We start from the raw sequence: 50825 nt of genomic DNA on the forward strand, positions 1-50825 counted from the left end.
ATATAATTGATATGTTAATGCAGAAGATGATTCGTTTTAATCAGAATGATCCACAACGCATTCATCATTTGATAAAAGTTCACAGTTTTGCACAGATGATTGGTCGTATGGAACAGTTGGATGGGCATAGTCAGTTTTTGACCGAATGCGCCGCATTGGTTCATGATATTGGTATTCGGCCGGCAGAAGAAAAGTATGGGATGTTCAATGGGAGATTACAGGAGCAAGAAGGTCCTTTTTATGCCCGCAAAATGTTGGGAGAGCTGGGATTTGAGGAAGCAGACATCAATCGAATCTGCTATTTAGTAGGACACCATCATACCTACGTAGATATAGATGGTATTGACTATCAGATTCTTGTGGAAGCAGATTTTTTGGTAAATTTTTATGAAGATAATCTGGGAAAAAATATAATAGAAACCACATTACAGAAGATTTTTCAAACAGAGTCAGGAAAAACACTGTGCAGACTTTGTTATTTCGGTCACTGAGGAAATATGGCTATGGCAGATAAAAAGCAAACTCAAATTTTATTGATCAATGATATGGCAGGTTATGGCAAGGTCGCCTTATCTGTCATGATTCCTGTTTTGTCTCACTTGAGATTTGAAACTTTCAATTTGCCTACTGCACTTGTTTCCAACACTCTGGATTATGGTCAGTTTGATATTCTGGATACAACAGAATATATGGAAAATACGCTTCTGGTATGGAAGAAACTAATGTTTTCTTTCGATGCAATCTGTACTGGATTTATTGTGTCGGAAAGGCAGTCATCTCTTGTATATGAATACTGTAAGGAACAACAAAAATCAGGTACTTCGATTTTTGTTGATCCAATTATGGGAGATGACGGAAAACGATACAATGGTGTAACAAATCAAGTAGTCACTTACATGAAACGGTTGTGTTCTATTGCAGATGTGATTGTCCCCAATATTACGGAGGCGTGCTTTTTATCCGAATACACAGTTAAACACACTTACTCTGAACCGGAAATTGAAGTAATCGCAAATCGACTACATACGCTTGGTGCCAAATCCGTTGTGATTACAAGCGCAAATATCAATGGAAGAATGTTTACTGTTGTAAAAAGTTCTCCGAAAAATTCGTGTATCTTGCTTCCTTATGAAGAAATACCGGTGCGTTTTCCAGGTACAGGGGATATTTTTATGGCGATTGTAGTAGGGCATTATTTAAAATTAGGTCAGATTTTGGAGAGCGTACAAAGTGCAATGAGACAACTCGAAAAAATTATTTATGCTAATCTACATGATACTGACAAATACAAGGGAATTCCCATTGAACAATTTTTGGAGGAAATTAACGATGAAAAAGCCTAAAATTAAAATCAGTTTAATAGATCAAAAGGGGCACATGGGGTGCCATCGTGGTCATCGAATTGGAGATACCTTTGACTTTGATACCGAAAGAGGCGCTCTCTGCCCAATGGCCATGCACGTGGCTTTCCCTTACATTGACATTCTGCGGTATGGGGGAAAACTCCCCAGCCAACCAGATGGCTCCATTGTATTCTGCTGTCCAGATGTGGATGTAATCAATGTATTTAAAATTGAAGTAGAGGAGGAAAAGAACTGAAATGAATCCTTATATCAAACAAGCAAATCAGCAGTTTGTTCCTGTATATAATCGTTATCCCATTGTATGGGATCATGGCGAAGGTATGTACCTTTATGATACAGAGGGAAAACGGTATTTGGATTTCGGGTCTGGAATCGGTGTGTGTGCTTTGGGATATCACGATCCGAATTACACATGTACACTGCAAGAACAGATGGAGAAGCTGCTACACACATCTAATCTTTTTTATAATGTTCCTGCGATTGAAGCTGCAAAGCTGTTCAATCAGGCATCTGGCATGGAGTAGGTGTTTTTCACCAATTCTGGAACGGAAGCAATCGAAGGTGCGGTTAAAATTGCTAAGAAATATCATTTTTTGAAGCATAATAATCATAATGGAGAGATCATTGCCATGAAAAAATCCTTTCACGGCAGATCTATGGGGGCGTTATCCATAACAGGGAAAGCAACCTATCAGGAACCTTTTGCTCCTATGCTTGCTCATGTTAAATTTGCCGATTTCAATAATCTGGACAGCGTTAAACGCCTGATTACAAAAAATACCTGTGCAATTTTTATGGAAACAGTACAAGGTGAGAGCGGAATTTATCCTACCACTGAGTACTTTATCAAAGGAGTCCGAAAGCTTTGCGATGAGAACAAAATTTTGATGGTTTTGGATGAGATTCAATGTGGTATGGGCAGAAGCGGAAATATGTTTGCGTATCAGCTGTACGACGTTGCTCCCGACATTGTGGTTTCGGCAAAGGCTTTGGGATGCGGAATTCCGGTAGGTGCAATTGGAACCAGAGGGGCAGCAACCGGTGTATTGTGTGCAGGAGATCATGGCACAACTTACGGCTCCAATCCTCTGGCCGCTGCAGCCGTTACTGCTGTATTCCAGCTTTATCAACAGTATAACATATTGGCGAATGTCAGGGCTATGACGACCTATTTAGATAAGGCATTGTCCGAATTGGCCGCTCAAAAAGTTGTGATCAAAGAGGTGCGCGGACTGGGGCTTATGAAAGGAATTGAACTGTCTGTACCTGCCGCATACTATATAAATGCTTTACAAGAAGCGGGAATTATCGTAATTCCTTCAGGTTCACATGTGATTCGCCTGTTGCCTCCTTTGATTTTAGAGAAAGAGCATATTGATGCGTTACTGTATGTGCTTAAGAAAATATTATAACTAGAGTACATGCAAGGCAGATAACCTACTATCAGGCGATGATTGAAAAGAGAGAAGGTTGGATATTGGCCGGTGTTTACGCTGATGAAGGCACAAGCGGCACGGTAAAGAAAAAGCGAGACGGTTTTTTGCGATTGTTACAGGACTGCGAAGCCGGTAAAATAGATATGCTCCTTACCAAATCCATCAGTCGTTTCGCGAGAAACACCGTGGATCTTCTTACAACAATACGGAATTTGAAAAGCAAAAATATTGCGGTGTATTTTGAAAAAGAAAATATCAATACGCTGGAAAGCACCGGTGAAATTCTTATCACGATACTGAGCAGTCAGGCGCAGGAGGAAAGTCGGAATATCAGCGAAAATATTCGCTGGAGTTTGAGAAGCAAGTATGAAAAAGGCGGACCCACTATTAACTACAACCACTTTATGGGATATACAAAAGGTCCGGACGGAAAACTGCAGCCTGTTCCGGAGGAAGCGGCGGTTGTTCAAGAAATTTTCCGACTGTACCTAATCGGCTGCAGTGGTGTTCAAATTAAAAAATATCTGGAACAACATCAAAGAAGAACCGTAATGGGTAAAACCGTATGGCAACCAACCGTTATCAATAAAATGATTTCCAATGAGAAATACATTGGTGCCGCATTGATGCAAAAAACCTACACAACAGATTTTTTGACAAAGCAAAGGGTAAGAAATAATGGGACACTTCCCAAATACTTTGTGGAGGACAATCATCCGGCGATTATTTCAAAAGAAGTATTCTACGGGGTCCAAGAACAAAGATTGTGGCGCAGTTATGTTAAGAGACAATTGAAAGGAAAAGTCACTCAATATGCACTCACAGGAAAACTGTTATGCTATGATTGCGGGAGTACCTATATGCGGGTAACAAGAAGAGTTGCCAGGAACAGAGATATTGTATGGAAATGTGGCAGCTATATAAAAAATGCCGGTCGAGTGTGTCGAACAGGATACACGATTTCAGAGAAGGCGCTGCATACGGAAGTATGGAACGCATACGCTGTCATGAAGCAAGCTCTCCCCGTTCCTGACCATCCGGACATAAAAGAGCAAAGAAGCATTGCACAACAGATGCTGAATCATAAAAAGGCAATCGAAAAGGCACTCCATGAAAATGTGCAGGGATTTTGGGCAAAGGAGAATTTGATGGAATATTACGCAAGAGAAATGAATGCGTACTATGAATTGGCGGAAAAGCTATGTCAATTACTTTTGAAAAATAATATAGATAAGTGGATTGCTTCTCGATTCAGGCCAATCAAAGGATATTCAAAATATAAGAAATACGAAGATGAACTGGTAAGCCTGTATGTAGATCGCATTTGGGCAATCACATCAAATGAAATTGTGGTATTATTTAAGAACGGAAGTATGGTAAGACGGATGTGGTATTACTAAGACTAAAATTCTTGCAGATTTATCTTTAAGAGTTTTATTGTTAGCAATACGTCATTGTAGAGCTGGCTGACACAGTGTAGAGTATTACAGAGAACTTTGTTTTGAAAAGGCGAATTAAAGAACTGGCAGGACAAAACAGCTTCCCGCCAAGAGGAAAATCTGCTTTTCGGTTACTGGGTTCAGAAACTCCACACATGTGGAGACGTGCGTTTTATTGTCCAAGCTAAAGTCAACACCGCATATTGAGGTTGAAATCAATCTTGATGAAGTGGATTTATCAAGGGCAGAGAGTAAGGCTACCTATGAAGAGATTAAAGAGTATGTATTGAAAAATTACGGAATGAATGTAACAAACCTATACATAGCACAGGTAAAAAGAAAATATGGAATTATTGAAAGAATCAATTATAATCTGGGGGAAGGAAAAACAAGAGTGCCACAAGTTACCGCAGAAAAGGAAGAAGCTATAGAAGATGCACTAAGGCATTTTCAAATGATTTCATAAATTCTAAATTTTGAGCCTTGCCATAAAAAAATGAGATACTCTGTATTTTTTACAGGGTATCTCATTTTTTAGGGCTATCGTTAAAAATACTGATTTCTACGGAAGATTCGTATTTTAAGATTTAAGTGAAAAATCGATATTAACCGATAGCCCCCTTTTTTCCATTATAAATTATTTAATTTTCCTCATCTATTTCTTTTTTAGTTTCCGGCAGTTCTACAACAGCCTCTGCGATTTTATGCTTGGCAACGGATTTTACATGGATGATCATGCCGTTGCTTTCACAGGTAAACTGGCTGCCGTCCTCCGGAATACTGTCAATAATACTGTAGATAAAACCATTAAAGGTGTCATAGTCGCCCTCTGGAAGAGTAAGGTGAAGGGTATCAGCCACATCATCCATTTCCACATCGCCCCGGACCAGCCATGAATTTGGAGAAATCTGCTGTATTTTTTCCGGATTCTCCTCGTTTTCTTCATAAATATCGCCTACCAGCTCTTCAATCAGGTCGTGGAGAGTAGCGATACCGGACATTTCGCCATATTCATCAAGAAGAACTGCAAAGTAATTCCGGGACTGCTTCATGTGATCAAAAAGCTTTGCTGCTTTCATGCTTTCCGGAATGAAATAAGCAGGCTTTACGGCTTTTGTCAGAATGTTTTCTCTGGTGCGTTCATCCAGACAGAAATAGGCTTTGGTATCCAGGATACCGATGATATTTTCTTTGGTTTCCTGACAGACAGGATAGTAGCTGTGGCGATTCTGATAAATGATATTTTTCCATTCATCAAGAGAATCCTCTGTGTCCAGGACAATTACATCCGTACGGTGTGTGCAGACCTGTTCCGCAGTAATATCATGAAAATCAAAAATATTCTGGATAAATTCGTTTTCCTGTGTATCAATGACACCCTGGGCATTTCCCTCCATAAGCATCATCTGGATTTCTTCCTTTGTTACCTGTTCGTCATCTTCGGCAGGATTGATGCCCATAAGCTTCAGGATCAGGTTGGTAGATCCTGTCAGCAGAGACACCAGAGGCGAAAAGACCTTGGAGACTCCATAAAGGGTAGGGGCAAGTCCAAGGGAAAGAGCCTCGGAGTTTTTCATGGCAATCCGTTTCGGTACCAGTTCGCCGAATACAATGCTGATATAGGAAAGAACAATGGTAATGATAATAACCGCAATAGAGTTCAGGGTTGCTCTGGGAACCGGAACACCCACAGAGATCAGGGCATCTACGATCACACCTGCAAAGTTGTCAGATGCAAACGCACTGTTGAGAAATCCGGACAGAGTTATGGCAACCTGAATGGTGGCAAGAAACCGGGCCGGCTGTTCTGTAAGGAGAGAAAGCTTTTTTGCCCGTTTGTTGCCGTCATCTACCAGATGCCTGAGTTTGGCTTCATTCATGGAGATAACGGCGATTTCCGCGCTGGCGAAAACTGCATTCAAAAATGTAAAAACAATAATGAGTATAACAGATCCTATCATGATTAAATTTTAATTCCCTTCTGTAAGTTAATAAGTAAATCTGCCTGCAGGCAGTATAAAATGACAAAAAGGCATAGCCTGTAAGCATGCTCACAAGCTATACCTCTATATATACATAATGACAATGTGGGAATCCGTAATATTTGTAGTATGATTTTCATCGGAATTGTCTTCCACGCAAAATTCACATCCTTTCTGTTTATTAATGAGAAAGATAGCATATTTCAGGTAAACTGTCAAGAAATAAGTTGCTGTCTGCGCTGCCTTTTGCCTGCGGAAACAACAGTCTGAGGAATATAAAAAACTATTTAATTTGGAAGGGAAATATGCTATAGTTATTTCTGTAATACTGTACCGGGGTGAAGCCGGAGTTATTCGGGAAACGAAGATAACAGGGAGAATGCCGGAAGTAGGTGCGTGGCACAAGCCGGGCGGCTTTCCTGTTTTTATTTTGCAGCAAAATCAGGCACTGTTTATTCAGAAACAGGCTTTTTAAAAGACGGGATTTACAGAAACTGACAGGGATAAAGCGGGAGTTAAGGTGAGATAAAAATGGAAGCAAGAGAGGTACTGACAAAATTTAAACAAAATGAGATTACGCTGGAGGAGGCAGAGCATTATTTTCGAAAGCAGCCTTTTGAGGAAATGGATTATGCGAAGCTGGATTCTCACAGAGAGATTCGAAGCGGATTTCCGGAGGTGATTTTCTGCAGCGGAAAGGCAGACGTTCATTTTACGCAAATATTTAAAAAGCTGTATGAGGAAAACGGTGAGGTTTTTGGAACAAGAGCGTCCAGGCATCAGTATGAACTGGTAAAGGAACTGTTTCCTCAGACGGAATATGATGAAATCTCACATATCATCAAGATAGAAAAAGAAAAAAAGGAACGCGTGGGAAAGATTGCAGTATGTACTGCCGGAACCGCTGATATTCCGGTGGCGGAAGAAGCTGCCCAGACTGCAGAATATTTTGGCTCAGAAGTAGAAAGGATCTATGATGTAGGAGTCAGCGGGATTCACAGACTTTTTTCCAGACTTGATGTGATCCAGGAGGCAAACTGTGTGATTGCTGTTGCCGGTATGGAAGGCGCCCTTGCCAGCGTGCTGGGAGGACTGGTAGATAAACCGGTGATCGCAGTTCCTACTTCTGTAGGCTACGGAGCAAGTATGCATGGACTTTCAGCCCTTCTGACAATGATCAATTCCTGCGCCAATGGAATTGCAGTGGTCAATATTGATAATGGCTATGGGGCTGGCTATATAGCAACGCAGATCAACAGACTTGGTATCAGAGAAAAATAAAGGAGAGATTTATGGGAAGGACATTATATCTGGAATGTTATTCCGGAATCAGCGGGGATATGACGGTTGCAGCGCTTCTTGACCTGGGAGCAGATCAGAAGGTGCTGGAAAAAGCGCTTTCCAGTATCCGGGCTGACGGATTTCGTACAGAGATCACCCGGGTGAAAAAGTCCGGGCTGGATGCCTGTGATTTTTCTGTGATATTGGATAAAAACCATGAGAATCATGACCATGATATGGAATATCTTCATGGTCACAGCATAGAGCAGGCTCATCATGTCCATACAGAAGAGCATACACATGTACATGACTGTACAGAGACAGCCAACGGACATTTTTGCACAGAAGAATCTGATTATGGGAAGGAACATGCTCACACAGAAGAACCGGGTCATGAGGAGGAACCTTTTTATACAGAAGAACCGGATCGTGGAATGGAAGATTTGCATACGGAAAAAACAGCCCACGGGCACAGAAGTTTCCATACCGGGGAATCAGGACATGACCATGGGCATATTCATGAACACAGAGGAATGAAAGAAATCCGCGAGATTCTTCTGAATTCAGAGATGACAGACCGGGCAAAGGAGACTGCGCTTCATATTTTTCAGATTCTGGCAAAGGCTGAGGCAAAAGCTCACGGAGTATCAGAGGAACAGGTGCATTTTCATGAGGTAGGAGCAGTGGATTCCATAGTGGATATTGCAGCGGCAGCAGTGTGCCTGGATGATCTGGACATTACGGAAGTGATCGTGCCAAAGCTCTGTGAGGGAACAGGCTTTGTACGCTGTCAGCACGGAACACTTCCGGTGCCGGTGCCTGCAGTTGTGAATATTGTGCAGCAGAACCGGCTTACTTTAAAGATCACGGACATTGAGGGGGAACTGGTAACGCCTACCGGGGCAGCTATTGTGGCAGCCATAAAAACATCAGACTGTCTTCCGGAAAAATTCACAGTGGATAAAACCGGAATCGGGGCAGGGAAACGGAAATATGCATGTCCGGGAATTTTAAGGGCAATGCTGATCACTCCGGAAAAGAAAAAAGAGGATCAGGTGCAGAAGGATGTGATCTGGAAACTGGAAACAAATGTGGACGACTGTACCGGAGAGGAACTTGGAAACGTAATGAATCTTCTTTTTGTAGCGGGAGCCAGAGACGTGTATTATATGCCGGCTTATATGAAAAAAAACCGCCCGGCATGGATTCTGTCAGTGATCTGTGCAGAACAGGACATTTCTGCTCTGGAAGAAATTCTTTTCCGACAGACCACTACCATTGGTATTCGGAGAAGCCGGATGGAACGTTCAGTTCTAAAAAGAGAGATTCAAAAGCTTTCTATGCCTGAGGCAGTGGCGACAGTAAAAATCTGCACACTTCCGGACGGAAGCAGAAGATGTTATCCGGAATATGAAAGTGCGGCAGCTTTTGCAGCAGAAAATCATATAAGCTACAGAGAAGCATGGGAACGGATCAGGGATTACTGGATAAGAGAAAGGCGAGGCGTCAGATGAAAACAGGACTTGTTTTGGAAGGCGGAGCAATGAGGGGGATTTATACGGCAGGGGTTCTGGATGTGTTTCTGGAAAATCAGATTCATTTCGACGGAGTGATCGGAGTTTCTGCAGGGGCGCTCCATGGCTGTTCCTTTGTGTCAGGCCAGAAGGGAAGAAGTATCCGGTATTATAAAAAATACAGGAATGACAAACATTTTATGAGTCTGTGGAGTCTGGTACACACAGGGGAAGTCGTGGGAAAACAGTTCTGTTATCATGAGATTCCGGAGCGTCTGGATCCTTATGATTATGAAGCTTTTTTTAAATCAGATACAGCGTTTTATGCAGTGTGCACCAATCTGGAAACCGGAAAGGCAGAATATATCAGAATTACAGATATGCTGAATCAGGTAGATGTGATGAGGGCTTCGGCATCCATGCCCTATGTATCACGGATTGTTGACTGGGAAGGCAGAAAGCTTCTGGACGGGGGCTGTACAGACAGTATTCCGGTCAGCCAGTTCCAGAGAATGGGGTATAAAAGGAATGTGGTGGTTCTTACCAGAGAAGAAGGTTTTGTAAAAGAGCCGGAAATGGTAAAGCTGGCAGAAATTTATTATCACCGATATCCCAGATTTGTGGATGCCCTGAAAAACAGGCATAAGGTATATAATCAGACCCTGGCAGATATCCGCGCTATGGAAAAAACCGGAGAAGCTTTTGTGATCCGGCCTAGCCGAAGACTGACCGTGGGAAGGATGGAAAGTGATCTGGAAAAAATTCAGGAGGTATATGAACTGGGAAAAAAAGATGCCAAAAGGAATCTCAGTGCACTGAAAGCATGGATGCAGCAGGAAGGGCAGATATAAAAGAAAGGCGTTAAAAAAGAAAAAGGAGATTTTTATGTTTGATACGATAGTAAATGTGATCAATCAGATCGACAAGATGGTTTGGGGATGGTGGATGATCCTTCTGCTTCTTGGAACTCATATTTTTATGACAGTACGGACAGGATTTATACAGAGGAAGATTGGAAAGGCAATCAGACTGTCTGTGACAAAAGATCCGGATGCAGAAGGAGAGGTCAGTCAGTTCGGCGCTCTGACAACCGCGCTGGCGTCTACCATTGGCACAGGAAATATTATCGGTGTGGGAACCGCTGTGGCGCTGGGGGGACCCGGTGCTGTTTTCTGGTGCTGGATCACCGGTGTTTTTGGAATAGCAACCAAGTACAGTGAATCTCTGATCGCAGTGAAATATCGTGTGAAGACAAAGGACGGAAGAATGCAGGGGGGAGCCATGTATGCGCTGGAACGCGGATTGAACATGAAGTGGCTGGGAATGATCTTTGCGTTTCTGGCAGGCTTCGCTTCTTTTGGAATCGGCTGCGCCACGCAGGTAAATGCCATTGCCACTGTCTGTGAGGAAAATCTGCATATTGCTCCGGCGCTGGTGGGAATCGTAGTCGCAGCTTTGACAGCGCTGGTTATTTTCGGGGGAATCCGCTCCATTGCAAACGTATGTGAAAAACTGGTTCCTTTTATGGCAGCTTTTTATATTCTGGGCTGTGTGATCATTCTGGGACTGAATTTTGATTTTATCATTCCGGCAATCAAAACCATCTGCAGGCTTGCTTTTACTCCGGGAGCTGCTGCAGGAGGACTGGTTGGAAGAGGAATCATGATGGCAATGCAGTATGGAATCGCCAGAGGACTTTTTTCCAATGAATCAGGCCTTGGTTCCGCGCCTATTGCCGCCGCAGCAGCGCAGACAAGAAACCCGGTGCGCCAGGCTCTTGTATCCAGCACAGGAACCTTCTGGGATACAGTTGTAGTCTGTCTGATGACAGGTCTGGTCCTTGTGACCAGCATTATGAAAAATCCGTCCATTGATATGTCAAATATTACGGACGGAGGAATCCTTACCACTCTGGCATTTCAGCAGATTCCGGTACTGGGCCCCTTTATCCTGGTTGTGGGAATTATTTCCTTTGCGTATTCAACCGTTCTCGGGTGGGCCTATTACGGAGAGAGGTGTGTGGAATATTTTGCCGGAAAAGCGGGACTGATTCCATATAGAGTGGTTTATATTATTGTTGCGGCAGTGGCCCCGGTAGTTTCACTGAATCTGGTATGGACAGTTGCGGATATTCTGAATGCGCTTATGGCAATTCCCAACCTGGTGGCGGTACTTCTTTTATCCAATGTAATTGTAAAAGAAACAAAAAAATACATAAATGATCTTGATAAAAAAGATGATACTCCGGTAGAAGTGATTGACCGGTAAAATTTTGTGGGAGGGGAAATAATGTCTGAAATAATGCCAAAATCTGAACACAGTCTGCAGATCATTGCGCAGATCCACAATGACTTTCCGGAAAAATTTGGTGTTCCTCATCAGAGCGGATGGCTGAAAAAGCAGAAGGCTCAGATTATTTTTGAGCCGGAATACAGGAGGCCGGAAGCCTTCCGCGGAATTGAGGAGTATGATTATATCTGGCTGATCTGGCAGTTTTCAGAGGCAGTGGAAAAAGGCTGGTCCTCTACAGTACGTCCTCCCAGACTGGGAGGAAATGTGCGGAAAGGTGTTTTTGCCACCAGATCCCCCTTTCGCCCAAATCATCTGGGGCTGTCCTGTGTCCGGCTGGAAAAGGTGGAGCAGCATCCAAGGCTGGGAACCATACTTCATGTATCGGGCGCAGACCTTATGGACGGCACTCCTGTTTTTGATATTAAACCGTACCTTCCTTATGTGGAAAGTCATCCCGGGGCAGCGGGAGGATTTACCGATCAGATTGAGAGGAGCAGACTTGCCGTAGAGTTTCCGAAGGAGCTTCTGGAGAAAATTCCAGAGGAACAGAGAGCGGCTCTTACAGAGGTTCTGGAAAACGATCCCAGACCGGGTTATCAGGAGGATCCCAACAGGATCTATGGGCTTTCTTATGGAAGCAAAAATATAAAATTTCATGTAAAAGAAAGGGTTCTGACAGTCTGTGAGGTGACAGAGCATAAAAAAGAACAAAAATCTTTTGACAAATAAAAAATCCTGTGATAAGATGTTTACAATGAGTTAGCAAACGCTAACTCAAATTTTTAACTTTAAGTTAGTTATAAATAACAAAGGAGAGCGGGATATGAGTGTTGTGATTGTGGGCGGTAATGAGCGTATGGTATGTCAGTATGAAAATATCTGCAAAGGCTATGGATGTAAGGCAAAAGTTTTTGCAAAAGAAAAAGGTACTATGAAAAAGAAAATCGGAGCGCCGGATCTTCTGATTCTTTTTACCAACACAGTATCTCACAAAATGGTCAACTGTGCGGTGGAAGAGGCAAAGAGAAAATCTATTCCCGTATGCAGATGCCATACCAGCAGTGCGTCTGCGCTGGAAAATATCATGAAGGAATATTGCGCGTAAACGGAGGCTGTTCCTTACGTTTGAGGCAACCTGACCGAAATACATTCCGGATCATCTTCGGTAGTGTCATTTTGCCCAGTATGTTTCGGGATTCTGGGATTTTTATGCCAAAACGACTTGCAGGATTATAACATGTAAACAGTAACAGGCAGTAATACTGCTATATTTGAGTATGCCGTTATATTTTCGATAAAATCAAAGAAATACTTGCAAAAATCTTTCTTTTTCAATAAAATAAAAATCAGATTTTCTATTATGCTGCGTTTTTTGAATGCAGCTATTAAATGAAGAAGGGTGAGAGGAAGTATTATGAAAAAAGTGGTAAAATTCGGAGGAAGCTCTCTGGCAAATGCAGAGCAGTTCCGTAAAGTCGGAGACATTATCCGCAGTGAGGAAGGCAGACGTTATGTGGTACCGTCTGCGCCCGGAAAAAGATTTTCCGGTGATACAAAGGTAACAGACCTTCTGTATGCATGCTATGACAGAGCTGCCCAGGGAAAAGAGTTCGGCGGAATCTTTCAGGAGATCAAAGAGCGCTACTATGAGATCATCAGAGGTCTTGATCTTAAGCTTTCCCTGGAGGAAGAGTTTGCTCAGATAGAAGCAGATTTCAGAGCGCAGGCAGGCACAGACTACGCAGCTTCCAGAGGTGAGTTTTTAAACGGAAAAATTATGGCAGCGTATCTTGGATATGAGTTTGTTGACGCTGCATCTGTGATCCGTTTTGATAAAAACGGCAACTTTGACGGGGAGAAAACAGACCGTCTTCTTGGCAAACGTCTTTCTAAATGTGAGCGCGCAGTGATTCCGGGATTTTATGGGGCAAAGGAGGACGGAACCGTTCAGACATTTTCCAGGGGAGGCTCTGATGTGACCGGTTCTCTGGTGGCAAGAGCAGTCCATGCGGATATTTATGAGAACTGGACAGATGTTTCCGGTTTCCTGGTAACAGATCCCAGGATCGTGGAGAATCCGGCTGTGATCGAAACGATTACTTACAGAGAGCTTCGCGAACTTTCCTATATGGGCGCGACAGTACTTCATGAGGAAGCCATTTTCCCTGTAAGGAAAGAGGGGATACCCATCAATATCAGAAATACAAACCGTCCTCAGGACAAGGGAACCTTTATTGTGGAAAGCACCTGCCGCAAGCCAAGATATGTGATCACAGGAATTGCAGGCAAAAAAGGGTTCTGTTCTATTAACATCGAAAAATCCATGATGAACAGCGAGGTAGGCTTCGGAAGAAAGATCCTTCAGGTTTTTGAAGATCAGGGAATTAATTTTGAACATGTTCCCTCCGGAATTGATACCATGACAGTTTATGTGCATCAGGATGAATTTGAAGAGAAGGAGCAGCAGGTGATCGCAGGCATTCACAGAGCCGTACAGCCTGACTTTGTGGAAATGGAATCAGACCTTGCTCTGATCGCTGTCGTGGGACGGGGAATGAAATCTCAGAGGGGAACTGCAGGCCGAGTATTTGCAGCCCTGGCTCATGCTCATGTAAACGTAAAAATGATCGATCAGGGATCCAGTGAGCTGAATATTATCATAGGCGTTGAGAACCGTGATTTTGAGACTGCTGTAAAAGCGATCTATGATATCTTTGTGGAAACACAGCTTTAAAATTGAAATAATTACGTAATAAAAAATTCCAGATTTGTTCTGGAATTTTTTAGTTCATCCCGTTTTATTGGGTTGACACAAACGTCTGTTTGGATTAAAATAATTACAAACAAATGTTTGGGAGGCCCATATGGTTATTCAGGAGTCAATGACAGTAATGGAAAAGCTGGGAATACTGGCAGATGCAGCAAAATATGATGTTGCCTGTACCTCCAGCGGAACAGCAAGAAAAGGAGACGGGACAGGGATCGGAAACAGCATTTCAGCAGGCATCTGCCACAGCTTTGCAGGAGACGGAAGGTGCATCAGCCTTCTGAAAGTCCTTTATACCAACGAGTGTGTATTTGACTGTAAATACTGCGTGAACCGCGCTTCCAGTGATGTGGTGCGGGCAAGCTTTACCCCGGAAGAGATCAGCAGGCTCACCATAGAATTTTACAGAAGAAATTATATTGAGGGGCTGTTTTTAAGCTCCGGGGTAAAGGGTTCTCCGGATGCTACCATGGAAGAGCTGATCCGCTCTGTGGAAATTTTAAGGAAACAATATCATTTTCAGGGGTATATTCACCTGAAAGCAATTCCGGGGGCTTCACCGGAGCTGATCCAAAAAGCAGGTTATCTGGCGGACCGTATGAGCGTGAACCTGGAACTTCCTACTGCGGAGGGACTGAAAAAGCTGGCTCCCCATAAAAGCAGGACTACGATTCTCCGTCCCATGAAACAGATACAGAACAGAAGGGAAGAAAACAGACAGGAGCTGGTGCTTTACCGGCATGCTCCGGAATTTGTGCCTGCCGGGCAGAGCACTCAGATGATCGTAGGAGCAGCAGGAGAAAGTGACTACCAGATCGTCTCTGTGGCAGAGGCGCTGTACAGGCAGTTTTCTCTGAAGCGTGTATTTTATTCTGCTTTTGTATCTGTGAATGAAGATAAAGATCTTCCTGTTCTTCCGCAGGGGCCGCCGCTTTTAAGAGAACACCGGCTGTATCAGGCAGACTGGCTCCTCAGGTTTTATGGCTTCCGGGCAGAAGAGCTTTTGTCAGAAAAGCATCCGAACTTTAATCTGTTCCTGGATCCCAAATGCGACTGGGCCATCAGTCATCTGGAATGTTTTCCTGTGGAGATCAACCGGGCAGACTACCGGACGCTTCTCCGGGTTCCCGGAATCGGCGAGAAATCTGCCAGGAGGATTATGGGAGCCAGGAGATATCATACGCTGGATTTTTCTGATCTGAAAAAGATCGGAGTGGTGCTGAAGAGGGCAGTATATTTTATTACCTGCAATGGAAGACAGATGTATCCGGTAAAGCTGGATGAGGATTATATAGTAAGAAATATTCTGGAAACAGGCACCGGAAAAAATCCTGCAGATACGGGGATTACCTATAGACAGCTGTCGCTGTTTGACGCAGATCTGGCTGTTCCGGGAATGGAAGGGGTGAGCGTTTGTGGAATATAAAAAGAAAATGCTGATCTGTGACGATACGATGGAAGGAATCTTTACGGCTGTTTATGACGGCTGGCGCTGGGGAAACAGAGGATTCTCCGTGGGGATTGCTGTCAGAGAGCCGGATCATCCGGAGCTTTTTACGGAAAACCTGGAGATCATCTCAGATTCTGTCAAGGCATTTAAGGTTGCCAGAACGATAAAAACCAGGCTTGGCGGACAGGTTTATGAAGCAGTGTGCTATGCTGCGGCATCTGTTCATCCGGAAAAGGGAACGGCAATTTTTTATTTGCTTCGCAGAGCACTGGAAAAGGGAAGGGCTGATACGCGGGTACTGGAAGCTCTGGCAGATCCGGCGGTGAGTCTTGTCTCTTCACTTCAGGTCAAGGTGTGGCATGAGATTCACAGATTTTATGGATTTGTAAGGTTCCGTGAGATTGGCAGCGGAGTACTTTTTTCGGAAATTCAGCCGGAAAATGACATCCTGGAACTTCTGGCGCCCCATTTTTCAGATCGTTTTCCAAATGAAAACTGGATGATCTATGACAAAAAAAGGCAGAAGGTTCTGGCTCATGAGCAGGGCGGAGAATGTACGGTTTATATACAGGCAGTATTAAATACACAAGAGATGGATCCGGTACAGTCAGATGAGTATGAGAATCTCTGGAAGGCCTTCTGCAGCCATATTACCATACCGGAAAGGAAAAATCCCGGTCTTCAGAGGCAGTTTGTTCCATTAAAATTTCGTTCAAATATGCCGGAATTCAGCTAGAAAAAGTACCTGAAAAATAATAAAACACATGAAAAAATTGTATAATAAGTCGAAAAATATGAAGAAAATTTGAAGTCTGTTGACAAATTCTTTACAGAGTGACAAAATATCGCCTAGTGCAGAAAACATTAGGAGGATGAGACAAATGAAAGAACATCAGATTATGTTAAATGCCACAGAGGATGTAAAGGAATTCGTCAATGCGGCAAGTAAATGTGATTTTGACATTGATATTTCATATAACAGGATTATAATTGACGCAAAATCCCTTCTGGGAATTCTCAGTATGGATCTGACCAGAAAGCTCACTGTCAGATGCTATGGGGAAAACACTCATTTCAATGAAGTCATAGCAAAATTTGCAGTTGCATAAACGATTACAAGTGTCAGAGGCGCATAACCTGAAAACAGGTATGCGCCTTTTCAGAAGTGGAAGAACTTATATTTATTAATGGGAGATTTTGGGGGAAGCAGAAAAACAATGGAAAAGAAAGTAGTCCGCATTTCTGTCCGTAATCTTGTAGAATTTATTCTGCGAAGCGGGGATCTGGACAGTGGGAGCGGCGTGCAGGATAAGGAGGCAATGCAGAAGGGCAGCCGTATCCACCGCAAAATTCAAAAGCAGATGGGAAGCAGCTACCGGTCTGAGGTTTCTCTGAAGCAGGATACGGAATATGAGGATCTGATCCTTCGGGTAGAGGGAAGAGCGGACGGGATTTTTACAGAAGAAGAAACCGTGTGTATTGATGAGATCAAAGGCGTTTACAAAAAACTGGAGCATCTGGAAAGTCCTGTGGAGGTTCACAGGGCTCAGGCCATGTGTTATGCCTGGATCTATATGCTTCAGAACAATTTGGAAAAAATAGACGTTCAGATGACGTATGCTCATTTGGATACAGAAGAAATCCGATGGTTTCGGGAATCTTTTTCCAGGGAAGAGCTGGAAGCCTGGTATCAGAAACTTACAGGAGAATATCATAAATGGGTATCCTTCAGGCTGAGATGGCAGGAAAAAAGAAACGCCTCCATGAAAAATCTGGAATTCCCCTTTCCTTACCGCAAAGGCCAGAGAGAAATGGTTGCCGGCGTTTATCATGCTGTTTCCAGCAAAAAACAGATTTTTGTACAGGCGCCTACAGGAGTGGGAAAAACCATGTCCTCTGTATTTCCTTCTGTTCGGGCAATTGGAGAGGGAAAAGGGGAGCTGCTTTTTTATCTTACGGCAAAAACTATTACCAGAACCGTTGCTCAGGATGCCTTTGAGATTCTGAGGACAAAAGGCCTTCTTTTTCAGACGGTGACCATCACTGCAAAGGAAAAGCTGTGTTTTTGCGAAAAAACCGAGTGTACACCTGAGAAATGTCCCTGGGCAAAAGGTCATTTTGACAGAGTGAATGATGCAGTTTATGAGCTGTGGACTGCCGGGCAGTTTTTCAGCCGTGAAAAGATCCTGGAACAGGCAGAAAAGTGGAAGGTGTGCCCTTTTGAGATGTGCCTGGATCTCAGCTCCTGGGTGGATGGGATCATCTGCGACTATAATTATGTGTTTGACCCAAATGTAAAGCTGAAACGTTTTTTTGGAGACGGAGTATCCGGAGACTATATTTTTCTTATTGATGAAGCTCATAATCTGGCAGAGCGGGGCAGGGAAATGTACAGCGCTTCTCTTGCCAGAGAAGATATTATGGAAATCAGGAAGTATATCAAACCCTACAGTCCGCGGCTGTATCGTGCTTTGGGGCGGGCGGCCAGACAGCTCCTTGAAATAAAAAAGGACGGAGAAACAGAAAGAATCCTGGAAAGTACAGGCACTCTGCCTCTGACCTTGCTTCAGGCGCAGGGAGAAATGGACAGGCTGCTGGAAGAGCCGCCTTCTCAGGAAGTGGTGGACAGGATCCTTGATTTTTATTTTGAGGTTCGTGATTTTCTGAACATCTCGGAGCTTGTGGATGAAAATTATGAAATTTATACTTCAGAAGGAGAAGACGGAAAATTCAGGATACGGCTTTTCTGTGTAAATCCTGCGTCAAACCTTCAGGAGTGTCTGAATAAAGGAAAAAGTACGGTGTTTTTTTCCGCTACCCTGCTTCCTATGCAATATTACAGGAAGCTTCTCAGTACAAGAGAAGATGACTATGGCATTTATGTACGCTCTCCTTTTGATCCGGAGAAACGGTGTATTCTTACCTGTGTGGATGTAAGCAGCCGGTATACCAGAAGAGGCTATGAGGAATACCGCAGGATCGCAGAATATATTGCAAGGATGGCCTGGCAGAAAAAAGGCAATTACATGGTATTCTTTCCTTCTTATAAGCTTCTTGAGGATGTAAAGCAGGTGTATGAACAGGAATTTGCAGCAGACTGGGTAACATGTGTGTGCCAGACCCCGTTCATGAATGAGAGAGACAGGGAGGAATTTCTGGAAGAATTTAAAGAACAGGGAGAAACCACGCTTGTAGGCTTTTGTATTATGGGAGGGATTTTTTCAGAGGGGATCGACCTTATGGGAGACCGCCTGATCGGGGCAGCCATTGTGGGCACAGGCCTTCCTCAGGTAAATACAGAGAGGGAGGTTTTAAAAAAGCATTATGACAGGCTGGGAGAAAATGGTTTTGATTATGCGTACCGTTTTCCCGGCATGAATAAGGTGCTGCAGGCAGCCGGCAGAGTGATACGCACAAAGGAGGATGTAGGCTGCATCCTTCTTATGGACGAAAGATTCAGAAGTACCGAGTACCGCATCCTTTTTCCGGAAGAATGGAACGATATGCATATCTGCAGAATGGGGAATGTGGAAAGCATATTAAAAGACTTCTGGAAACGTAATGTGCTTGACATCCAATGAGATTCAGGTATACTGTAAAAAATGCAGCGGTAAAATACTGCTGATTGGGATAAGTATGGAATACCCCGGTAAATTCTGGGAGAAAGGAACGTCTGATCCTGAAAATCTGATCAGACCATAAAAAATTATGCCTGGAATATTTTTTCGGCGTGGAATGACCGCCGGCATTCTCTGTCTGTCCCTGGGACTGACAATGCCCGTATATGCAGCAGAGCAGGAGTCAGAAAGTATTTTGTCCTCAGTAGGCGAGGCGCAGATAAAGCCTGTTGGAGACGGGGCGGAAACCTATCTTTTAAAAAGTGAGGGATTTTACTGTCTGAAGGAAGACGGAACCAGACATGAGGAATCAGCGGTTCATTACTTTGACCATATGGAAATCGACGGAACAGTTCTGGACGGTTTTTATTATCATGACCAGTCAGGGCATTTTGAAGCCGGAAATCCCCACATTGTCCAGATGAAAGAGCTGACCTGCCTGGTTCCGGGCAATGACGGAACAAAGACGGAGACCGGATTTGACGGGCTGTATATGGTAAATAATCTGGGAAAGCTTACTGCGGCGCCTCAGGTCAGATATATGACCGGGCTGACGGTGGATAAGACTTCCTATGAAGGATATTATTTTTTTGATGAAAACGGACGGATGATCACAACTCCCGGATATCATGAAATAGAGATGACATCCAACGGTCAGAAATTTTCAGGAACTTACTATTTCGGAGGTGAAAACGGTGTTCTGGTCCAGGCAGAAGGGACCACTCCGGAGGGCTTCCCTGTAGATGACACAGGAAAGGTTTCAGATATTGAGAATCTTGGAATGGATACCTTAGAGCCCCGGCTTGAGTCCATGATCTCCGAATACGACGGAGTCTGGAGCGTCTATGTAAAAAATCTGAATACAGGTGAAGAAATCCTTCTGAATGAAACGCCTTTGTACTCTGCCAGTTTAATTAAAGCCTTTGTGATGGCAGAAACCTATGAAAATATGGAAGATGTGCTGACACATCAGGAAACGCTTATGAAGGCAGACCGTGGGGCTGCAGAAAGAAAAGTGGACGATCTTCTCTGGAACATGATCACAGTCAGCGATAATGAGTCCTGTAATGAACTCGGAAGACTGCAGTCGGAAAAACATGATTTTCTTGACGGAGCAGAAAAGGTAAATGAATATCTGAAAAAAGAGGGATATGAAAATACTTCCTATCAGAGTACTCTGCACCCGTCTTCATCTCCGAAGCTGAATCTGGGAGGTCATAATACGACAACGGTCAGGGACTGCGGAATCCTTCTGGAAAAAATTTTCCGGGGGGAATGTGTCAGTGAGGAAGCCTCTGCAGAAATGCTGGAGCTTTTGATGAACCAGAAAAATACTGCCAAGATTCCGTCAGGGATCAGCGCGGACATTCCGATAGCCAACAAAACAGGTGAAACAGATTCGGATCAGCACGATATGGCGATTGTGTATGGTCCAAAAACAACCTATATTCTCTGTGTCATGTCAGAGGATTTTAAAAGCGGAAGCGAAGCCATTGACAATATCAGGAGTATTTCAGGAGTAGTCTATAATTATCTGAATCTCTCCTGAAAGGAATGGACCTGATAAAACACAATCTTTTTGCTTGACCCTTACAAATTTTTGATATAAAATAAAAGCAGAACAGAAAAAAGAAAGGAGATCTGAACATGAACGTAGTATATACAGACAAAGCTCCGGCAGCGATCGGACCATATTCTCAGGCAATTATCTTAAATGGAGTATTATTTACTTCCGGACAGATCCCGGTAGATCCGGCTACAGGCGAGATTGCAGGAGATACCATTGAAGCTCAGGCTGAGCAGGTAATGAAAAATCTGGAGGCTGTGGCAAAGGAAGCCGGAACAGATCTTGCCAACGCAGTAAAAACAACCTGTTTCCTTGCTGATATGGGTGATTTTGCGGCATTTAATGAGATTTATGCAAAATATTTCGTAAACAAGCCTGCACGTTCCTGTGTGGCTGTAAAAACACTTCCGAAGAATGTTCTCTGCGAAGTGGAAATGATCGCAGCTGTTGAGAAATAAGATCTGACAGGAAATACGCAGAAAAAGATGGCCGGGCGCGATCCGGCGGGACTGTGCGAAAAAGACAAAAGCGGAAGCTATGGGAATCCTCAGAGGGAATCTGGGGGTTTCTTTTTGTGCGGAAATCATGTATAATATCAGACTGTAATAGTATATCTGAAATCAGGAGGAAAAAAATAAATGCGAGTCGATACGGATGACTTTGGCCGACCTTGCAGGTGCGGGAGAGAACATCATATAGAAGTAAAGGAAATCATTATAGAAGAGGGTGCTGTCAAGAAGCTTGAAGAAGCCATGTCAGATGGATTTCTGAAGGAATATATTTCTCCGCTTCTCATCTGCGATACCAATACGCTGAAAGCAACAGAAGAATGTATGGAAGATATTTATGACCGCTGTCAGGTTCTGACTCTGGACGCAGAGGGACTTCATGCAGACGAACACGCTGTGGAGATCGTGGAGAATTATATGGAAGAGGATATTGACCTGATTCTGGCAGTAGGCAGCGGAACCATCCATGACATCAGCCGATATCTGGCTTACCAGTACAAAATTCCCTTTATTTCCGTTCCCACTGCGGCCAGCGTGGACGGATTCGTATCAAATGTTGCGGCAATGACCTGGAAAGGTCTGAAAAAAACAGTACCGGCAGTGGCTCCTTTAGCTGTGTTTGCTGATACTGATATTTTTGCTCATGCTCCCAGAAGACTGACTGCGTCAGGCGTTTCAGATCTTCTGGGAAAATATATCTGTCTTGCAGACTGGAAGATAGCCAGTCTTCTGACAGGTGAATATATCTGCAGTGAAATTATAGAAATGGAAGAAAAAGCCCTGAAAACAGTCTGCAGCTGTGTGAAAGGAATTGCCTCAGGCGAGCCGGAGGACTGTGAAAAGCTGATGTATGCACTGATCCTTTCCGGTCTTGCCATGCAGATGGTGGGAAATTCCAGACCTGCTTCCTGTGCGGAACATCATCTTTCCCACCTCTGGGAGATGGAAGTGGTAAACGGACCTCTGGATGCCCTTCACGGCGAAAAAGTTTCTGTTGGAACTCTTCTTGTACTGAGGGAATATAAAAGGCTTGCCCGCGCTATAAGAGAGGAACGATGCCAGCTGAAAGCCTGTGAAGAAGATTCCGCCCTTCTGGAAAAATATTTCGGCTCCAAAGGCCTTCTGGAAGGAATACAGAAAGAAAATGATCCGGAGCTTCTTCGTGAGATAAATCCCTCCAGGCTGGCAGACTGTCTGGAAATGATCGCAGAGATGATCCAGGAACTTCCGGAAGAGGAAGAACTGTTTCATCTGATGGAACTGGCAGGCTGCAAAAAAAGTGTTTATGAGATCGGACTGACCGATGAGATCGTGCCTGTCAGTCTGAGACTGGCGCCTTATGTGAGAAGAAGGCTGAGTTTTTTAAGAGTCAGCCGGCTTCTGGATGTGAAAGGAGAATGACCATGAGAGTTGGGATGGGATATGATGTACATAAACTGACAGAGAACCGTGACCTGATTCTTGGAGGCGTGAACATTCCATGGGAAAAGGGCCTTCTGGGACATTCGGATGCGGACGTTCTGATCCACGCTGTTATGGATGCCCTTCTGGGGGCGGCAGCTCTTGGGGATATCGGAAAGCATTTTCCGGATACAGATCCTGCTTATAAGGGAATATCCAGCGTAAAGCTTCTGACACACGTTATGGAGCTTTTAAGACAACACCATTTTGCTGTGGGAAATGTAGACGCTGTGATCATTGCCCAGAAGCCGAAGATGGCGCCTCATATTCCTCAGATGCGCAAAAATCTGGCTCAGGCAATGGGCGTGGAAGAAGACAGAATCAATATCAAGGCAACCACTGAGGAAGGGCTGGGCTTTACCGGAAGAGGAGAGGGAATCGCCTCCCAGGCGATCTGCCTTCTGGAAGAGGTTTAAAGTTCCGGAATCAGGGCAACTGCCATTACCGAAAAACAGAAATCGGAGGAAAGGAATTATGAAGCTTTTTAATACCATGACACGAAGAAAAGAAGAATTCGTGCCCCTGGAAGAGGGAAAGGTAAGAATGTATGTCTGCGGACCTACTGTCTATAATCTGATCCATATTGGAAATGCGCGCCCCATGATCATTTTTGATACAGTGCGCCGCTATATGGAATACAAAGGCTACGAGGTGAATTTTGTGTCCAACTTTACAGATGTGGATGACAAGATCATCAAAAAAGCCATTGAAGAAGGCGTAAGCCCTGAGGAGGTTTCAAGCCGTTATATTGAAGAGTGCAAAAAGGATATGGCAGGAATGAACGTAAAACCTGCAACCACACATCCTCAGGCAACTCAGGAGATCGATGGCATGATCGAAATGATCCAGACTCTTATTGACAAAGGCTATGCCTATCCGGTTGCAGACGGAACCGTTTATTTCCGTGTAAAAAACTTTAAGGAATATGGCAAGCTTTCTCATAAAAATCTGGATGATCTGCAGTCCGGTTTCCGCGCTCTTCAGGTTTCCGGCGAGGATCAGAAGGAAGATCCAATGGACTTTGTTCTCTGGAAGCCGAAAAAAGAGGGAGAGCCTTACTGGACTTCCCCATGGTGTGACGGACGCCCCGGCTGGCATATTGAATGCTCTGTTATGTCCAAAAAATATCTGGGAGAAGAGATTGATATTCACGCAGGCGGAGAGGATCTTATTTTCCCTCACCATGAAAATGAGATTGCCCAGAGTGAGTGCTGCAATGGAAAGCTCTTTGCAAAATACTGGATGCACAATGGCTTCCTGAATATTGATAACCGCAAAATGTCAAAATCTCTCGGAAATTTCCGCACAGTAAGAGAGATCAGCCAGCAGTATGACCTGCAGGTTCTGAGATTCTTTATGCTGAATGCCCATTACAGAAGTCCGCTTAATTTCAGCGCGGAGCTGATGGAGGCCGCAAAAAATTCTCTGGAACGTATTCAGGAGGGAGCAGCCCGCCTGAACGACCGCAAAGCTTCCAATACAGAAGCAGCCAGCCAGGCAGAGAAGAAGCTTCTGGAAGATGCGGAGATTTACCGGCAGAAATTTGAAGCAGCCATGGATGATGACTTTAACACAGCAGATGCTCTGGCAGCAGTTTTCGAGCTTGTAAAATTTGCAAACACAAATACAGATGAAAAGAGCAGCGGCGAGTTTGCAGGAAGCCTTCTGGATATGCTTGTAAAGCTCTGCGATGTTCTTGGACTGATCGTTCTGAAAAAAGAGGAAGCCCTTGACTCTGATATCGAGGCTCTGATCCAGGAGCGTCAGGATGCAAGAAAGGCAAGAGATTTTGCCAGAGCCGACGAGATCCGCGATCAGCTTCTTGAAATGGGAATCGAGCTTAAGGATACCCGTGAGGGAGTAAAATGGAAACGAATTTAAGTAAGCTGAATGAACTGTTTCATCTGGAGGAGCAGGATATCCGAAGCTATTCTCCTCTGACTCTGGCCTATATAGGAGACGGCGTTTATGAGCTGATCATCCGGACGATCCTTGTAAAAAAAGGCAACTGTCCGGTAAACCGTCTTCACAAAAAAGCAAGCAGCCTTGTAAAGGCGGCAGCTCAGTCGGGAATCATGGAGATCATTGAAAAGGAACTGACTCCGGAGGAATTAAGTGTTTACAGGAGAGGCCGCAACGCTCATTCTCCTACTATGGCAAAGCATGCGACTATGGCAGATTACCGCAGGGCAACAGGATTTGAGGCTCTGATGGGATATCTGTATCTGAAAGAAGAATACACACGGATGATCACACTGATCCGTATGGGAATCGGGGAGGAAATTTTATGAGCGAGCAGATAGAAGGCCGCAACGCAGTTCTGGAAGCCTTTCGTTCCGGAAGATGCGTGGATAAACTGTTTATTCTGGACGGCTGCCAGGACGGACCGGTCCGTACCATAGCCAGAGAGGCGCGCAAAAAAGATACCATTATCAATTATGTGTCAAAGGAGCGTCTGGATCAGCTCAGTGAGACAAGAGCGCACCAGGGTGTCATCGCCCAGGTGGCAGCCTATGAGTATTCCACGGTTGAGGAAATTCTGGCAAAAGCAGAGGAAAAAGGAGAACCGCCGTTTCTGGTTCTTCTGGACAATGTGGAGGATCCTCATAATCTGGGGGCCATTATCCGTACTGCCAATCTGGCGGGAGCCCACGGGGTGATCATTCCCAAGAGACGTTCTGTGGGACTGACTTCCACAGTTGCAAAAACCTCGGCAGGAGCCCTTAACTATACTCCTGTGGCAAAGGTGACCAATCTGGTGCGTACCATAGAGGAACTGAAGGAAAAAGGAATCTGGTTCGTGTGTGCAGATATGGGCGGAGAGTCCATGTACAGGCTGAACCTTACCGGCCCTATAGGAATGATCGTTGGAAATGAGGGCGAGGGAGTCAGCCGTCTTGTGAGAGAGGCCTGCGATTTTACAGCCTCTATTCCAATGAAGGGAGACATTGATTCCCTGAATGCTTCGGTGGCAGCAGGAGTGCTTGCCTATGAGATCGTGCGTCAGAGACTGAAGGCAGAATAAATACGAAAACGGAGGCAGTATGAGCCGTTACGGGCAGTGCAGTGACGAAGAACTGATTGAGAGGCTCCGAAATGGAGAAAGTGAAATCTCGGATTATCTGATGGAAAAATATAAGGGAACTGTCAAAAAAAGAGCAAGAGCCATGTATCTGATCGGAGGAGAGACAGACGATCTGATACAGGAAGGAATGATCGGACTTTTTAAGGCCGTTCAGGACTACCGGCCGGACAGAGAAGCGTCTTTTCGTACCTTTGCAGGACTGTGCATAGACAGACAGCTCTACAGCGCAGTAAAAAATTCTACCAGGCAGAAGCACATTCCTCTGAATTCCTACGTGTCACTTAGCGAAGAGGAGGAAAGCGGAAGTCTGGAAGGTCTGTGGTCGGAAAATCCGGAGGCTCTGGTAATTGACAGGGAAAATACCGGTATTCTGGAAAAAGAGATCAGCAAGGCTTTAAGTCCTATGGAAAATAAGGTGCTGGACTATTATCTCCGGGGGTACGGTTATGTGCAGATCGCAGAGATCATGGGCAAAACACCCAAATCCATTGATAATGCTCTGCAGCGGATCCGGGGAAAGATCAGAACCTGTATTGAGAAATTTCAAATATAATATTAACCTTTCTTTTACAGATAAAAAGTAGTACAATAAAATAAGATTATTTTTAGGAATACATCATAATGACCTGAGGGTCAGAAATGAAAGGAGCAGTATATTATGGCAAAAAGAAACAAATACTGGGGCTTTGTAGCGGTAGGAGCAGCGGCGGCAGCAGCAGCCGGAGCAGTTGCGGCAATGGTACTGAAGAAAAAAAGAGTCAGTGATTTTGATGACTTTGATGATGATTTCGAGGAATTTGAATTTCCTGAAGACACAGAAGAGAAGCTGGAAGAAACAGAGGAAGAGATCCATGAGGCCTTTGCTGCCTGGGAAGAGGCTGAGGAAGCGGCAGAGCATGCTGCGGAAACCAGTGAAGAACCTGCGGAAGAAACCGAAGAAGCTTCTCAGCAAGCCGAAATGTCCGCAGAGGAAACCGAAGAGGAAGCTTCTCCAAAAACTGAGATGCCTGCAGAGGAAATAAAAGAGGATACAGATGAGACAGCTGCAGAAGAGGAACTGAACGAAGAAGCTTCTGAGGAAAATGATCCAGAAGAAAAAACAGAATAAAAAGTATTCCGGAAACACCGATTCAGATGAGGGCTATGAGTACCCGCATTTGAACCGGTGTTTTTTATTTTTGTCAATAGCCGGGGATATTCTTTGGAAAGCCGTCCTGTTGCTGGGTTTTCGGGAGATTATCCTGAATTTGCCCGGTGAGGAGGTTTCTGGTAGCGGATGGAAAATAAAAACACAAAAAAAGATTGTCCACAATAAATGCCACATATTGTAGAAACAAATCGGATATTGTAAAAAGATAGCAGAGAAACAGCGCCAAAAATTATTTTCCATATTAAAGATGAAAAATAAAATATTTGAATATTTGGTACAGGAAGGCGGGGAAAGAGAAACGTGTATTGTGAAAGATGCGGAACAAAACTTGAAGATGATGCCAGATTCTGCCCAAACTGCGGTTCGTCTGTAGACGCAGAAAACATTCCAAAAGGAAATATAGATCACAGCAAAGAAAAGGATAACAGTAATAAAGAAAGAGAGCCGGATATTTTTGAGTGGGAAGCGCCGTCCGTTCCGGACAATCAGCCGTCCCCGGGAAGTAAAGGAGGAAATAAGACCACATGGATTGTCAGCATTGCGGTGACAGTGGCGATCGTATTGGCAACAGGCGGTCTGATCTGGTATCTGTTAAAACCTGACAGCGTTCCCAATGATGATGTGGTAGTAAATCCTGTTAAATCAGCCATGAAAGAAACCTCTGACGGTTCAGGAGAATCAGAGAAAACAGAGAATCAGGAAAGTGATTCTGTAGAAATTACAGAAAAGAGTGAAGAAACAAAAGAGGAAACGGACGGGAGTCCGGAGACAGAAAATGTGGAAATCAAAATAGAGGGAGCTGACAATACAGATAAAAAAACGCAGGATCCCATACAGCAGACTGCAGCCTTCGGTGAGGAAAAACTTCCTGTGGCTCAGAGCAGTGAAAATGTTCAGAATACAGAACAGCCGTCAGAGGAAAATCATCCGGAACCGGCGCCTGCCAGTGTATCAGAGAATGCCGCGGCTTCAGCAGTGCTTTATGAGGGAACACCGGATGTTTCCTTATTAAAAGAAGTTTCTGTTATTTCTGCAAATGCTACATCAACCATTTCTCAGACAAAAACAAACAACAATGCCATGCTGCTTTTTGACAAAAAAGACGATACAAGCTGGCAGGAGGGCGTGTCAGGCTATGGGATCAATGAATCCGTAAGCTTCAGCTTTGACGGCCTTCATAAAGTAAAATATATTGCCTTCAAACTGGGAAACTGGAAAAACGACAAATATTATTATGGAAACGCAAAGCCGAAAACAATAAACCTTGTTTTTGGAGATTATTCCGGTCAGGTTACCTTTACAGGGGAACGGAAAGTCGAATGGGTGGAGGTGTCTCCTTCTGTAAATGCAGACAGTATGCGTCTGGAGCTGAAAGATGTGTATCCGGGCACAAGCTGGGAGGATACCTGCATCTCAGAGGTTACTGTTTACGCAGAGTAAACAGAAGTCGAAAAAATAAAATATATGAGGTGAGAGTATGCTTTCAGAGGAAATGATAAGCCGTCTTGTGCTTGAGATCAAACGTTTCCTTCTGGCAGACGCCATGCTTTTAAGCCGCGCGTCAGATGAACAGCTCATGCGGAGAATTGCTGACGTGGCGGATCACAAGCTTGGAAAGGTCAGTCTGTCACCACAGGAAAGATCACGGGTAGTGCGGCTGGTATTCAGTTCCATCCGGGGACTTGGGATCCTGGATGAGATCCTGGCAGACGACAGCATTACCGAAGTGATGATCAACGGTCCGGATCATATTTTTGTGGAACATGCAGGACGGCTGTATCGTCTGAACAAGAAATTTGATAATGAGCGGCAGCTGGAGGACATTATCCAGAAAATCGTGGGAAAGGCAGGGAAGGAAGTGAACCAGGCCAATCCTATTGTGGATACCAGACTTCCCGATGGATCCCGTGTTAATGTGGTGCTTCCTCCGGTTTCCCTGTCAGGTCCCATTGTTACCATACGAAAGTTTTCAAAAACGCCTATGACAGTGGAAATGCTGTTAAAATACGGCTCGCTCACCAGAGAGGCGGCGGCCTTTCTGGAAAAGCTGGTCCGGGCAAAATATAACATTTTTATCAGCGGGGGTACCGGTTCTGGAAAAACAACGTTTCTGAACGCTTTATCCAATTTTATTCCAAGGGATGAACGTATTATCACCATTGAAGATTCGGCAGAGCTTCAGATCAAAAACATAGAGAATCTGGTAAGCCTGGAAACAAGAAATGCAAATACATCAGGCAGAGGAGAAATTTCCATCCGCGATCTGATCCGCTCTGCTCTTCGTATGCGCCCCGAAAGGATCGTAGTGGGAGAGGTGCGCGGAGCAGAGGCCCTTGATATGCTGCAGGCTATGAATACCGGACATGACGGCTCTCTTTCTACCGGCCATGCCAATTCCACCAGAGATATGTTAAGCCGACTGGAAACTATGGTGCTTCAGGGCAACGACGGACTGCCTCTTCCGGCTATACGCCAGCAGATTGCTTCTGCGCTGGATATTATCATTCATTTATCCAGGCTGAGAGATAAATCCAGACGCACCATGGAGATCACAGAAGTCCTTGGATATGAAAACGGGGAGATTCAGCTGAATCCTCTGTTTGTTTTTAAAGAAACAGAGGGAAGCACACTGGAAAAAGTAGAGGGGCATCTGGTAAGAACCGGAAATCCTCTGAGAAATGACTATAAACTGAGACTTCAGGGAGTCAGCAGCAGAATATAGGGGAAGCCATGAAAAAAGAAAAGGTAAAAAAAGAGAAAGTAATAAAAGAAAAGCCTGTAAAAATGAAAAAGACAGGACAGGCAAAAGAAAAACATATAAAAGAGGCAAGAGCAAAAAATAAAAAACACAGAAAAAAATATGTGCCGGAAAAGGCGCTTTTCGGACATGCAGATGATTATTATGTGTATCGGATGAACTCTGTGGAAAAAGGTCTGGGAGCCCTGATGGGATTTGGGGCAGGCTTTTTTGTCTTCATGGTATTTTTCAGGAGTATTCTGTTTTCTGTTATTGCAGGAGGGCTTCTGGCTGTTCCGGGAATCGCAAAATACAGAAATTACCTGAAGGAAAAACGAATGCAGAATCTTCTGTTTCAGTTCCGGGATATGATGGAATCCCTATCCGCCTCCTATTCAGCAGGCAAAAATACACAGGGCGCCTTTCAGGACGCGTGTGCGGATCTGATTTCCATATATGGAGAAAAAGCAGATATTGTACATGAGCTGAAGCTCATCGTCAGCGGTTTGTACAATGGACAGAATATTGACGATATGCTGTCAAATTTTGCCCTGAGAAGTCATCTGGACGATATTGAAAGCTTTGCCACTATTTTTGAGGTGACAAACCGGTACGGAGGAAATCTGAAAAAGGTCGTGGGAGAGACAAGACAGATCATCAATGAAAAAATTGAGACAGAAATGGAAATACGAACCCTTCTTACTGCAAACAAAAACGACCTGAACATTATGATTCTAATGCCGGTTGTTCTGATGCTGATGCTTGGTGGAATGGGCGATATGTCCATTGTGCAGAACACTCCTGTCAATGTGGTGATCAAGCTGACAGCTCTTGCCCTGTTTGGAGGAGCCTATTATATGGGAAGAAAAATTGTTGATATTCGGATATAGGAGAAGAGAACGTGGAATTATTTCAGTTGATACTGCTGGCTGTTACCACACCTTTTGCTTTGATCTGGCTGTTTCTGGCAGCAGCAAAAGGAAAAAAATACAGACAGTATACAAACAGCGCTTTTGCCAGAGAATTTCAGATGAGTGATCTGTTCTGCGTGGGATTTTCTGTTATGGAGATTCTCCACATCAGCACAAAAAGCCGGAGAGCTCAGGCAAAGATCAAGGAGATCTCTGAGATCAAAGGCAAACAGTATGCAGAATATTATTATTTTATTCTATTGGGAGCAAAAACCACTTACATATTTACCATTCTGGTATTTGTCTGCCTTCTGGCTGTGCTTGCTGCCAGCGCAGAGGCTCTGCTTCTGGGATTATTACTGGGAGGACTGGCAATCGCCTATCTGGATCTGTCTTTACAGGACAAGCTGACAGCCCGCAGACAGGAGCTGGTGCTTGATCTTCCTCAGGTACTGTCAAAGCTGACTCTTCTGGTTAATTCCGGAATGGTGCTTCGGGATGCCTGGAAGCGGGTTTCTGTTACAGGAGACAGAGCTCTTTATCAGGAAATGCGGAACACCAGCATGGAAATCGAAAACGGCGTTATGGAAACGGACGCTTACCGGAATTTTGCAGAGCGCTGTAATGTAAAGGAGATCAGGAAGTTTGCCTCTCTGATCATCCAGAACCTGAAAAAAGGAAATGAGGAGCTTGCCTATTTCCTGAAAGACCTTTCCGATGAAATGTGGGAGGTAAAGAAAAATGAAGTAAAACAAAAGGGAGAAAAAGCCAATTCCAGACTTCTTCTTCCTATGATGCTGATTTTTATAGGGATTCTGATCATGATCCTGGTTCCGGTATTTCAGCAGATGGGATAATAAACGGCACAGACCGGTTTATTATAAATGAGTACACACACATAAGGAGGAAATAAGAGATGATGAGAAAAATGGACATGCTGTGGATCGGAGCAAAAACCCGTATCCATAATTTCTGGGAGGATTTTAAGACAGAGGAAAAAGGCGCGGCAGAGATCGTGGCGATTTTGTTGGTGATTGCGGCAGTCGTTGTTGTAGCCGTCATTTTTAGAAAACAGTTAGGAAAATTAATAAATGGAGTATTCGACAAGGTTGGAAAAGAAGCAGGTGTAGATCTACCAGCGATTAATGAAGGAATTTCATGATAGAGCCAGACAATAACACCCAGCGTGGGGCTATTATGGTGGAAGCCGCCATTTATTTTCCTATTACCATTGCCGTTGTGATGGCAGTGATTTATTTTGGGCTGTTTAAAATGCAGGAAAGCTATTTTTTCTTTCAGGTAGAGAGAGCAGCCATGGAGCTTGCCAGAGAGACCGCTTATCCGGGGTATGATAAGTTTACTCCGGATAAGCCTATGGAAAATACAAGAGTGGATTTTGACTGGGAGGATGGCCCCACTGAATCACAGGTAAAAAACTATTACAGCTCCTATAAAGGCTCTGCCTCCAACATTTATCGCTGGGGGCTGGACAGTGAAGCAAAGCAGAGGGCTGCCGCTTATCAGGAAGCACTGAAAAAGCACAGCGCTTTGTTTTCCATGGGAAAAACAGAAGCCTATGTAGGGCTGGAAAATTCATTTTTCAGTAAATCAGTGCGGGCAGAGCTGCGTTATGTGATCCCCACGCCGGGAATCCTACGCTTTGTGGGAGTGAGAGATGACATTACGATTTATGCGGCAGCCTACCAGCCGGTAATGAATACTACGGATTTTGTCCGGAACATTGATCTTGCCTGGGATATGGGCAGCTTTCTTTTAGAAAAGCTGGGAATGGAGGGTCAGGCTGAAAAGTTCAGTCAGGCCTTTGACAAGGTAATGGATATTTTATTTTAGGAAACAGAAGGAGGAGGGAAGCAGATGCGGTTATTCTGCGGAAAACAGGGAGGGTCGATCTGTGTATTTTTAACCCTGATCCTGGTACCGGTATTATTGTTCAGTGGGATTATTGTGGATGCTTCCCGCCTTTTTGCGTCAAAGACAGTTGTTTCAGGAGCCGGTGATCTGGCTATGAATGCAGCTCTTGCACAGTACGATAAAATGCTGAAGGATTCTTATGGACTGACCGCTATGGCAAAGGATCCCGGTTCGCCCCAGGAGCAGGAAGCCCTGAAGAAAATGTTCTGTGAATCAATCAGCGCCAGATACCTGAAGCATGCAGACAGTGATGATCTCAGCTCTGTGATTCAGGTTTCTCTTGCAGAGAATGGCTTTGAGGCAAAAGGGGTATCGTCCTCTTCCCTTGCAGACGTGAATGTTCTCCGCCAGCAGATCGTGGAATATATGAAATTCCGCGGTCCTGTTTATATTGCTGACGATATTATAGAAAAATTAAAAAAACTGCCTTTTAAAAATGTGAAGAAACAGAAAAAATATGTAGACACAAAAACAGAATACGGACAGGCGGCATCTGAGCTCAGTGATCCAATGAAAGAGGCAAAAGAGGCCATTGATACACAGGCTGCAGCTATCGGACAGCTTCAGAATTCCGACCCTGCGGGGATGGTGACAGCATATCAGCAGAAGTCTGTGTTCTGGCTGGCGGCAAAATCCCTGCAGATGTATCTGGATAAAGAGATTACTGCAAATTTTCCGCCGGATACGCCCAGTGAAATTTCTTATGAAATGATAGGAAATTATCTGGATTATTCTGTTATTTTAACAGAAGGCACTGCCGCATTTCCGGAAGATACTTACAGAAAGATGGTAACACTTCTGGCTTTGGACAGCTGGATAAAGGCGCTTGACCTTCAGCCGCAGACGGGAAAAATCGTCACGGAGGAGAATGGCTTTTCCTCAGAGCAGATCAATGCCTATAACAACATTTCCAAAAACATAAAAAACAATATTGCTGTTATGAATCGAAGTCATGACCAGGCTGTAAAAGAATATCAGGCCGGTATTAAGAGTCTGGAAAAGAATGCGGATACGATTATCAGTGCAGGAAATAAGGCAGTAAAGCAGCTGAAAAAGGTCAGGGATAAATGGAAGGATGTAAAAAAGAAAAGAGCATTATATGACGATGCCCGTACATCACTTATAAATGCAGGGGAGCGTCCAGGCGAAGATGAGGAAGGAGAAAAGATACAAATCAATGAGGAGCAGCTGGAGAACCAGATTGCTCTGCTTGAAGCAAATACAGAAGCTGCAAAGGTATATAAAGAAAATATAAAAAAGTTAAAAACAATACCTGAGACACTGAAAAAACAGCAGGTCAGTGAGAATGAAGGAACATGGCTTGAGCTGAACCCGGCGTCGGAGGCAATCCAGGGATTCTGGACAGACCATAATATTCTGGGAGATGTGGGAGTTCCCGAGACTTCCGGATTACAGAATCCCCAGGCAGGTACGTTTTACAAGAGTTCACTTGAGAATATGAAAGATGAGTCAGCTGATACATCTGAAGAGGGAAAACAGCGAAAAGAGCATCAGAAAGAAGCAAAAGAAAGGGAAAAGGCTGCCAATGCTGCAAAAGATAAAATCCTCAACGCTGTAGAGAACGAAAGAAATCTGAAAAAGGACGCAGAGGGATTTCCGGATCGATTCCCCAGTGGTCTGGCAAAGGTAAATGCCAGCGGGAATACAGATCAGAGCCCAAATACAGATACCTCAGACGATAATGCGGCAGTGGATGCGGCAAAAGAAAATATGGGATGGCTGGACAGTCTTGCAGCCTGTCTGGACAACCTTGCAGGCAACGTGCTGGAACAGGCGTATCTGATGGAATACATATCGGAAATGTTTAACTGTATGACAACAGTGCCCGAAGATCAATCCCTCAGCGGAAAATCGCTTTTGGATGGCCATGTGATCGTGAATGGCGAGATTGAGTACATCCTTTATGGAAATCCCTCTACGGCGGTGAATAAATCAATTGCCTATTCCAGCCTTTATGCAGCCCGCCTTGCCATTGATATGCTGTATGTTTTTATGGATAAGGAAATGAATACTGCGGCAAATACTATTGCAAGCGCAGTCAGCAGCGCTTCCGGGCAGGCGTGGCTGTATCCGATCATTAAATACGGCTATCTCTGCTGCAGCGCCATTGCCATGGCGACGCAGGACACTGCCAGTCTGACAAGTACGGACAAAAGTACCAATGCAGTTCTGGTATGGCCGGATAAAGATGTCTGCAGTATCAGGTTTACTTACAAGGATTATATGAAGCTGTTTCTTCTGATCTCTATGATGGATAACTCAGGAAAAAACAAGCTGGTTGCCCGTGCAGGAGACTGTATTCAGCTGAATATCAGTGAGGAGCTGAGCCGCAAATATACTATGGTGACATTAAAAGCAGATGTGGATGCATCTACCACCTTTTTGCCAAAAGTTCCGGAGTTTCTGGGACAGTCAGGAAGTACGGACAATGGAAAAAGGCGGATTAAATACAGAAGTGTTCTGGCGTATTAACAGGAGAGGAAGATGAAACAGGAAAGACAAAAAGGTTCCATAACCGTAGAGGCAACGCTTTTTATTCCCATATTTTTGTTTGCATTTATGAGTATTTACAGCCTGGTTTCCTTTGCAAGAGCCCAGCTTCTGATACAGTATGCGGCAGATCAGGCTGCCAGGGAGATTGCCCAGTACAGTTATATTCTGGAAAAAACAGGAATTTTGGACGCCTATCAGGGAATGGGGCAGGAGGCGGCCGGCTTTGACAGAAGTCTGAAGGATATCCGGGAAAATCTGTCCCTGATCGATGACGCAGCACAGAAGCTTGCATCCGGACAGGGGACGGTGGATGACACAGTCGGCATGGGAAATGCCGGAAAGGATGTATATGACAGCGTAGAGGGCTATGTGTCAAATTCCAAAGAGTTTATTAACGGAGTGCTCAGCTCCGTGAAATCCCAGAGCTGGGAGGCGCTGTCTGCCTATATGGTTGGGACAGTGGGGAAATCCTGTGTGCTTCAGCAGCTTGCTGTGGCTTCAGGAATCACAGATACAGATGCGTATCTGAAAAAGCTTGGGGTTTCAAATCTCAGATATGATAACAGCTCCTGGTGTAAGGATGGCTCCAGCCAGGTGAAAATCGTGGTGGATTATGATATAAAAAGCAGTCTTCCTTTTTTTGATCTGCCAGCCAGACATTACCGTGTGTGCGCGTCTACCAGAGTCTGGTCAGGAGCGTAAAAGGAGAGTCTTATGAAGTATTTAAAAGAACTGTTAAAAGAGAAAAAATATGTGCCTGTGATCATTGCGGCGCTGATGGCGGCAGAGGCGTTTCTGTTTACTTTCTACGGATATCACTGGCTGAAGATCGTGCGTTATCTGGTTCTGTCTGCTTTTCTTGTTGTTCTGGGATTTATTGATTCCAGGAGAACGCTGATTCCCAATCAGCTTCTGATCATAATGCTTGTTATAAGAACCATGCTTCTTATTGGCGAGATCGGAGCAGAGCCCGCCTGGTGGAAGGAATGTCTGGAATCTGCATTTGGCGGTCTTGGTATTGGCCTGGTGATTTTCCTGGCAGCCTGGTTTCTGTCAAGAAAAAGCATTGGAATGGGAGATGTGAAGCTTGCTGCCGTGATCGGCTGGTATCTGGGAGGCTCCCTGATCTGGTTTGATCTGGTGGTGTGTCTCAGTTTGTCTGCAATATTCAGTATCGTACAGCTTTTGCGAAAAAAACTGACCATGAAGGATTCCATTCCGCTGGCGCCGTTTTTTTCAGTGGGAACCATCTTGATTTTGATAATTGGATTTTAGGGAGAGGTTATGAAAAAACTGATGATTGCTGCAGTGGTGGCTCTTCTTGGGCTGGCATGGTGGACTACGTTTTCATCTGCAGTACAAAAGCCTGCAGAATACCAGAGCTATCTGGCAGAGGCTCAGAAAAATGAGGAAAAGGGAATTTATTACGATGCGATCCTTAACTATCAGAAGGCTCTGGAATATCATCCGGAAAATATGGATATCTATCTGAAGATTGCGGAGGCTTACAGAAATCTGGGAGATGAAAACGGATTTATACAGGCCTGTAATCAGGCTATGAAGCTGGAGGGAGACGGTGAGCAGGCGGTTATGATCCTGGCAGATTATTATCTGGAAAAGGGACAGAAGGGAGACGCTATTGCGCTTTTGCAGGCCCAGATCCAGGAGCAGGAATCCAATGGTTCTCTCAGGGCAAAGCTGAACTCGCTTGCAGGAGGATTTGACTATATTGGAGAGGAGTATGATGAGATTTCCAATGCCTGCGGCTCCTGTATGCTGGTAAAATCAGGAGAGGATCTTGGTATTACAGATCTTCAGGGGAACGTGGTGATCCGCGCTCAGTATGAACAGATGGGCATGTTTGGAGAAAATGGATTTGCGCCTGTTCAAAAGGACGGAACGTGGTATTACATAGACACAAATAATTATAAAAGGCGGCAGCCGGATGAGGAATATGAATTCCTGGGAGTCTGCAATCAGGGCGCTATCCCGGCAAAAAAAGACGGGAAATGGGGATATCTCAATGAGGATTTTCAGCCTGTAACTAAATTTGAATATGACGGCGCCACCCCGTTTTTAAATGGATTAGCAGCCTTGAAAAAAGGCGAAAAGTGGGCGATTATCAATACGGAACTTAAGGCAGTGACGGATTTTGGCTTTGACGATATTGTGTGTGACGACTGGGGATTTTGTTCCAGAAACGGAGTGGTTTTTGCAAAAATAGGAGAAAAATATTATCTGATCAACAGTGAAGGCGTGCAGATCGGTGATGAATACGATGCGGTTTCTCCGTTTTTGTCATCCGGTCCCGCGGCTGTTATGCAGGCAGGAAAATGGGGATTTGTCTCTTCAAAAGGAGATCAGGTTTTAAAGTGCATGTTTGAAAATGCTTCAGCATTTTCCGAACTGGGATATGCTCCTGTATGCTCAGGCGGGAAATGGGGATTTATTAAGGAAAACGGAGATTTTGTGGTGGAACCTCAGTTTGAGGGAGCAAAAACCTTTAATAAAGAAGGGGCTGCTCCTGTAAAAGAAAATGGAAAATGGAAGCTGATCCAGCTTGACATTTATTAAAAACAGGGGGAGAAAAAAGATGGAATTTATCTATGATTTTACAGACGGACATACTGTATTCAGCTATGTTTCAAAGGAAAATGAAGCTCTTGATACAGAGTCCTGGACTGTGATCAGCAGCGGGGCAGTCAGTAGAAATCTGCTTCCGGTTTTTATGAGAAAAGAGAATGACGGATACAGTTTTACCTATGACATAGCCGGAATGATCAATATGATGGCATGGAAAGACGGGCAGACGGTCAATGAACAGATGGAAACAGACAGAAAGATCGAGGCTGCAGTACAGGAAGTGCTTAGAAAGGGCATTCCCAGGGGGGAAATACTGACAGAAAAGCAGTACATATATGTGGAGGTGTCCACAGGAGAGATAAAGCTGATCTGCATTCCTGTGAGGGAGGAGCAGGGAGATGATTTTTCTGCCGGTACAGGGAAAGCTCCCGGCAGAACCTCCGCAGCGCCCCTTCCTTTAATACCGCCGGAGCCAAGAGGAGACATGCCGGGAGATATTTTTATAGAGAAGCCGGCAGAACGCAAAAGCCGCTGGTGGAGAAGAAAATCTTCTGAGGGAAGGAGACATAAAGAACGGGAAAATATTCTGATTCCTCCGGTACCTGAGGAACCGGTCTATGACAGACGGGAAGTGGACCAGGACAGTACAGACTGGCAGGAGAGGGGATTTTCTCAACAAATAGGAAAAAATGATCCGGAAAAAGACATATGGAAAAAAACAGAAACTCAGGATGAGTTTTCATACAGAGATTCCCGAAGTCGTTTAGAAATTCAGAACCCCTGGGAACAATCAGAAGCTGCAAACCCCTGGAGGGCCCCAGAAGAGCAGAAACCATGGACCCAGCCGGAAACTGTAAATCCCCGGAGGGCCCCAGAAGAGCAGAAGCCATGGAATCAGCCGGAAACGGTAAATCCCCGAAGGGAACCAGAAGAGCAGAAGCCATGGAATCAGCCGGAAGCGGTAAATCCCCGGAGGGAACCAGAAGAGCAGAATCCATGGAATCAGCCGGAAGCTGTAAATCCCTGGGGTGGCTCAGAAATTCAGAAACCTCTGGAACGTTCAGCTCAGTCCGAACCCTGGCATCAGAAAGGTAATCTACAGATTCCCGTTTCTGTACAGACGTCTGATGAACCGGCACCGGAGCAGAACTTTTCTGATGATGATTCAGAAACCGTACTTTTACGTGACGATGGAGACAGCGAAACTGTACTTTTAAGACAGCCGCAGAAAATTGCAGCAAAGCTTCTCCGCATTAATACCCAGGAGGTTTTTTCTGTGACAACAGAAAACTGTAAAATCGGCAAAAGGGCATTAATGACAGACATCTGTATCCGAAACAATCCGACTGTCAGCAGAGAACATTGCGTGATCCGGTTCCGTGACGGAGAATATTATATTGAAGATATGGATTCCAGCAATTATACATATCTGAACGGAATCCGTGTAATGCCCGGACATCCCAAAAAGCTTCAGGAAGAAGACCGGATCAGACTTTCTGATGAAGAGTTTATTTTCCGGAAGGGAGAGTGACAGACAATGAAAGAGATAAAAAAGAAAAAATCAAAACCAGATCCCAAAATCCTGATCCCTGTGATCGTGGGAGCGGTCTGTGTGCTTATGGTCGCAACTGTGATCATTTTTATGAATCCCGAAAATACAACGGCAGGACAGCTTCAGAAAAAGCTGGAGCTTGGGGATAAATATCTGGAATCCGGCGACTATGAAAAGGCGGAGCTTGCCTTTCAGGAAGCCCTGAAAATTGATGAAAAATCTCCGGATGCCACCATTAAGCTGGCAGATACTTACAATAAAATGAAAAAGCCTGAAAAGGCTTTAAAGATGCTGGAACAGACAAACAAAAATCTGGAAAATATGTCTGTAGCCCAGTTAAACTCCAATCCGGACGGCTGGAAAAGCAAGATGGATATGTATGAAACGGTTTACAAGCAGACGGAGCAGCTTTATCAGAACAGCGGAAACCAGATGCCGGCTGATATAGATACATCCGAAGATGTGATTAATATTTTTAACGATATACATATATACATCAATGATTACGTGACGCCTACCCCAAAGCCTTCTGAAAAGCCAGGCAAAAAAGAGGAAAAAAAGGACACGACACCGGTTCCTGAACAGGAGGAAGAACCTGCGGTAACACCGGAGGAAACACCTGCTCCTGAGATTACGGAAGCTCCGGAAGAGAATCAGGAAGGAGAACCCACAGTGACTCCTGAAGTAAGCCCGGAAGCCACAGTTACGCCAGTTGATCCGGATGCAGAAATTACCCCTGAACCAATGACGGATCCTGCAGAGACTCCCATACCGGGAGGCTGGACAGTGGTTGTTGCGCCCAACCAGACGCCAACTCCAAAGCCTGATATGAATGCAGAACCGGAGCCTCAGCCGGAACCGGATCCGGAGCTTCAGCCGGAGCCTGCTCCGGAATCTTCGCAGGATTCTTCAGAGGACACGGGAATCCCGCCGGCAGTCCCGGATTATCCGGAGGACACAGGCATTCCGCCGGCAGTTCCGGATGCCCCGGAAGAACCGGCAGTTCCTCCGACAGATCAGAACAATGCAGAGGCACCTTCAGAAAATCAGGACAGCCAGACAGAACAGGATGCGCTTACGCCGGATCAGGTTCTGGATGCCTTTGCGGCTGAGCTCCTTGCAGCAAGTCCGAGGTCATCTCTCAGTACTCCGGCTTCTTATACCTGCGGGGATGAATCCGGTATGGCAGCAGCCAGTGGAACACTTGGAGCAGAGAAGCGCGACTTTAACGGTGATGGAATGCAGGAACTTCTTGTAATCTCCATTAGAAACGGCCAGCTTGTTCTGGATACCTATACAGCAGCAGGCGGAGCAGCGTCCATGGTTTCTTCAGTTGCATTTGAGGAATGCTTTGGAAAGGCTGTGGAAGGAGTTACATACGGAGGAACACAGACCTGCTTTATCAGAGAAAACGGAACAGGATTTGATATCGGAATGGCCGGCTATTATTTTGGAATGAACACGGGGGATGGAAATCCCAGCGCCAAAACAGTGGCAGCGCTTTATACCATGGGAGCAGACGGAAGTCTGAATATGTCAGCTTCCGCTTCACTGATAAACGGAACCATATCTTCTCCGCAGGAAGGCGGAAAGGACGGCTTTATCAGCGCTCTTTCCAGTGCGGGAATGAGCGGCTCCTGGGTTTCCGAAAGCGCAGACATGCTTGCGGGAATGGATCTTGCAAACAATCCGGTTCAGGATATGGCCGGCGTGCCAAATCCGCTTGGAGGCGGACTTGCAGGAAAAGAACCGGGAGTGCAGGACCTTGTTGTGGTAAACGCAGGAATGCAGCCGGGATCAGGAAGCATGAACTTCAGTGTCACAGACAATACTACATGTGGAAAATAAGGGAGAGGACAGAATGCTGAAGCACATATCAGACACCTATGAAATTATAGAAAAAATCGGCGCCGGAAACAGCGGAGAGGTTTATAAGGCTTATCATAAAAATCTGAAAAAATATGTTGTACTGAAAAAGATCCGGGCAGAGATCAAGGATGTTCTGAACAATCGTGCAGAGGCGGATGTACTGAAAAATCTCCACCATCCCTGTCTGCCCCAGGTATTTGATTTTCTGGAGGCGGACGGAGATGTATATACCGTAATGGATTATATTCCGGGAAATTCCTTTAAGGAATATCTGGATGCAGGCACAGAATTTAAAGAAAAATCAGTGCTTATCTGGGCAAGACAGATCTGTGCCACCTTAAGCTATCTGCACAGTCAGAAGCCGCCCATCATTCACAGTGATCTGAAGCCTGGAAACATTATGCTGAAGCCGGATGGAAATATCTGTCTGATCGATTTTAATATATCGGCAAGCCTGGATGGAGACACTGCCTGGGTGACCGGATATACCAACGGATATGCGCCTCCGGAACAGATAGAGGCGCTGCGTTATAACCAGAATGAGCTGGATCATTCTCTCTGGAAGACCATTGACAGAAGAGCGGATATTTACAGCCTGGGAGCAGTTTTGTATCACCTGATGACAGGAAAAAAGCCTTCTCAGGATGAACATGGATATGTGGAGGATATCCGCAGCCGGGGAATCCGCATCAACCAGGTGTTTGCCCATATTATTATGAAGTGTCTGGAGCCCAGACCGGAAAAACGTTACCAGTCAGCAGAGGAGCTTCTCAGCGACCTGAAGGACATTGAGAAAAAGGACAGACGGTACCGGGAGCTTTGTAAAAAGCAAAAAGGGATTTATATACTGGTGATCTTCTTTATGGCAGCCAGCGCTGCGCTTACAGTAAACGGATATTTCCGCAGAGATGTGGATCGGAGAAAGCAGTATGAGGAGCTTGTAAGACTGGAATCCCAGTGTGTGACATCAGGAGAATTTGAGAATTTTGAATCCTATTATCAGAAAGCGGCAGGTCTTATGCCGGAAAGACTGGAGGCGTATTACCAGAAAGCTCTGGCTCTGAACCAGCAGAGACAGTATGGAGATAATATTAATTTTATTAACGAAAAGATTCTGTCAAACCCGGAGCTTGAAGTGGATTCAGAAGCGTTAAATAATGTGTACTATCTTCTTGGAAATTCCTATGAAAAACAGGAAGATTATGAAAATGCTGCAAAATGCTATGAAAAGGCCATAGAGATCAAGCCGGACAACAGTGATTATTACCGTGACTATGCCATTGCTCTTGCCTATACCGGAGAAATGGATAAGGCTCAGAAGGCTCTTGACACAGCCAGAAGCCAGGGTCTCGATTCTGTGGAAATTGATTATGTTCAGGGAGAGATCCTGTATAATAATCAGGATTTTCAGGGGGCAAAAGAAATCTTTCTGACCTGTATGGAAAAGGCGCAGAACGATTATGTGAAGATGCGCGCCTGCATTATGACATGCAAATGTATTGACGCGCTTGAGGATGGTGTGGGCGGCTATGATGAGAAGATACAGCTTCTTGAAAAGGCCCGGAAGGAACTGCCTACAGAATATAACATAGGTGTTCTTGAGACCCTGGGACAGGTGTACAGCGACATGGGAAATGATACCGGAGATGCAGCTTATTATACAAAGGCGGCAGAGGTATTTAAACAGATCCAGAAGCAGGGAATGGGAAGCTACGATACAGATTATAATCTGGTTGTCCTTTATCAGAATATGGAAAAATATGAGGAGGCATCTGCTCTTCTGAAAGAGATGCTTGAGGAGTACGGAGAAAACTACCGCACTTATAAAGCCCTGGCTTTTATGGAAGTGTCAAAACAGGAAAAAGTGGATGTAAACCAGAGAAGCTACGGATTGTTTAAAGAATATTATGAAAAAGCGGAAAAGCTTTATCAGCAGCAGCTTGAAAATAATGTAAACGATCTGGAAATGAAACGGCTGAAGGAGCTTTACGATCAGGCAGCTTCCAATGGCTGGTTCAGTAACTAAAAAAGCAGAGAAGCGAGACGGTTAATAAAAAGTCAGGAGGAACGGAAATGGGAGCAGGTGTTGTGATGATGGCCGGTGGGATCGTGGGAATGGTAGTCTGTATGACCCTTTTGTGTATTCTGCCAGGGATTTTTGAAAAACAGAGAAAAAAGCTGCTCAGTGAAATTGAAAATGAGATTTAGCAGCAGGGAGAGAACATCCGTATATGAAAAATGACAACAGAAGAGAACAGTTAGGACAGCCAATGAAAAAAGAAAACAGTCAAAAATCAGGGAATACATTATGGCTCCTGTTTTTTACAGGTTTGGTCTGTTTGTTCCTTGTAATGGGACTTCTGTGCTATTCCTTTGTGGGAATGAAAAAAGAGCTGCAGAAGAACAGCCGGGCAGCACAAAAGAAAGAGGATGAAATATCAGAAACCATCAGTCAGATGAAACAGGATATCCAGAGCCTGAATGAAAAAGTCCTGGCTCAGGAACAGGAGCTTGCAGATTATAAAAAGAACGCTCAGGTTCAGGGAGAAACTGCGGAAAATCCCCAAAAGGAGACAACAGAAGAAAACGCAATGATCGGTCCTCCGGCCCGGCCCGCGCTTTCTGCTGATCAGCTTCAGCCCGGGCAGATCATTGACATTTCTCAGATCCAGGGCAGTGAAAATACCTTTTTTCAGGAATATGAGATTTTGGAAGGAGACTCTGTATATAACAGGATCTACGGAAAATCTTATTATGAAAACGAAAATATAGGGCTTCAGGATCTTCGGTATCTGAAAATGCTGCACTATAATTTTAATCATGAAATTCAGGTGGGAGAAATGATCGTAAATGCTGCCATCAGCAGAGATGTACTCAGTGTTTTTCAGGAATTATTTGCCGCGGAGTATGAGATCCAGTCCATGCGTCTGATCGATGATTACTGGACAGGAGACGGGGATTCCTCTGACAGTAATTCCATTGACAATAACAATACGTCCGCATTCTGTTATCGGCAGATCACAGGCGGGGGAAATCTGTCAAATCATGCCTACGGACGGGCCATTGACATTAATCCACAGCAGAACCCTTATGTATGGAACTCCCAGGGGCAGCTTCAGTGGAGCCATGAAAATGCGTCTCCCTATGTTGACCGCGCCTGCGGAGATCCTCATGTGATTGTAGAAAATGATGTATGCTATAATATTTTTGCAAAATATGGATTCAGCTGGGGCGGTCTATGGGGTGATCCGATTGATTATCAGCATTTTGAAAAGGAATCCTGACAAAATTTTGCAGGCATGTGGGTTAAGTAATCTTCAAAAGCAGACAGAAGTCCCGGCTCATGGAGAGACAGGCGAATGGGAGTATTCCGAATGTCATCAAAGATCAGATACAGAACATTATTTTCTGCATAAAGGTGAAAACTGCCTGACGCCTCTGCCAGCGCGCCCTTTAAAAGCCTGAAATCTGCTGGGATGTACTGTTTCAAAGCTTCTGCCTTCGGAGAATCAAGCCTGCCCAGTGATTCCAGAGCCGGTTTTGTAAAAAAGCAGGGAAAGCTCTTATCGGCGGCAAAGTAGGAAGGAGTACATTCCCACGGAAGCTTATCAAAGCTTTTTTGGCTTTGTCTGAGAACCGGGATGCAGGATTTCTGATAGGTGTCAAAGAGCTTCCACATCATTTTTACGGTAGCGGGGTCCTGATATAAGATCCCTCTGGTACAGTCAGAGGTGGAAACCAGGGCGGAGCCTTCTGTCAGGATCAGTACCGGAAACAGATTCAGATTGGAAAAATGTGTCCGGATATTGTCATAAAAGCAATACGGATGATAGTCAAGCCCGTTTTTAAATGGAAGAAGAAGCTGTCTGAGATAGTTTATGTGACAGTATTCATCAGTTTCCGACAGCTGTTCCGTCTGATCAAGACAAAAAATATGATCGATCCTTACTGTACTGTTAAAAAATTCAGGGCCGCTCAGCAGGTGAAATAAAAATCTGCAGTCCGGCTGTATCAGAAATCCCATTCTGCCTCCTGTGGAATGGGATTCTTTTTTCAGCATTGCATGAAGATAGGCCGGAAAGCTGTTTTTTTCAGAAAAAGCAATGCAGGGACTGTCAGCAGGCAGCTCTTTGGAAAAGTAGGATTTTTTTACAGGCATGTCTGAAAAACCGTCAGAAAAATTTAAAAGAAAATCTTCCGTGCTTTTCCGCCTGCAGTAGGTGAGCTTTCCTGTAAAAGAAATCTCCCAGGCCTGTTCAAACTGGCGGGTTTCGTCAGGCGTCAGATGCATAAAGCAAGCCATTTTATCTCTGACAGAGGCGGACGGAGGACGACGATTTCCCTTTATGATCTTGTAGAGAGTAGAGCGGTCCAGCCCGCAGTATTTGGCCATAGAGTAAATATGAATGTTTTTCTGCTCTATAAATTTATTCAACAGTTCTGGAAATTCAGTCACAATGTGAAGCCTCCTTGATGGATTGTTTTAAATGTTCGATTGTTCGGCGGAAATATTCCAGCGTTTCCTCTTCGCTGTATAATGCTTCGGAATCCAGGCTTCCAAGATAATCATAAAGCGTATGAATGATTTCTGATTCCTGGATCCACAGATAGGAACGGTGGGACATAATATCAAAAAACATCAGGTACATATTATTTTCGCCTGCGCAAAGATGAAGACGTTTGGCAATCTGTTCAAAGGGCGGTTTCAAAAAACGGTAATGAGCCCTGGATTTTTGCTCCAGCAGATTTTCCAGAACAGTGATGCGTTCCTCTACAGAGAGCGTGTAAGTATGGGACAATTCCTGTGGAAGTTCAGCCAGAATCCCGGTTTCTGCAAATTTGTCAAGCTCATCTCTGCAAAAATAAAAATGAAATTCAGATTTTCGTATTACCTGACCTGCGCTTTTTACGTAGGCCTGCATATAGGCGATAATATTGTCTCTTCCTGGAAAGTCTTCCGGAACAAAATGCGCCACCCAGTCTCTTTCCAGAAATGGGATCAGGCAGGGCTCCGGTTCCATGTAGTAAAGTCTGGAGTTGCTGAGAGTTGTGGCAGTGACCATGTTTCCCTCTTCTTCAATGGAATGAGGAATCTGAAAAAGCGGTCTGCATTTTTCTTTATAAGATGAAAAAAGCTCCCACAGCATGGACACGGCAGCCGGATCCTGATGGAGAATACCGTTTTTGTAATCAGAGGTACAGGTGATCGCATATTTACTGGTGAGGATCATAGATGGAAAAACATTCAGACTGCGATAGTGAGAGTGTACATCGTTGTAAAAGAAAGATACCTGATAATTGATCCCGTTCATGAAAAGTGGAAGTATGGCAGATAAGTTTCTTATATTGCAGTAAGTGTCTGTTTTTTCTGTATAATCCATACACAGAATATGTTCAATGGAAAGACCGGAGCTGAAAAAATTCAGATTGGTAAGGTAACTGAAAAGAAATTCGCAGTCAGGCTGAAGTAAAAGACCTATTTTTCCATTTTCAGTCTGCATTTCTGCTTCCACGATATTCTGTACATAATAATGAAACAGCTCATGGCGTGAAAAAGAAATACATGGGCTGTCCGGAAGAGAAATGGGTTTTTCCGGTGCAGAGCCTGGGCTGAAAGCATTTGCAGAAACCGGGACTTTCAGAGCCGAGGGAAAGTTTAAAATGAACTTTTCGGCCTCTTTTCTTCGAAAATAAGTATCCTTTCCTATCTGGGAGATTTCATATGCACGGTTGAAAAGCCGGTTTTCTTCCGGTGTCAGATGCATGAAGCGGGCCATTTTATCTCTGATCTGTACAGTGGGAGGATGATGCTTTCCTTTGATGATTTTGTACATGGCAGAGCGGTCAATTCCACAGTATTTTACCATGGAAGCTACCTGGATGTTTTTTTCCTGTATATATTTACTTAAAAGATCTGAAAAATCCGACATGTTGTAAAACCTCACTTATATTAATTGCATCACTATTATATAGAAGGCTGTCGGGAGTTTCAAATATTTTGGGCATATTTAATGCCCTATGCTATTAAAAAAAATGACCACAAAAGGTGTCACATATTGTAGGTACAGTTTGTTGTATACAATAATAAGAACAGGAATTTTGCAAAAAATCAGGTGAATTTAATAAATAGAAGACAATATATATCAAAAAAAGAAGATGATGACCTGAAACAGAAAATTTTGATGGGAGGGAGAAAATGTACTGTAAAAAATGTGGGGCAGAAATAGAAGACAATGCTGTATACTGCCCTGAGTGCGGTGTTAAGATCAGGGATAATGAAGAGATGCCTGAAGCTCCGTACAGTTATGAACCGGAAGAGTCAGGAATAAATGACCCCTTGTGGGAACCGGAAGAAGCGAAAACGGGAAATAAGAAGCTGAGGTGGTTTGCAGCGGGACTTTTTGGAGTGGTCTTTGTAGCTGCAGCAGGAATCCTGTCATGGAAAATCCTGAAGCCCTCTGAGCCGGATCCCACAGAACCCACTGTGAAAATAGGAGAAGCAGTAGCGGAGATAAAAAATGAAGGCTCAGATAAAAAGAATGCTCAATCAAATGAAGAAACAGGAAAACAGGAAAATGTAAGAAATAAAGACGATGTCTCGGTGGCTCTTTCATCGGACTCAGATACAGGCATACCAATAGACGGAGAGAATACGGTAACAGACGAAGAAGGCCTGCCGGCATCAGAGACAGGTACTTCAACAAATGGAGAAAATACATCAGACTCAGACACAGGTGAATTGACAGAAGATGAAGATATAACGGAATCCGGAGTCAGTGTGAAATTAAAAGAAGAGGCACCTGAAAATATTTCTGAACAGAATAGTGGTTCGGGAGGAGCTTTTATATTAGAAGCTGTGGAACCGAATCTTACTTCTCTGAGGGAGGCGGGGGTGATCACCGCAAACGCAACCTCGACTTTTGCCCGGCCTGATACAGATCACAGTCCCATGCTGCTGTTTGACAAAAAAGACAATACGTTCTGGCAGGAGGGAACAGAAGGCTCCGGAAAGGGAGAAAGTGTAAGCTTTGGACTGGATGATACGTACCAGATCCAGTATCTGGGCTTTAAGCTGGGCAACTGGACGGACGATCAGCATTATGCCGGAAGCTCGAAGCCAAAAACAGTAACCTTTATGGCAGGAGGCAGCTCCGGGCAGGTAACCTTTGATGGAGATAAAAAAGTAGAGTGGGTAAAAGCTGACCCGCCTGTTACAGCTGACACTGTTCTGTTGGAAATCAATGATGTATATGTGGGAACTTCCGAGGATACCTGTATTACGGAAATTATGGTTTACGGAAAATAAACGGAAGGAGGAAAAGGAAATGGAGGATCATCATTATGGACAGAAAGAAAATCTGACCGGACCGGATATTTTTGACAAACCCATTGACCGCACGAAAAGCCGACGGCAGGCAGAACAGCGGTTTCGGGAACCGGAAACAGATATTCGGGAAAAACTGGAACAGCTTCCGCCTTTAAGCAAAAAAACAAAACGGAATATAGGGATTGCAGGTGCTGTGGCCCTTGTTCTGACAGGCGTGATCTGGGCCGGCGGCAGTTTTTTTGGTCCAAAGAAAACTGCCGAAAATTATGTGGAAGCTGTTCTGCAGGGAGACTGGAAGAGTGTCTACGAAAATCTGGAGCTGCCCCAGGGAAAGCTCCTTGGAAAAGAACAGTTTCTGGCTGTTACCCATGAAAGGAAACCAGTGGAGGTGACAAATCTGAAGCTGGAGGAACAGGACGGGTATGGTGGGTCAGCTTCCAGATTTCTGAAAGAATATACAGCAGAGTATTCCGTGAAAGGAGACTCCTCTGTAAGAAGTATGGAGCTGACTCTGAGCAGACAGAAAGAGAAAAAAATGCTTTTCTTTTCCAAATGGTGTGTGATACCTGAAGGACTGATCGTGTCCAATTACACGATAAAGGCGCCCGCCGGCTATAAAGTGGAGATGGATGGCACAGCTCTCACACCGGAGGAACAGCCTGAGCTGGAAGAAAGCGGATATGATGTTTATGCAGAAACAGTTTTTGCGGGAGATCATGTGATCACAGCCTCTGCTGACAGCAGGGAACAGGAAGAATTTCCCTGCTATATTTCAACGGACGAAAGCTATTATGAGGTACCAAAGCTTTCCATCAGCAAAAAAACAGTAGAACAGATGCAGGAAACAGTCAGGAAGTTTATGGGAGATGTTTACGGGGAAGTTCTGAACCAGTCAGGCCCCTCTGAAAAATATCTGGATTACTGGGCTGTAAACAACGGCAATAAGGAGACGGCTGCCATAGCCCGGGAAAATGCAGATGCTCTTTACAGGAAGCTGGAAGAGGACTTTGCATATACCAATGGCTATGAGTCCGTGCAGTTTACAGGTATGAACTTCAGTAATTATTACAGTGAGGTCACAGATGAGTACAGTGATGAGTATGGCGGTTCTTATGTGAATCTTCATGTAAGCTATAATTATGATTATACATACACAGGAACTTCGCTTTCCTATGACCAGCAGACAACTGCAGAAGACAGGTCAGAATCCGGCAGTTCAGATTCTTATATGACCTTTATCATGGAAGACGGGCAGTGGAAAATTTACTCTGCTGATCTTTACAGTATTTACTAGGAGGAGAAAAATGGCAAAATTTTGTTCACAATGCGGAAGACCTTTAAAGGAAGGAGAGGTGTGCGACTGTAAAAAGGCAGGAGCTGCTTCCGGCGCAGAGCAGAGACAGCCGGAGAAGGAAGACGCCTTTCGACAGTCTCAGTGGGATCAGAGATTTCAGAATGTCCAGGGAAATCAGCAACGATCACAGGCGGGCTATCAGCAAAACGGCCCGGCTTATCAGAATCAGGAACAGGATTATAACCGTCAGTGGGACAACTCATACAGAAGAGAAAAGCAGTCCTCAGAGGGAATTATTTCTTTTTTAAACACAACTTCACGCAGTCTGGGAAATGCTCTGGATAAAATTTATAATTTCATGACCCCTACCGATCGTCCGGGACGAACCAGCAATCTGGTACCTGTGCGCAAGCTGCTTGGATTTTCGAAAGAGGACAGGATCGCCCAGGTAGGGGACTGCTATGAACGGGGAATGAAAATTGTGCCGGATCTCATTCAGCCATGCGGTCAGGAAATTCCCGTAAGACAATATGATCTGTGTACAACGCGTTCTCTTTTAAAGGGAATGTGGCAGGAGGGCAGGCTGCAGGTGACAAATAAACGTGTACTGTTTCGGCTCAGCGGAAGAAACTGGTCAGGACGCGCTCAGAAATCCATAGAATTTACTCTGGATGATGTAGTTGGAATGGAGATCAGAAACGGAAGCCGCCTCAGCTTTGTTGCAATGCTTCTGAACCTTGTGATCGTAGCGATATTTTATTATTTCGGCCTTTTTATTGCAGACAGCTCACCTTCGCTGGAACTGGTTCTCGGACTTCTGATATCAGGAAGCTTTTTGCTTCTTCTGAGAAAACATTATTATGCAAAAGCCATCGCGCTTGCGTTTACCCTGCCGGGAGCCGCTTATATGGCAAGGGACGGCCTTGGTTCCATAGTCATGGTATTGGTTATGTTACTGTTTGTCATACATTATATATTAGCCTGTATACGGCCAAACTTCAGCTTTAAGATCATGACAAAAAGCGGATTTGCAAGTCCTATCAAAGAAGACGGAACAGGTACTGCGCTGTCATCGATGTTTCATTATTTTGTTGACAGGGGTCTGGAAGTTCTTCCGGGCAGAGATGCGGAAAAAGCAATGGATGAAGTGGGAACCATGATCATGGATATCCAGAAATTCGGAGATGCCGGA

The 50825-nt window shown here is 44.5% G+C and carries 46 protein-coding genes and 1 pseudogene; 44 read left to right on the forward strand and 3 right to left on the reverse strand.

Annotated features, from left to right (window positions below; translation table 11 throughout):
* Window positions 1-2: 2 nt before the first annotated feature.
* From QVP40_RS11035 to QVP40_RS11060, 6 genes and pseudogenes are all read left to right on the forward strand, one after another.
* Window positions 3-491: an HD domain-containing protein gene (locus QVP40_RS11035; protein ID WP_288200513.1), complete on the forward strand. Its 489-nt coding sequence runs from the start codon at window positions 3-5 to the stop codon at window positions 489-491.
* 12 nt (window positions 492-503) lie between these two features.
* On the forward strand, window positions 504-1343 hold the full coding sequence (locus QVP40_RS11040; RefSeq protein WP_022068464.1) for a pyridoxamine kinase: 840 nt from the start codon (window positions 504-506) through the stop codon (window positions 1341-1343).
* A complete protein-coding gene (locus tag QVP40_RS11045; RefSeq protein WP_022068465.1) occupies window positions 1330-1599 on the forward strand; it encodes a TIGR04076 family protein in 270 nt (89 codons plus the stop codon). The genes QVP40_RS11040 and QVP40_RS11045 overlap by 14 nt, the downstream gene beginning before the upstream one ends.
* 1 nt (window position 1600) lies before the next feature.
* Window positions 1601-2776: pseudogene (locus QVP40_RS11050) on the forward strand (aspartate aminotransferase family protein).
* 20 nt (window positions 2777-2796) lie between these two features.
* A complete protein-coding gene (locus tag QVP40_RS11055) occupies window positions 2797-4200 on the forward strand; it encodes a recombinase family protein (protein WP_288200520.1) in 1404 nt (467 codons plus the stop codon).
* A 214-nt stretch (window positions 4201-4414) separates the two neighbouring features.
* Window positions 4415-4705, forward strand: coding sequence for a hypothetical protein (locus QVP40_RS11060; RefSeq protein WP_022068469.1), 291 nt, complete (start codon window positions 4415-4417; stop codon window positions 4703-4705).
* Window positions 4706-4880: 175 nt separating this feature from the next.
* Here the strand turns inward: QVP40_RS11060 and QVP40_RS11065 are convergent, their stop codons facing one another.
* Complete coding sequence (locus QVP40_RS11065; protein ID WP_022068470.1) at window positions 4881-6200, reverse strand: hemolysin family protein; 1320 nt, start codon at window positions 6198-6200, stop codon at window positions 4881-4883.
* Between the two features lie 552 nt (window positions 6201-6752).
* Here QVP40_RS11065 and larB point away from each other — a divergent pair.
* The 35 genes from larB to QVP40_RS11240 all read left to right on the forward strand — a co-directional run bounded on the left by larB (window position 6753) and on the right by QVP40_RS11240 (window position 44296).
* Complete coding sequence (larB, locus tag QVP40_RS11070; protein WP_022068471.1) at window positions 6753-7502, forward strand: nickel pincer cofactor biosynthesis protein LarB; 750 nt, start codon at window positions 6753-6755, stop codon at window positions 7500-7502.
* 11 nt (window positions 7503-7513) lie between these two features.
* Entirely contained in the window at window positions 7514-9016 is a 1503-nt protein-coding gene (larC, locus tag QVP40_RS11075; RefSeq protein WP_022068472.1) for a nickel pincer cofactor biosynthesis protein LarC, read from the forward strand.
* The gene (locus QVP40_RS11080; protein WP_022068473.1) at window positions 9013-9867 is read left to right on the forward strand and encodes a patatin-like phospholipase family protein; all 855 of its coding nucleotides are present in this window, start codon (window positions 9013-9015) and stop codon (window positions 9865-9867) included. Before larC ends, QVP40_RS11080 begins: the two co-directional genes overlap by 4 nt.
* A gap of 34 nt (window positions 9868-9901) precedes the next feature.
* Window positions 9902-11284, forward strand: a complete 1383-nt coding sequence (locus QVP40_RS11085) for an alanine/glycine:cation symporter family protein (protein ID WP_022068474.1) — start codon at window positions 9902-9904, stop codon at window positions 11282-11284.
* A gap of 21 nt (window positions 11285-11305) precedes the next feature.
* Window positions 11306-12037 carry a tRNA (N6-threonylcarbamoyladenosine(37)-N6)-methyltransferase TrmO gene (gene tsaA, locus QVP40_RS11090; RefSeq protein WP_022068475.1) on the forward strand — a complete coding sequence of 244 codons (732 nt, stop codon included), beginning with the start codon at window positions 11306-11308 and terminating at the stop codon, window positions 12035-12037.
* A gap of 94 nt (window positions 12038-12131) precedes the next feature.
* On the forward strand, window positions 12132-12413 hold the full coding sequence (locus QVP40_RS11095) for a DUF2325 domain-containing protein (RefSeq protein WP_022068476.1): 282 nt from the start codon (window positions 12132-12134) through the stop codon (window positions 12411-12413).
* 309 nt (window positions 12414-12722) lie between these two features.
* On the forward strand, window positions 12723-14042 hold the full coding sequence (locus QVP40_RS11100) for an aspartate kinase (protein ID WP_022068477.1): 1320 nt from the start codon (window positions 12723-12725) through the stop codon (window positions 14040-14042).
* Window positions 14043-14172: 130 nt separating this feature from the next.
* On the forward strand, window positions 14173-15501 hold the full coding sequence (locus QVP40_RS11105) for a putative DNA modification/repair radical SAM protein (protein ID WP_022068478.1): 1329 nt from the start codon (window positions 14173-14175) through the stop codon (window positions 15499-15501).
* On the forward strand, window positions 15491-16261 hold the full coding sequence (locus QVP40_RS11110; RefSeq protein ID WP_022068479.1) for a TIGR03915 family putative DNA repair protein: 771 nt from the start codon (window positions 15491-15493) through the stop codon (window positions 16259-16261). Before QVP40_RS11105 ends, QVP40_RS11110 begins: the two co-directional genes overlap by 11 nt.
* Window positions 16262-16406: 145 nt before the next feature.
* Window positions 16407-16634: an HPr family phosphocarrier protein gene (locus QVP40_RS11115; RefSeq protein ID WP_022068480.1), complete on the forward strand. Its 228-nt coding sequence runs from the start codon at window positions 16407-16409 to the stop codon at window positions 16632-16634.
* A 108-nt stretch (window positions 16635-16742) separates the two neighbouring features.
* Entirely contained in the window at window positions 16743-19106 is a 2364-nt protein-coding gene (locus QVP40_RS11120; protein WP_138270510.1) for an ATP-dependent DNA helicase, read from the forward strand.
* A 193-nt stretch (window positions 19107-19299) separates the two neighbouring features.
* Window positions 19300-20691 carry a serine hydrolase gene (locus QVP40_RS11125; RefSeq protein ID WP_288200514.1) on the forward strand — a complete coding sequence of 464 codons (1392 nt, stop codon included), beginning with the start codon at window positions 19300-19302 and terminating at the stop codon, window positions 20689-20691.
* 98 nt (window positions 20692-20789) lie between these two features.
* A complete protein-coding gene (locus QVP40_RS11130) occupies window positions 20790-21167 on the forward strand; it encodes a RidA family protein (RefSeq protein ID WP_022068483.1) in 378 nt (125 codons plus the stop codon).
* 180 nt (window positions 21168-21347) lie between these two features.
* Complete coding sequence (locus tag QVP40_RS11135; protein ID WP_022068484.1) at window positions 21348-22619, forward strand: sn-glycerol-1-phosphate dehydrogenase; 1272 nt, start codon at window positions 21348-21350, stop codon at window positions 22617-22619.
* Window positions 22620-22621: 2 nt separating this feature from the next.
* Window positions 22622-23095 carry a 2-C-methyl-D-erythritol 2,4-cyclodiphosphate synthase gene (ispF, locus tag QVP40_RS11140; RefSeq protein ID WP_022068485.1) on the forward strand — a complete coding sequence of 158 codons (474 nt, stop codon included), beginning with the start codon at window positions 22622-22624 and terminating at the stop codon, window positions 23093-23095.
* A gap of 58 nt (window positions 23096-23153) precedes the next feature.
* The gene (gene cysS, locus QVP40_RS11145) at window positions 23154-24560 is read left to right on the forward strand and encodes a cysteine--tRNA ligase (RefSeq protein WP_022068486.1); all 1407 of its coding nucleotides are present in this window, start codon (window positions 23154-23156) and stop codon (window positions 24558-24560) included.
* Window positions 24545-24970 (forward strand): Mini-ribonuclease 3, encoded by a 426-nt coding sequence (locus QVP40_RS11150; protein ID WP_022068487.1) that lies wholly within the window; start codon window positions 24545-24547, stop codon window positions 24968-24970. Before cysS ends, QVP40_RS11150 begins: the two co-directional genes overlap by 16 nt.
* Window positions 24967-25704, forward strand: coding sequence for a 23S rRNA (guanosine(2251)-2'-O)-methyltransferase RlmB (rlmB, locus tag QVP40_RS11155; RefSeq protein WP_022068488.1), 738 nt, complete (start codon window positions 24967-24969; stop codon window positions 25702-25704). Before QVP40_RS11150 ends, rlmB begins: the two co-directional genes overlap by 4 nt.
* Window positions 25705-25723: 19 nt before the next feature.
* Window positions 25724-26317, forward strand: coding sequence for a sigma-70 family RNA polymerase sigma factor (locus tag QVP40_RS11160; RefSeq protein ID WP_022068489.1), 594 nt, complete (start codon window positions 25724-25726; stop codon window positions 26315-26317).
* Window positions 26318-26422: 105 nt separating this feature from the next.
* A complete protein-coding gene (locus QVP40_RS11165; RefSeq protein WP_022068490.1) occupies window positions 26423-26872 on the forward strand; it encodes a hypothetical protein in 450 nt (149 codons plus the stop codon).
* A 342-nt stretch (window positions 26873-27214) separates the two neighbouring features.
* Entirely contained in the window at window positions 27215-28354 is a 1140-nt protein-coding gene (locus QVP40_RS11170) for a zinc ribbon domain-containing protein (protein ID WP_022068491.1), read from the forward strand.
* 52 nt (window positions 28355-28406) lie between these two features.
* The gene (locus tag QVP40_RS11175; RefSeq protein ID WP_288200521.1) at window positions 28407-29636 is read left to right on the forward strand and encodes a CpaF family protein; all 1230 of its coding nucleotides are present in this window, start codon (window positions 28407-28409) and stop codon (window positions 29634-29636) included.
* Between the two features lie 8 nt (window positions 29637-29644).
* Window positions 29645-30541, forward strand: coding sequence for a type II secretion system F family protein (locus tag QVP40_RS11180; protein ID WP_022068493.1), 897 nt, complete (start codon window positions 29645-29647; stop codon window positions 30539-30541).
* Window positions 30542-30552: 11 nt separating this feature from the next.
* A complete protein-coding gene (locus QVP40_RS11185) occupies window positions 30553-31419 on the forward strand; it encodes a type II secretion system F family protein (RefSeq protein WP_022068494.1) in 867 nt (288 codons plus the stop codon).
* 59 nt (window positions 31420-31478) lie between these two features.
* A complete protein-coding gene (locus tag QVP40_RS11190; protein WP_022068495.1) occupies window positions 31479-31724 on the forward strand; it encodes a Flp1 family type IVb pilin in 246 nt (81 codons plus the stop codon).
* Entirely contained in the window at window positions 31721-32413 is a 693-nt protein-coding gene (locus tag QVP40_RS11195; RefSeq protein ID WP_022068496.1) for a pilus assembly protein, read from the forward strand. Before QVP40_RS11190 ends, QVP40_RS11195 begins: the two co-directional genes overlap by 4 nt.
* A 24-nt stretch (window positions 32414-32437) precedes the next feature.
* On the forward strand, window positions 32438-34987 hold the full coding sequence (locus QVP40_RS11200; RefSeq protein WP_022068497.1) for a DUF5702 domain-containing protein: 2550 nt from the start codon (window positions 32438-32440) through the stop codon (window positions 34985-34987).
* A 12-nt stretch (window positions 34988-34999) separates the two neighbouring features.
* Window positions 35000-35710, forward strand: coding sequence for a TadE/TadG family type IV pilus assembly protein (locus QVP40_RS11205; protein WP_022068498.1), 711 nt, complete (start codon window positions 35000-35002; stop codon window positions 35708-35710).
* A gap of 12 nt (window positions 35711-35722) precedes the next feature.
* Entirely contained in the window at window positions 35723-36283 is a 561-nt protein-coding gene (locus tag QVP40_RS11210; protein ID WP_022068499.1) for a prepilin peptidase, read from the forward strand.
* Window positions 36284-36292: 9 nt separating this feature from the next.
* Entirely contained in the window at window positions 36293-37582 is a 1290-nt protein-coding gene (locus tag QVP40_RS11215; RefSeq protein WP_022068500.1) for a WG repeat-containing protein, read from the forward strand.
* Between the two features lie 19 nt (window positions 37583-37601).
* Window positions 37602-39122, forward strand: a complete 1521-nt coding sequence (locus QVP40_RS11220) for an FHA domain-containing protein (RefSeq protein ID WP_022068501.1) — start codon at window positions 37602-37604, stop codon at window positions 39120-39122.
* Between the two features lie 6 nt (window positions 39123-39128).
* Entirely contained in the window at window positions 39129-40991 is a 1863-nt protein-coding gene (locus tag QVP40_RS11225; RefSeq protein WP_022068502.1) for a tetratricopeptide repeat protein, read from the forward strand.
* 13 nt (window positions 40992-41004) lie between these two features.
* On the forward strand, window positions 41005-43038 hold the full coding sequence (locus QVP40_RS11230) for a serine/threonine-protein kinase (protein ID WP_022068503.1): 2034 nt from the start codon (window positions 41005-41007) through the stop codon (window positions 43036-43038).
* 47 nt (window positions 43039-43085) lie between these two features.
* Window positions 43086-43220, forward strand: coding sequence for a hypothetical protein (locus QVP40_RS11235; RefSeq protein WP_022068504.1), 135 nt, complete (start codon window positions 43086-43088; stop codon window positions 43218-43220).
* Window positions 43221-43243: 23 nt separating this feature from the next.
* Window positions 43244-44296 (forward strand): M15 family metallopeptidase, encoded by a 1053-nt coding sequence (locus QVP40_RS11240; protein WP_288200516.1) that lies wholly within the window; start codon window positions 43244-43246, stop codon window positions 44294-44296.
* Here the strand turns inward: QVP40_RS11240 and QVP40_RS11245 are convergent.
* Both QVP40_RS11245 and QVP40_RS11250 read right to left on the reverse strand, forming a co-directional pair.
* Window positions 44272-45468: a helix-turn-helix domain-containing protein gene (locus tag QVP40_RS11245; RefSeq protein WP_022068506.1), complete on the reverse strand. Its 1197-nt coding sequence runs from the start codon at window positions 45466-45468 to the stop codon at window positions 44272-44274. The genes QVP40_RS11240 and QVP40_RS11245 overlap by 25 nt on opposite strands.
* The gene (locus QVP40_RS11250) at window positions 45461-46942 is read right to left on the reverse strand and encodes a helix-turn-helix domain-containing protein (RefSeq protein ID WP_022068507.1); all 1482 of its coding nucleotides are present in this window, start codon (window positions 46940-46942) and stop codon (window positions 45461-45463) included. Before QVP40_RS11250 ends, QVP40_RS11245 begins: the two co-directional genes overlap by 8 nt.
* 266 nt (window positions 46943-47208) lie before the next feature.
* Here QVP40_RS11250 and QVP40_RS11255 point away from each other — a divergent pair, with 266 nt between their 5' ends.
* The 3 genes from QVP40_RS11255 to QVP40_RS11265 all read left to right on the forward strand — a co-directional run.
* Window positions 47209-48318 carry a zinc ribbon domain-containing protein gene (locus QVP40_RS11255; RefSeq protein WP_022068508.1) on the forward strand — a complete coding sequence of 370 codons (1110 nt, stop codon included), beginning with the start codon at window positions 47209-47211 and terminating at the stop codon, window positions 48316-48318.
* A gap of 19 nt (window positions 48319-48337) precedes the next feature.
* Window positions 48338-49633 (forward strand): hypothetical protein, encoded by a 1296-nt coding sequence (locus QVP40_RS11260; RefSeq protein ID WP_022068509.1) that lies wholly within the window; start codon window positions 48338-48340, stop codon window positions 49631-49633.
* Window positions 49634-49643: 10 nt separating this feature from the next.
* A partial coding sequence (locus QVP40_RS11265; RefSeq protein ID WP_288200517.1) for a hypothetical protein occupies window positions 49644-50825 on the forward strand: 1182 nt, incomplete at its 3' end.

The sequence above is a fragment of the Blautia sp. CAG:257 genome (assembly GCF_000433815.1).
GTDB classification, from domain to species: Bacteria; Bacillota; Clostridia; order Lachnospirales; family Lachnospiraceae; genus Blautia_A; species Blautia_A caecimuris.

Coding starts and splice junctions, on each gene's coding strand:
- QVP40_RS11235 (WP_022068504.1), top strand. CDS start 43,086: ATGGGAGCAGGTGTTGTGATGATGGCCGGTGGGATCGTGGGAATGGTA.
- QVP40_RS11115 (WP_022068480.1), top strand. CDS start 16,407: ATGAAAGAACATCAGATTATGTTAAATGCCACAGAGGATGTAAAGGAA.
- tsaA (WP_022068475.1), top strand. CDS start 11,306: ATGTCTGAAATAATGCCAAAATCTGAACACAGTCTGCAGATCATTGCG.
- QVP40_RS11200 (WP_022068497.1), top strand. CDS start 32,438: ATGCGGTTATTCTGCGGAAAACAGGGAGGGTCGATCTGTGTATTTTTA.
- QVP40_RS11225 (WP_022068502.1), top strand. CDS start 39,129: ATGAAAGAGATAAAAAAGAAAAAATCAAAACCAGATCCCAAAATCCTG.
- QVP40_RS11130 (WP_022068483.1), top strand. CDS start 20,790: ATGAACGTAGTATATACAGACAAAGCTCCGGCAGCGATCGGACCATAT.
- larC (WP_022068472.1), top strand. CDS start 7,514: ATGGGAAGGACATTATATCTGGAATGTTATTCCGGAATCAGCGGGGAT.
- QVP40_RS11150 (WP_022068487.1), top strand. CDS start 24,545: ATGGAAACGAATTTAAGTAAGCTGAATGAACTGTTTCATCTGGAGGAG.
- QVP40_RS11240 (WP_288200516.1), top strand. CDS start 43,244: ATGAAAAATGACAACAGAAGAGAACAGTTAGGACAGCCAATGAAAAAA.
- QVP40_RS11045 (WP_022068465.1), top strand. CDS start 1,330: ATGAAAAAGCCTAAAATTAAAATCAGTTTAATAGATCAAAAGGGGCAC.
- QVP40_RS11190 (WP_022068495.1), top strand. CDS start 31,479: ATGATGAGAAAAATGGACATGCTGTGGATCGGAGCAAAAACCCGTATC.
- QVP40_RS11100 (WP_022068477.1), top strand. CDS start 12,723: ATGAAAAAAGTGGTAAAATTCGGAGGAAGCTCTCTGGCAAATGCAGAG.
- QVP40_RS11095 (WP_022068476.1), top strand. CDS start 12,132: ATGAGTGTTGTGATTGTGGGCGGTAATGAGCGTATGGTATGTCAGTAT.
- QVP40_RS11135 (WP_022068484.1), top strand. CDS start 21,348: ATGCGAGTCGATACGGATGACTTTGGCCGACCTTGCAGGTGCGGGAGA.
- QVP40_RS11260 (WP_022068509.1), top strand. CDS start 48,338: ATGGAGGATCATCATTATGGACAGAAAGAAAATCTGACCGGACCGGAT.
- QVP40_RS11195 (WP_022068496.1), top strand. CDS start 31,721: ATGATAGAGCCAGACAATAACACCCAGCGTGGGGCTATTATGGTGGAA.
- larB (WP_022068471.1), top strand. CDS start 6,753: ATGGAAGCAAGAGAGGTACTGACAAAATTTAAACAAAATGAGATTACG.
- QVP40_RS11105 (WP_022068478.1), top strand. CDS start 14,173: ATGGTTATTCAGGAGTCAATGACAGTAATGGAAAAGCTGGGAATACTG.
- QVP40_RS11085 (WP_022068474.1), top strand. CDS start 9,902: ATGTTTGATACGATAGTAAATGTGATCAATCAGATCGACAAGATGGTT.
- QVP40_RS11160 (WP_022068489.1), top strand. CDS start 25,724: ATGAGCCGTTACGGGCAGTGCAGTGACGAAGAACTGATTGAGAGGCTC.
- QVP40_RS11080 (WP_022068473.1), top strand. CDS start 9,013: ATGAAAACAGGACTTGTTTTGGAAGGCGGAGCAATGAGGGGGATTTAT.
- ispF (WP_022068485.1), top strand. CDS start 22,622: ATGAGAGTTGGGATGGGATATGATGTACATAAACTGACAGAGAACCGT.
- QVP40_RS11165 (WP_022068490.1), top strand. CDS start 26,423: ATGGCAAAAAGAAACAAATACTGGGGCTTTGTAGCGGTAGGAGCAGCG.
- QVP40_RS11220 (WP_022068501.1), top strand. CDS start 37,602: ATGGAATTTATCTATGATTTTACAGACGGACATACTGTATTCAGCTAT.
- cysS (WP_022068486.1), top strand. CDS start 23,154: ATGAAGCTTTTTAATACCATGACACGAAGAAAAGAAGAATTCGTGCCC.
- QVP40_RS11175 (WP_288200521.1), top strand. CDS start 28,407: ATGATAAGCCGTCTTGTGCTTGAGATCAAACGTTTCCTTCTGGCAGAC.
- QVP40_RS11230 (WP_022068503.1), top strand. CDS start 41,005: ATGCTGAAGCACATATCAGACACCTATGAAATTATAGAAAAAATCGGC.
- QVP40_RS11205 (WP_022068498.1), top strand. CDS start 35,000: ATGAAACAGGAAAGACAAAAAGGTTCCATAACCGTAGAGGCAACGCTT.
- QVP40_RS11125 (WP_288200514.1), top strand. CDS start 19,300: ATGCCCGTATATGCAGCAGAGCAGGAGTCAGAAAGTATTTTGTCCTCA.
- QVP40_RS11210 (WP_022068499.1), top strand. CDS start 35,723: ATGAAGTATTTAAAAGAACTGTTAAAAGAGAAAAAATATGTGCCTGTG.
- QVP40_RS11040 (WP_022068464.1), top strand. CDS start 504: ATGGCAGATAAAAAGCAAACTCAAATTTTATTGATCAATGATATGGCA.
- QVP40_RS11180 (WP_022068493.1), top strand. CDS start 29,645: ATGAAAAAAGAAAAGGTAAAAAAAGAGAAAGTAATAAAAGAAAAGCCT.
- QVP40_RS11065 (WP_022068470.1), bottom strand. CDS start 6,200: ATGATAGGATCTGTTATACTCATTATTGTTTTTACATTTTTGAATGCA.
- QVP40_RS11120 (WP_138270510.1), top strand. CDS start 16,743: ATGGAAAAGAAAGTAGTCCGCATTTCTGTCCGTAATCTTGTAGAATTT.
- rlmB (WP_022068488.1), top strand. CDS start 24,967: ATGAGCGAGCAGATAGAAGGCCGCAACGCAGTTCTGGAAGCCTTTCGT.
- QVP40_RS11255 (WP_022068508.1), top strand. CDS start 47,209: ATGTACTGTAAAAAATGTGGGGCAGAAATAGAAGACAATGCTGTATAC.
- QVP40_RS11250 (WP_022068507.1), bottom strand. CDS start 46,942: ATGTCGGATTTTTCAGATCTTTTAAGTAAATATATACAGGAAAAAAAC.
- QVP40_RS11215 (WP_022068500.1), top strand. CDS start 36,293: ATGAAAAAACTGATGATTGCTGCAGTGGTGGCTCTTCTTGGGCTGGCA.